Raw genomic sequence first — 54,756 nt, 5'->3', positions numbered from 1 at the left:
CCGTCGGAACGCGCCCCGACGGCACCTTCCGCATGCACGCGGACGGGCGCGGCGTCGCGCAGAACGCGTGTCTGTCCACGTTCTCGGAATGGACGACCGTCCCGCAGGAGTGCGTGGTCGTGATCCCCGACGACATCCCGTTCCGGACCGCCGCCATCGTCGGCTGCGCGGTGCCGACCGGGTGGGGGTCGTCGACCCGCGCCGCCGGTATCGAGGTGGGCGATGTGGTGGTCGTGGCCGGAACCGGCGGAATCGGGATGAGCGCCGTCCAGGGCGCGGCCTTCCGGGGCGCGGGCCGGGTGATCGCGGTGGATCCGGTGCCGATGAAGCGCGACTTGTCGCTCACCCTCGGCGCCACGGACGCGGTCGAGACGATCGAGGAGGCCGGGGAGCTGGCGCGCGCCGCCACCAACGGACAGGGCGCGGACTCGGTCGTGGTCTGCATCGGTGTCCCCACCCAGGAGCAGCTGAAGCAGTCCTACGACGCGCTGGGCAAGCGCGGCACCCTCGTGGTGACCAGCGCGGCGCCGCACACGCTGACGGAGATGTCGGTGCCGGTACTCGACCTGACCATGAGCGAGAAGCGCATCCAGGGCGCGCTGTACGGGATGGCGGGGCCGCGGAACGAGGTGCCGATGCTGCTCGAGCTGTACCGGCGCGGTGCGCTGCGGCTCGAGGAGATGGTCACCACCGTCTATCAGCTCGAGCAGGTCATCGAGGCGTACGAGGACATGCACGCGGGCCGCAATATCCGCGGCGTCATCGACTTCGCCGGCAGGCACTGACCCGCGTCCGCTCGGTTCACCCGATTCGGGTGAGGCGCGCGGACGGCAGGCGGCGCACGATTCGCCTGTGGGATCGACTCCAGTTCTGGGCTCGGTGCTGTCGGTCGACGCAGCGGGCGCGAGGGCGACGACGATCTCGACGACATGGGACCGACCGAGCTGTGTACGACCCGCTGTCCGACCTTCACAGACCAGGAGATGCCAGTGAAACTCACCAGCAGTGTCTACGGGATAGCGTCGATCGCGGCGGTCGTGCTGATGACCGCCGCGTGCAACTCCGACGACACCGCGTCCACGACGACCGCCTCGACACCCCCGGCCAACACCCTGCAGAGCAGCATCGTCGCCACGGCGTCTTCGGCGGTCAGCTCCGTGCGCGACAACGTGCAGCAGACGGTGCAGGACGCGATCAACAAGATCCTGGTCGCCGCCCCGATCTCCTTCGACCCGGGCAGTTCCGACCTCGGCACGACCGACACCGTCACCCTCAAAGCGGTCGCGGCCGCCCTGCAGGGCAACGACACCAAGATCGAGGTCACCACCTACGCCCAGGACTCGAACGTGGCCACCGCCAAAACCCTGGCCGAGGCCCGCGGTGACAATATCGCGGCCGAGCTCGAGGCCGACGGCATCGACAAGTCGCGCATCACGGTGAAGTCCGACGCGAATCCGTCCGACCCGCAGGTCGATCCCGATCAGGCCAAGATCACGGTGGTCGACGGATAGACCGGACGGCACCGACACGGAGCGGATGTGGATGTCCTCGTAGCCGGTTCGACCGGGTTCATCGGACGGCGGCTCTGCCCGGTTCTGCAGGAGTCGGGCCACACCGTGCGGGCGATGACCCGGCATCCGGGCAACTATCGCGGCGCGGGCACCCCCATCGGTGCCGACGTCGCCGACCGGGAGTCGCTGTATCCCGCGCTGCGTGACTGCGACTGCGCCTACTACCTCGTGCACTCGCTGACCGAGGCGGACTTCGCACAGCGCGACGCGGCGGCGGCACGCAACTTCGGGCAGGCGGCCGCCGCGGCCGGCCTCGAGCGCGTCATCTACCTCGGCGGGCTGGGGGACGACGCCGATCGTCTCTCGGCGCACCTGCAAAGCCGCAGGCAGGTCGAGACGCTGCTCGGCGAGGCCGGTGTCCCGGTCACGACATTGCGCGCCGGGATCATCGTCGGGCACGGCGGGATCTCCTGGGAGATCACCCGGCAGCTGGTCGAGCACCTGCCCGCGATGATCACCCCGCGCTGGGTCCGCACCCGCACCCAGCCGATCGCCGTCGACGACGTGATCCGCTACCTCGCGGGCGTGCTCGACGAGCCGCGGACGATCGGCCACACCTATGAGATCGGCGGTCCGGATGTGCTCGCCTATCTCGACATGCTGCGGCGCGTGGCCCGGATCCAGGGTCGGCCGACACCGATCGTGCCCGTCCCCCTCCTTTCCCCGCGACTGTCGTCGCTGTGGCTCGCGCTGGTCACCGATGTCGATGTGCAGACCGGCCGCTCGCTCATCGATTCGATGGTCAACGAGGTCGTCGTCCACGACACCTCCATCCGCGATCTCCTGCCGTTCGACACGATCGGCTACGACGAGGCGGTCCTGCGAGCGCTCGGCGAGCGCGTCGGGCTGCGGCACGACGCATGAGGACCGGCTCGTGGCCGCGGAGGAGACGGCCGAGGCGGGGCGAGCGACGGCCAGGCGAAGTCGCCGTCGTCGGCCTGACCGGCGCGGCGCTGCTCGGCGCCTCGCTGGCCGCACCGCCGGCGAGCGCCCGCTTCTACGGCCTCACCCTCGCCACGGCGGCCACCCTGACCCTCGGTGGTCTGGCCACCACCCCACCACCGATGCGACCGCGCGACCGACGGGTGCTCGTGCCCGCGATCACCGGCGTCGCGGCCTTCGGCGCGTTCTACGGGTGCGCCCTGATCGTGCGACGAATCCCGGTGCTGCGCAGCGCGATCACCGAGCTCCTGCGCTACGCCGATCGTGGCAGGACGCCCGCGGTGCTGTTGACCGCGCTGGCCAACGGCGCGGCCGAGGAGGTCTTCTTCCGCGGTGCCGTCTACCACGCCGCGCCCCGTCGGCCGGTCGCCGTGTCCACCGGCGCCTACGTCCTCAACACGACCGCGACGCGCAATCCGGCGCTGGTGCTGGCCGCGGCGGTCATGGGCACCCTGTTCGGCCTGCAGCGCCGGTACACGGGCGGGATCCAGGCGTCGTTGATCACGCACCTGACGTGGTCGACCCTGATGCTGCACTTCCTGCCACCGCTGTTCCTCGACGACCACCGCCCGACATCGAAGTCCCTAGGATGACCCCCATGCCAGTCACGATGAACAATGTCGGCATCGTCGTCGAGGATCTCCCGGCGGCGATCGAATTCTTCACCGAACTCGGCCTCGAACTCGAAGGCCGCGCCATGGTGGAGGGCGAGTGGGCCGGACGCGTGACCGGCCTCGGCGACCAGCGGGTCGAGATCGCCATGATGCGCACGCCGGACGGGCACAGCAGGCTCGAGCTCTCGCGCTTCCTCGTGCCGCAGGTGCTCGCCGGTCCCCGGGAGGCCCCGGTGAACACGCTGGGCTACCTCCGCGTCATGTTCACCGTGGACGACATCGACGACACGCTCGCTCGCCTGGGCAGATACGGCGCGCAACTCGTCAGCAGCGAGGTGGTGCGCTACGAGGACGTCTACCGCCTCTGCTACATCCGTGGCCCCGAAGGCCTGCTCATCGGGCTCGCCGAAGAACTCCGGTGACGCCGGACCGGAGAGGGTTCGTCCGCGGGATCTCATCCGGGCCGGACCGGGTGCGTGGGCTCGGTCACGGCTTCGCAATCTTGCGTCCTGATTCGCCCACGACCGTAGTGCCCGAGACGTACGGTAATCACCGACCACCGTCGTCGAATCCGGCCGCGGTGGTGAACGGTGGCGGAGTCGAAAGTTGGTGAGTACTAGTGGTATCCGAGTCGGAGTTCGAAGAACTGTCGCGTCGAGCCGAGGTCGACGGTACCGCACCGCGAGTCGGTGCGATCATCGATCGCGGCGGACAGGTACTCCTACTCGCGCGCCACGACACCGGCCCGATCAAGGCCACGCTGAAGCTTCCCGGCACCACCGTGCTGCCGCGTGAGCCCCTCGCCGACGCGGTCGTCCGGGGCGTGTACGAGGAAACGGGCCTGACCGTCACCGGGATCCGGCACCACGTCGGGGATTTCGACTACCTGTCCCCCGACGCGCACCCGGTGCGCCGCCTGCATTTCGCGGTGGATGTCGCGGCGACCGATCCGATCCGTCTCACCGTCCACGCCCGGTACGTCTGGGCGCCACTCGACGGCGAACTCCTCGTGACGTCCTCCATTCGCCGCATCCTCGAGACCTACCGGACTCTCGTCCATCCCTGAGGCCGGACGCGCCGCGGACGACTAGCGCCGAGCGGTTCGCGCGGTGCCGGTCAACCGGCGGTTGGTCACCCGCAGCTGCCGTGCGGTGCTGGTGGCCAGCGCGCGCGTCTGCCCGGAATCGAGACGGCCACAGACGCGCCCCCAGTGGACGGCGACCTGATCACCGACCGCCACGTCGGTCGCGAGGTGTTCGTCGTCCACTTCGGCGCGCTGGAGCGCCGGGACGGACAGCCGCAGCAGCGGACCGTCCAGGACCAGCCGCTGACAGCGGACAGCGACCGTGCTTCCGTCGCGAGCGGTCACGGTGCCCCAGGTGATGCGGCAGCTGTCCAGGATGCGGATCGGGTGTTCGTCGGCGCCGCGCCCGAGCAGCCGGGTCCAGGGGTACACGCCGAAGACGTGGAAGCCGTGGTTGGCGGCGGCTTCCGCGGCGAGGTCGGCGTTCAGGTACGACCAGTAGTGCCCGGCCATCGGCGCGATGATCGCGAGCAGTTCGGTGGTGAAGGCGTCGGCGTCGAGGTCGGCGCCGACCCCGCCGCCGAGCCAGTAGGACTCGACGAGGCGCTGGTCGAGGGGATCGGTGATGCCGGTCAGTCTCGACATGGCCCGCAGGTAGGGCCAGGCGCCGGAGAACTGCCGGGCCAGGACACGGATGTCGGCGGCGGAGCCGTGGTGCAGCGCCCGCGCGTCGGCGGGACCGCAGTAGCCGAGCCGGTTGGGCGCGTAGGCGTAGCGGGCGAACATCTCGGTCCCGTCGATGATCGCGCCTCCCGTCAGCAGATCCGTGGCAGTTGTTCTCCGGCGGGCAGATCCACCACCCTGGTCCCGCCCAGGGCGGTGCGGGCGACCACCATGCCCGGATGGTCCTCGACGCACACCCCGATGGCTTCGGCGCGGGCGCCCAGCGGGTGCGCGCGCAGGGCCGCGAGCACCCGGTCGGCCTCCTCGGGCGCGACGAAGGCGATCAGCTTGCCCTCGTTGGCGACATACATCGGATCGAGGCCGAGCAGGCCGCACGCGTCCCGCACCGCGTCGGGCACGGGCAGCTTCCGTTCGTCCAGCGCCACACCGACTTTCGCGACACCGGCGATCTCGTTGAGCGTCGCCGCGACTCCGCCGCGGGTCGGATCGCGCAGCACGTGCACATCGGCGCCGGTGGCCAGCATCGCGGCGACCAGGCCGTTGAGCGGCGCGGTGTCGCTGCAGACGGTGGTGCCGAATTCGAGGCCTTCACGGCAGCTCATCACCGCGACACCGTGCACTCCGATGTCACCGCTGACGAGCACGACGTCACCGGGGCGGGCGCGCTGCGGACGGATGTCGACGCCCTCGTCGACGACGCCGATGCCCGCTGTGTTGATGAAGATCCCGTCTCCGTGACCGGAGTCGACCACCTTGGTGTCGCCGGTGACCAGCGTGACGCCGGCCGCCAGCGCGGCGGTGCCGACGGCCTCGGCTACCCGGGCGATCTCGGCGAGCGCGGTGCCTTCCTCGAGGATGAACGCCGTGGACAGCACCATCGGCCGCGCGCCCGCCATGGCCAGGTCGTTGACGGTGCCGTTGACGGCCAGGTCACCGATCGACCCGCCGGGGAACACCAGTGGTTTCACGACGAAGGAGTCCGTCGAGAACGCCAGGCGCGTCCCACCGAGGGTGAGCACCGCCGAATCGCCCATCCCGGCGTCGGCGGCGGCGCCGAACGCGGGCAGGAACAGGTGCTCGATCAGCTCACCCGACATCGCTCCCCCGCCACCGTGGCCCATCACGATGGTCGGCGAGTCGCGCAACGGCATGGGACACACCCAGCCGTCCATGTCGAGCGCGGCCGCGTTGTCCTCACGCATGAGCCACCTCCGCGGGCAGGTCGAGGCGCCGGTACAGGTAGTAGGCCGCGCACGCGCCTTCGGAAGACACCATGGTGGCCCCCAACGGGTTCCGCGGGGTGCATTGCTTGCCGAACGCGGCGCATTCGTGCGGCTTGATCAGCCCCTGCAGCACCTCGCCGGAGCGGCAGATCGAGGACTCGGCGGTGTGCAGGTCGGTGACCGCGAACCGGTCCTCCGCGTCGTAGGCGCGGTAGCGTTCGGAGAGGCGCCAGCCGCTGTCGGGGATCACGCCGATGCCGCGCCAGGCGCGGTCGGTGACCTCGAAGACATCGGCGAGCATCGTCTTCGCGGCCGGGTTACCTTCGGCGCGGACCGCACGGGGGTAGGCGTTCTCCAGTTCGTGCCTGCCGTTCTCGAGCTGGGTGACGGTGCGCCGGATGCCTTCCAGGATATCGAGCGGCTCGAAGCCGGTGACCACCATCGGCACCCCGTACTTGTCGGCCAGCGGCGGGTATTCCTCGGTTCCCATCACGCTGCAGACGTGTCCGGCGGCCAGGAAGCCCTGCACCCGGCAGCTCGGCGATTCCATGATCGCGGCGATGGCGGGCGGGACGAGCACGTGCGAGACCAGCAGCGAGAAGTTCTCGATACCGAGCTTCTTGGCCTGGTAGACGGTCATCGCGTTGGCGGGCGCGGTGGTCTCGAAGCCGATGCCGAAGAACACCACCTGCCGGTCCGGGTTCTGCCGGGCGATGGTCAGCGCGTCCAGGGGCGAGTACACCACGCGGACGTCACCGCCTTCGCTCTTGACCCGGAACAGGTCGCGTTCGCTGCCCGGCACCCGCAGCATGTCGCCGAAGGAGCAGAAGATCACCCCGGGCTGGGCGGCGATCTCGAGCGCCTTGTCGATCACCTCGAGCGGAGTGACGCACACGGGGCAGCCGGGGCCGTGGATCATCTCGATCTCGTTCGGCAGCAGCTGGTCGATGCCGTGTCGGATGATCGAATGGGTCTGTCCGCCACAGACTTCCATGATGGCCCACCGCTGGGAGGTGGCCGCGCGGATCTGGTCGAGCAAGTTCTTCGCCAGGTCGGGGTTGCTGAATTCGTCGAGATACTTCATGACGTCACCTCCGTGTCGTCGCCGGCGCCGGCGTCGGTCGCTGCCGGTTCTGCCGTGGGATCGGGGAGCCCGGATTGTTTGGCGGCGAGGGCGAACCCGTCGCCGAACTCCTCGTTGAGCACACCGAGGTGCTCGAATTCGGCCAGTGTGCGCAACGCCGATTCCTCGTCGAGGCGCTGGATGGCGAAGCCGACGTGGACCACCACGTAATCGCCGATCGCCGCGTCCGGAATGTATTCCAGGCACACGTCTTTGTGCACGCCGCCGAAGTCGACGACCGACATCATGGTGCCGTCGCGTTCGTGCAGGCTGAGCACCTTTCCCGGGACTGCCAGGCACATCGCTGCTCTCCTTTCGCTCAACCCGCACCGGCGGCGAGTAGTTGCCCGAACGCGAGACCACCGTCGTTGGGCGGCAGTCGGCGATGGGTGATGACGTGGAATCCGTTGTCGCGCAGTGTGGCGCGTGCCGCCGAGAGCAGCAGCGCGTTCTGGAACACCCCACCCGAGAGCGCGACGGTCGTCGGGGGCGGTGCGAAATCGAGGGCGAGGTCGAGGACCAGCGCGGCCACGGCCCGATGGAAGCGGGCGGCGATGACGGCCGCCGGGACACCGTCCGCGGTGTCGGTGACCACGGCGGCCACGACCGGGCCCGGGTCGATCACGGCCGGGTCGGCGCTGTGCTCGAGCCCGAACCGGTAGGCGCGGGCGCCGGGGTCGACGGCCCGTGCGAGGGCCTCCAGTTCGATCGCGGCCTGGGCCTCATAGTCGACGGTGTGGCGGACCCCGGCCAGCGAGGACACCGCGTCGAAGAGCCGTCCCATGCTCGAGGTCGGAGTGCAGCCGAAGCCGGACCCGAACTGGTGTGCCAGCACCGCCCGCTCGTCGGCCGGGCAGGCGGCGACCGAGGCGATCGTGTCCGACCAGTCCAGGCCCGCGGACCACAGGTGCGCCAGCGCCATCCGGTAGGGCCTGCGCACGCTGACGTCCCCGCCCGCCAGCGGCACGTACTTCAGGTGCGCGAGCCGCCGGTAGCCCTTGTAGCCGGCGGCCAGGACCTCGCCGCCCCAGATCGCGCCGTCGGGTCCGAATCCGGTGCCGTCGAACGCGATCCCGGTGACCGTGTCCGTGGCACCGAGTCCGTGTTCGCCCATGACCGCGGCGATGTGCGCGTGGTGATGCTGGACGGTGTGCACCGGACGGCCGTCGGCGTGGGTGCGCGCCCAGGCGGTGGATCGGTAGCGCGGATGCGCGTCGGCCACGAGCTGAGTGGGGTCGACGCCGGTCAATTCCGCGAGGTGCTCGGCGGCGAAGCCGAAGGCGCGCAGGGTGGCCAGGTCGTCCATGTCGCCGATGTGCTGGCTGAGCCACGCGTAGCGGCCCTCGCCCACCGCGCAGGTGTTCTTCAGGTCCGCGCCGACAGCGAGCGTCGGCGGCACCGGGACGGGCAGGGTCAGCGGGAGCGGGGCGTAGCCGCGCGAGCGGCGCAGGGGCAGTTCGCTGCCGTCGACGACGCGCACCACCGAGTCGTCGCACGGGGTGAGGATGCGGCGATCGTGGGCGAGCCAGCCGTCGGCGAGGCCCGCGAGGCGGGTGCGGGCGTCGGCGTCGTCGAAGCAGATCGGTTCGCCACCGAGATTGCCCGAGGTCATCACCAGGACCCGCGGGCCGGGCGGGTCGCCGGGGAGCCCGAACAGCAGCAGGTGCAGGGGCGTGTAGGCGAGCAGCACGCCCAGGTCGGGGTTGCGTGGCGCGATCGACGGGGCGAGCGCGTCGCCGCGACGCGGCAGCAGGACGATCGGCCGTTGCGGGCCGCCGAGCAGTGCGGCGGCGTTGTCGTCGACCTCGGCGATCGTGCGCGCGGTGGCCAGGTCGGCGACCATGACGGCGAAAGGTTTGTCGCCGCGCCGTTTCCGGCGGCGCAGGGTCGCCACGGCGGACTCGTCGGCGGCGTCGCAGGCGAGGTGGTAGCCGCCGATGCCCTTCACGGCGAGGATTCCGCCCTCGCGCAGGAGGTTTCGGGCCGACTCCACCGGGTCACCCGGCCCGGACCAGGTCAGCCGGGGGCCGCAGTCGGGGCAGGCGATGGGCTGGGCGTGGAAGCGCCGGTCGGCCGGGTCGGCGTACTCGGCGGCGCAGCGCGGGCACATCGGGAAGTCGGCCATCGACGTGCTCGGCCGGTCGTAGGGCAGTGCGGCGATGATCGTGAATCGGGGGCCGCAGTTGGTGCAGTTGATGAACGGGTGCCGATAGCGGCGGTCGGCGGGATCGGTGAGTTCGGCGGCGCAGTCGGCGCAAATCGCGACGTCGGGTGAGGCCAGGGTGCGGCCGCCGCCGTCGCGAGTGGTGTCGGCGATGCGGAATCCGGTGCCGCCGAGGAGTTCGACGGTGCGCTGGTCGACCGATTCCACGACGGCCAGCGGCGGCGGACGCTCGCGCAGACGCCGTGCGAACTCGTCCAGATCGGCGGGCGCGCCTTCGATCTCGATGATCACCCCCGCGCTGTCGTTGGACACCGATCCGGCCAGGGACAGTTCGGCGGCGGTGGTGTAGACGAAGGGCCGGAAGCCGACGCCCTGCACCACCCCGCGAACCACGAGGCGACGGCGTTGCCGGTCGGCGGTCATGGCTGTTCGCCTCGGCCGAGCAGGTTCAGCCCGGCCAGCGCGGTGGCGGCACCGGCCTCGTCGGTCTTCTCGACCGCCAGCCCCATGTGGATGATCACCCAGTCACCAGGGTGCACCGGATCCTCTTCCAGCAGACCGATATTGACCTTGCGGTCCTCGCCGGAGACCGTGACCAGGGCGAGCTGCCCGTGATAGCCGTCGAGGATCTCCACGACCTGTCCTGGGATGCCGAGGCACATGGTTCATCCCTCCGATCGGTTCGGGTCGGGCACCCGCGCAGCCGAGGCCAATCGGGTGAGCACCTCGGCCACCGCGACCACGGCCGGGTCGACCGCCGCGAGGACCGGTGCGGACAGTCCGATGCCCTCCGCCACCGAGTGGACCTGGCAGCCGACGACGACGGTCGGCGGCAGGGTCCCGCCGAGCGCGCGCACGCTCGCGAACACGGCGTCGGGGTTCATGGCGTGCGCGTCGAGCTGCGCGGCGCCGGTGGCGTCGGGTTCGGCGTGGAAGACCGACAGCGCGCCGGGGGTGCCGCGATCGGGGATCGCGTCGACGAGGACCAGCGCGTCCCAGGGGTCGAGCAGGTCGTAGGCCAGGTGCATGCCGCGGATGCCGTAGTCGACCACGCGCACGTCCGCACCGTGCGGCGGGAGCCGTCGCACCACTTCGGGCCCGAAACCGTCGTCGCCGAGGAAGATGTTCCCGATCCCGGCGACGAGCACCCGTGCCGTCATCTCACATCCGGCGCATCTTCAGGTAGCGCTGCAGGTCCGGGATCGACCGGACACCCAGGACCGCGGCGACGGTCGCCACCACCGCGGCACACGCCACCGCGATCATTCCTATCGTGGCCATGATTGACCTCTTCTCTCATTCTCGTCGGCTGTCGAGTGGTTCGATCTCCTCCGGGGCGAAATACAGGTAGCGGCCGTACCATTCGTGCAATTCGGCGGCCGGGTCGTCCTCGATGACCACGCCGACGTGCGCCTGCCCGTCGACATCGGCGTGCACCGTGACGACCCGGGCGACCCGGCCGTCGTAGAACAGGTCGTGCGCGTCGGCGCGGCGCGACGGATGCAGGCGGACCCGGGTGCCGTTGCGCACCTCGACAGCGCCGACCATGACCGCGTCGGACTCCGGCCGAACGGCGTTGTCGGCCATCGGGTCCCACCAGTCGACACCGTCGGGCACCTCCGGGATCAGCGCGGCGTCGGCGTGGGGATCGCGCAGGACCCCGTGCAACTGCTGGAGGGCGTCCGGGGTCATGGCGTCGCAACGGTCGATGATCTCGGCGGCCCGCCGATCGGTCGCGCGGGCGGCCGCCTTCTCCTGATCGGTCATGGTCATCACCCGCAGGGTGAGGATCTCGTCGATCTCGGTGGAGTCGAACAGCGGTCCTTCGCTCTGCTCGGCGATCTCGGGGTGGTCGTAGAGGATGATCGGGGAGATCAGCACGATGCCGTGGTCGCCGGGCGGTCCGGCCAGCACCGGGAAGCAGCGGTGCTGGACACAGCGGGCCACGGCGGCCTCGGCGTCGGGTGGGGGTTCGAGCAGCGAGACGAACGAGCCGTCGTCGACCTCGGCGATGACGTGCGCGCCGATGAGGGAGCGGGCCATCGCTTCGGGCTGGTCGGCCGCCGGGGCACCGATATTGCGCAGGGTCACGCTCAGCCGCGTCCAGCGCCCGTCGGGTTCCACCGCCACCTGCATCTCACCGTCGAGGTGCTCGCGGGTGCGGACCAACCGGCCTGCCGGTGTCTCGTCGGGTCCCGGGATCGCCTCGACGTCGGTTCCGCCCGGAATCGACAGGCGTGCCGTCGAATCGGTCGGCCGCAGCGGCCCGATCCGCTGCTCGCATTCGACCGCCTCGTCCCAGCTGATCCACGATCGCCCGGCGATCCGCAGCTCGGCGACCGGGACTCCCCCGGCATCCTCGACCGCGCGGCGCTGCAGCTGCAGGAACCGGACGGTCAGGGTGATCGAACTGCGCGCACCGGCGTCGAGCAGGCACTGGGCCGACAGCTCCGCTTCCTCCCCCAGACCCGCCGCGGCCGCACCAACCGGGCCGAGGACGCCGAACTGCCAGCGCGACTGGTTCTTCGCCGAGTTCGCGCGGTACGGGTACAGCAGGTAGCCCTCGTAGAGCACCGCGTCGGCGACCGCGCGTGCCCTGGCTCGTGATCGCGTGAGGTCGGCACTCATGAGGTGTCCTCGGCGGTGTCGAGCAGCCGGGTGACCGCGTCGTCGAAGCCGAGCAGTCCGTGCTCGGACTTGTAGGCGACGATCGCGTCGAGGGTGTCGCGACGCAGCCGCAGCCAGCCCGAGTTCGGGAAGTGCGCGGCCATCAGGTCGTCCCACACCGAGACCGGCATCTCGAATTTGTCCTCGCGGTCCCACGGGATCTGCTGGATCGCGAAACCGGTGGCGCCACGGATGAACACGGTGCCGCTGAACAGGAAGATCAGGGGCACGGTCCCCTCGCGCAGCGCGTGCAGATACTTGGTGCCGCTCACTTCGAAGTCGTAGGTGCACGGCATCGGCAGGTCGATCTGGGCACCGCCGTGGAATCCGGGAACCATGGTGGCGCAGTGCATCCAGAGGAAGGAACGCTGGGTGTCGCGCCAGCGTTCGCGCGGCCCGAACAGGTCGATCAGGCCCGCACTCTCCTCGTCGGTGTAGCCGCGCCGGTGCGGTTCGATCCGCACCTGCGCGCGCAAAGCGATGGCGTGCACCGGCTCCTCGCCGAGCGCGGCGATCCCGACGCGCGCGGTCAGGGTCGGCGTCACGGCGTAGGGCTCGGGCGCGATGCCGAGGACCGCGAAGGTCGTCGAGTAGGCCGGGCACATCACACACCCCCCGGCCGGGCCCGCGCCGACACCGTGGCGAAGAACTCGTCGAGGTACCGGTGCACGTCCTGGCCGCCGTCGAACCCGCGCCACAGCAACCGCATCCGGCCGACGAACTCGTAGCAGGCGTCGATCGGCAGCAGCAGACAGACGGCCTCGGCGGTGCCGCGCTCGGGGACCCTGATCATCAGCGCCTCGACATCCGGGACGGCCACATCGATCTCCGGGTGCCGGTCGAGCAGGGTGCGCCACTCGTCGAGGGGCAGTTCGGATTCGGTGGCGCCCGTCGGACCCGGATAGAACGCGACGGTGCGGCCCAGCGCGGAATTGTCGAAGAAGAACGCCAGGCCCACCGGGATCTCGAGCGCGTCCCACTCGCCGTGGCCGAGGGCGAACTCCGGGAAGCTCAGGTACCGATCGGGCACCGCCCGGTACCGCAGGGCAGCGTTCTGATCGGTGAACAGCAGGTAGCAGCCCCGGCACACGCACAGCAGCTGGCGCCCTTCGACATTCACCACGTGCTGGTGCTCGGCGGTGAGGGGCTCCGCGCACATCTCGCACCGCTCGCCCGCCGCGACGGCGGGCTTGCGGTCGACGGTGAGGCGCCGCAGCACCCCCAGCGGAGAACTCACCCGGCCACCCCCACCGGAACGGCCACCGACAGTTCGCCGGCGCGCACCAGCAGCGGCAGCGGTTCGAGATGGCCGTCGCCGTCCACCCGGGCACCGGCGTGGACGGCGTCGTAGTGCGCTCGGCAGGTCGGACAGCGCAGGACCGCGTCCCCGATCGGGAATCCGACCCGCCGCTGCAGCGCGGCGCCGGCCAGGGAGTGGTCACACGCCGGACAGTGATCGCGGTAGACGAACAGTTCGTCGCCGACCCGGCAGGCGAGCACCGCGTATCCACCGATGGCGAAGCCACCGACCTCGCCGGCACCCAGCTCCCCCAGCTCCGGGACGGCGATCCAGCTCCCGTGCTGTTCGGCCACCGGATGGTGCTCGGCGTGCACCCGGGTGAACAGCGAGTCGGCCGAGATCAGGGCATCGGACGACTCCGGTTGCGCGGCAGCCACTTCGATCGACTCGATCTCCGGCGCCGCGGCGCGCACCGCGTCCTCCACGGCCAGTTCCAGGGTCACCGAGGACGACGGGCAGGTCCGGCAGCTTCCGGACAGTTCCAGGCGCACGACACCGTCTACCACGCCGAGCAATTCGACATCGCCACCGTGGGACCCCAGGTAGGGGCGCACACTGTCGAGGGCCGCGCGGACCCGGGTGTGCACATCGTGCGGATGCAGGCCGTGCACCAGCAGCAGGCTCGCGACGAGGTCGTCGGCGGCAAGCCGGTCGCGCACGTCGTCGTCGACGACCGCGAGCACCCGGGCCAGTCCCTCGCCGTAGAGATCGGAGACCTCGCGCACCAGTTGCTCGGCGCGCTCACGAGCGACGACCCCACCCGCTGAACTGGCGTCGAGCAGGGTCTCGATCCGCTCGCCTGCGCCGCGCCATCGGTCTCGGTCGATCGCTGCCTCGTCGTGCTCCCCCTGCCGATCCGGCGTCACCGTTACTCCCCGGTGAGAGTCTGGGTGGGCGAGTGGAGTTTCTCCAGCGTCTTGCCGTTGCCGAGGTACATGTGCACCCCGCACGGCAGGCACGGATCGAAGCTGCGCACGGTGCGCATGATGTCGATACCCTTGAAGTTCTCGCGGTCGTTCTCCTCGAAGATCGGCTGGCCCTGTACCGCGTCCTCGTACGGGCCCGGCGTGCCGAAGCTGTCGCGGGGGTTGGCATTCCACGGCGTCGGCGGATACGGGTGGTAGTTGGCGATCTTGCCGTCCCTGATCACCATGTGATGCGACAGCACCCCTCGCACCGCCTCGGTGAAGCCGCAGCCGATGCCCTCGTCCGGCACCTCGAAGTGCTCCCACGTCTTGGTCCGCCCCGCCCGGATCTCCACGAGCGCCTGCTCCGCGAAATGCAGCGCACAGGCCGCGGCGTAGGCCTGGAAGTAGGTGCGGGCGCGATCGCGTTCGATGGTGTTGCTGCCGAACGCGGGGATCGTCCATTCGAGGCTGACCGGTCCCTTCAACGCGGTCTTGGGCAGGTTGATCTGCACACTGTGCCCGGTCGACTTCACGTAGCCGATATCGACCAGCCCGGCCAGCGCCGTCGACCACAACCTGGCCAGCGGCCCGCCACCGGTGTCGAGCGCCAGATGGTCGGTGCCATCGAACCAGCGCGGCGACATCACCCAGCTGTACTTGTCGTCCATGTCGCGCTTCTGCGGCTTGGGATTGGTGTGCTGGTTCCAGGGGTGACGCCGGTCGACCGGATTACCGAGCGGGTCGGTCTTCACGAACATCTCCTGATCGGTCCAGTCGTCGTAATACGAACTGCCCAACAGGATTCGGATGCCGAGATTGATGTCGACCAGGGAGGTGGTCACCAGTTTCCCGTCGACGACCACGCCGGGGGTGACGAACATCCGCCGACCCCACTCCTCCATGTCCTTGTACTCGAAATTGCACACCTCCGGGTCCTGGAAGGACCCCCAGCAGCCCAGCAGAGTGCGCCGCAAGCCGACCTGTTCGTACCCGGGTAGCGCCTCGTAGAAGAAATCGAAGAGGTCGTCGTGCATCGGCACGACCTTCTTCATGAATTCGACGTAGCGCATCAGGCGCGTCATGTAGTCGGTCATCAACTGGATCGTCGCGACCGTGCCCACGCCGCCGGGATACAGCGTCGACGGGTGCACGTGCCTGCCTTCCATCAGGCAGAACATCTCGCGGGTGTAGCGGCTGACCTGGAGCGCTTCCCGATAGAACTCGCCGGTGAAGGGATTCAGCGCGCGCATGATGTCGGCGACGGTGCGGTAACCGTGCTCGGCCGAATGCGGTGCCGGGGTCTTCTCGGCCTGGGCGAGGACGCCGGGATTGGTCTCGGCGACCATCTTCTCGCAGAAATCCACGCCGACCAGATTCTCCTGGAAGATGTTGTGGTCGAACATGTATTCCGCGGCCTCGCCGAGATTGACGATCCACTCGCCCAGGTGCGGCGGCTTCACTCCGTAGGCCATGTTCTGGGTGTAGCACGAGCAGGTGGCGTGATTGTCGCCGCAGATGCCGCAGATGCGGCTGGTGATGAAGTGCGCGTCGCGCGGATCCTTGCCCCGCATGAAGATCGAGTAGCCGCGGAAGATGGACGAAGTGCTGTGACACTCGACCACTTCCCGGTTCTCGAAATCGATCTTGGTATAGATTCCCAGGCTGCCGACGATGCGGGTGATCGGGTCCCAGGCCATCTCGACGAGACTGTCCGGTTCGATCTTCTTGTGCGACGGCTCGGGGATGATGGCAGTCATTCCAATCGCCTCCTACCAGGTGCGGGTGGCGCCGGATTCCAGCTTCTCGCCCTTGTGCCGCCAGCGCGGCTCCTTGTCGACCGTGCGTCCGGTGATGTGGCGCAGGCTGCGGATCACCGACCCGTACAGCCCTGATGCCGTCGAGGAGATCTTCCCGCCCGGCGGCTCGTCCATGAACGGCATGAATTTGTCCGGGAATCCCGGCATGGTGCAGCCGATGCAGATGCCGCCCACATTCGGGCAGCCACCGACGCCGTTGATCCAGCCCCGCTTGGGGACGTTGCATTTCACCACCGGGCCCCAACATCCCAGTTTCACAATGCATTTCGGTGAGCCGTACTCGTCGGCGAAGTCACCTTCCTCGTAGTAGCCCGCCCGATCGCAGCCTTCGTGGACGGTGGCGCCGAACAGCCATTTCGGCCGCAACGCCTCGTCGAGGGGAATCATCGGCGCTTGTCCGGTGGCCATGTAGAGCAGGTAGGTCAGCGTTTCGGACATATTGTCCGGGTGGGCCGGGCAACCCGGCACGCACACGATCGGGATTCCCGCCTTGGATTTCCAGTCCCAGCCGAGGTAATCGGGCACACCCATCGCGCCGGTGGGATTCCCCGCCATGGCGTGGATGCCGCCGTAGGTGGCACACGTACCGACCGCGACCACCGCGGTGGCCTTCGGGGCCAGCCGATCGAGCCATTCGCTGGTCGTCATGGGCTGACCGGTCGCGGGATCGTTGCCGAAGCCGCACCAGTAACCTTCCTCGTGGAGCTGTTCGTTCGGAATGGAGCCCTCCACGACCAGCACGAACGGTTCGAGTTCACCGCGGTCGGCTTTGAAGAACCATTCGAGGAAATCGTCGGCGCCGCCGGTGGGTCCGCATTCGAAATCGATCAACGGCCAATGCACCGCGATCTGTGGGAGCCCGGGAAGAGCGCCGAGCGCGATTTCTTCGATACTGGGCTGGGTCGCGGCGGTCAGCGCGACCGAATCACCGTCACAACTGAGGCCTGCGTTGATCCACAGCACGTGGATGAGGGCCTGTTCTGCTTTGATTGCTTCCTGGGTGGGCATGGGCTGTGCCACTTTCTGAAGCGGGGCATCGCAGGCTCGTGGTGGCCCACGATGTGATCCTGATCACGTCAGTCTATGTCTCCCGTGAGTGATCCTCAATAGTTGCCGAGCGCTGCCGCCGCAGCCACTCGTACCACTGCGTCATGCCGGAACCGCTGGTCACCGACAGTGGCAGGATCTGCGCGTGCGGATTGATCGCGGTCGCGTACTCCCGGCATCTGTCCAGGTCGAAGTCGACATACGGTAGGAGGTCGATCTTGTTGACGAGGACCAGCGAGGCCGCGGCGAACATGTGCGGATACTTCAGCGGCTTGTCGGTGCCCTCGGTCACCGAGATCACCACGACTTTGCCGCGCTCGCCGAGGTCGAACAACGCCGGGCACACCAGGTTGCCGACGTTCTCGACGAACAGCAGGGTGCCGGGCGCGGGGTCCAGCGTCTCGAGCGCACGGTATGTCATCTCGGCGTCGAGATGACAGCCGGCGCCGGTGTTGATCTGCACCACCCGGCAGCCCGTCGCCCCGATCCGCTCGGCGTCGAGCAGGGTCGCCTGGTCACCCTCGATCACCGCAATGGGCACCTCGGTGAACTCGCGGATCGTGCGTTCGAGCAGCGTGGTCTTGCCCGCGCCGGGTGAGCTGGTCATGTTCAGCGCCAGGATGTCGCGGGTGGCGAGCCAGTCCCGGTTGCGCTCGGCCAGGAGGTCGTTCTTGGCCAGGACCTTCTGCTCGAGGGTGATGGTCTCGGTCACCGGCAGGTGCACGTGATCACCGCCGTGACCATGACTGTGCCCGTGGTGCTCGTGCTCGTGCTCGTGCTCGTGCGGGAGGGTGATCACCGCGGCGTCGTCGTCGCCACATCCACAGGTTGCGCACATTCTCGGCTCACTTCCATCGACCGGATTCGGAGTTCGTGCCCGGCGCTGATCGCCACATCGGCGCTGCCGCATTCACACAGGACGATCGGTTCGAGCACGGTGAACTCGGCGCCGCAACGTCGGCAGGTCGCACGGCCGGGCACCACGTCGATCTCGAGGCGCGCGCCCTCGGCGAGAGTTCCCTCGGCGGCGAGTTCGAAGCAGAACTGCATCGCCTCCGGCACGACCGCGCACAGCGCGCCGACCTCCAGGAGCACGCTGTGCACCCGCGCTCCCGCCGCGTGTTCACAGACGGCGTCGATGACACTCTGGGTGATCGCCATTTCGTGCATCGCAGTCTCGGCTCGTCGAGGGAGAACCCACTGCTGAGGCTACTCCTCGGCAACCCGCCGACGCGATGGCCGGATGCTCAGCTGAGGCGGTGCGCGGCGAGCAGGGCGGCATCGCCGAGGATGTCGGCGGTGGGGCCGTTGGCGACGACTTCGCCGCCGTCGAGGATGACGACCCGGTCGCAGATCCGTTGCGCGTAGGGCAGATCATGGGTCACCACGAGCATGGTGGTGGGCAGCGACAGCAGGATCTCGGCCAGCTCGCGGCGGGCCACCGGATCGAGGTTGGCGGCGGGCTCGTCGAGGACGAGAACCTCGGGCCGGCACGACAGCACCGTCGCCAGCGCGGCCCGACGGCGTTCCCCCAGTGACAGGTGCGCCGGTGAGCGCCCGGCCCGATCCGTCATCCCCACCGCGGCGAGGGCCTCGCGGACGCGGTCGGCGAGTGCCTCGCCGCGGACGCCGAAGTTGGCGGGACCGAACGCGACGTCCTGTTCGACGGTCGGCATGAACAGCTGGTCGTCGGGGTCCTGGAACACCACCCCGACCCGTTCCCGGATCTCGCGCACACTGTCGCGGTCCAGCCGCAGACCGCCGATGTGCACCTGTCCCGAGGTGGCGGTGAGCACCCCGTTCAGGTGCAGCATCAAGGTGGACTTGCCCGCCCCGTTGGGCCCGAGCACGGCCACCCGCTCCCCCGGCGCGATCTGCAGGTTCACCCCGTCCAGCGCGCCGGTCCCGTCGGGATAGGCGAAGGTCAGGTCGACCACGCGCACCGCGGGTGTCGTCGGTTCGGTCACCGCACCATCCAAGCACCGGCGCAGACGACGATCGCGGCGGCCGCGGGCAGGCAGCCGAACAGCCACTGCCTGCCGGTGGCGTGCGGGGTGCCGACATCGGGCACGGCGCCGTCGAACCCACGCGACAGCATCGCCAGGTGGACCCGCTCGCCGCGTTCATAGGACCGCAGGAACAGGGTGCCCGCACCGCGCGCGGTCGCCCCGGCCTGACGCAGTGTGCGCGGGTCGTCGCCGCGCGAGATCCGCGCCAGCCGCATCCGCGCCGCCTCGGCGACCAGCACGTCGACGTAGCGCAGCATCAGCACCACGATCATGACGATCGTGCCCGGCACCCGCAGCCGGGTCAGCCCTTCGGGCAGGGCGCGCACGCTCGTCGTCGCGGCCAGCGTCAATGAGATACCCACGCCGATCGTGCCTTTCGCGATGATGCCCCACGCGGCGTACAGTCCGGTGACCGACAGCGACAGCCCGAGGACCTCGGTGCGGGGTTCGCCGGCGGCGAAGGGCAGCAGGACCGCCAGCACGACGAAGGGCAGCTCGATGAGCAGCCGAGGCGCGATCCAGCGCAGCGGGATTCCCCACCATCGCCACAGCGCGACCAGGCCGAGGGCATAGCAGCCGAACGGCCACAACAACTCCCGCGGAGTCGCCACGACCGCGAACACCGCGACCACCGCGCAGACGATCTTCACCTCGGCCGGCGCTCGATGCGCGGGCGAGTTCCCCGCCAGATACAGCCGGTGGACCGGGCCGCTCACCTATTCCGGCTCCGCGTACGACCGCACCGCGGCATCATCGGCACGATCGGCCGCGCGCGTCCCGCTCCGCCCGATCCGGATCGTGCGGACCACCGCGAACAGCACGGCGAAGGCCGCCGCGACGCCGACGATGCCCGCCAGGCCGGCCAGATCACTGTTGCCGTCGATCGTGTAGTCGGCCAGCGGTGAACCGGCGAACCGGTGTTCCTCGGCGCTCTGGGCGATGCACTCACCTCGCAGCTGCTCGCCGCCGTCCACCTCGACCGTGGTGCACCCACGCTGGGTGGTGGCGTCGAGGCCGTCCGGATGGGAACTCGCGGCGTAGGACAGCACGCCCGCGACGAGTACGGCAGCCGCGGCGAACGCCCACAGGAATCCGGTGAACGACAGCCGCGCGCGAGCGGGAGACGCCGTGGCGGACACCGGTTCCGCCGCGCGGAGCACGTAGACCAGGTCGGGCCGCGCGTTGAACACCGCCACCACCGTGATCGCGGTGATGATGCCCTCGCCGATCCCGATCAGCGCGTGCGTGACGAACATGTAGCCCGCGACGGCGCCGACCGTGGAGCCCGCGGCCCCACCGATCGCGTACTCGACGACGAATCCCATCGCGGCACAGAGAGTTCCGATGAGCGCGGCGACGAAGGCCACGATGCCGATACCGGTGTCGGTCCGTCGGCGCAGCAGCGACACCCCGGCGCGGGCGACCAGATATCCCACACCCACACCGATGAGCGCCATATTGGTGATGTTGGTGCCGAGTGCGGTCAGCCCGCCGTCGGCGAACAGCAAGGCCTGGACGACCAGCACGATCGCCACACACAACGCCCCGAGGTAAGGCCCGACCAGTATGGCGGCGAGCGCTCCGCCCAGCAGGTGCCCGCTCACGCCGGGCAAGATCGGGAAATTCACCATCTGCACCGCGAAGATGAACGCGGCGACGAGTCCGGCCATCGGCGCCGCGCGCTCATCGAGTTCGGCCCGTGCTCGCCAGCCCGCGAACCCGAGCCCCACTGCCGCGATCCCCACGAAGATCAGCGACGTCGGCGCATCGACGATCCCGTCGCTCATGTGCATTGCCACGGTATTGCCGTTCACCTATCAGAACACTACGCCCTTTATCTGTCTATGTGAACAGATAAAGGGATGTCCGGGCACGACATCGGCTGGATGCCACCCGGGTTGGACGCGACTAGAATTCGATGATGGAGCGTCGCAGCACAGCCGCGCGCAGCCGCGGCGGAGGTGATCACCGCTCGCCCTTCGACCGGTTCGTCGAGCAGGCCGAACTGCGGGTGAGTCAGGCTCCATTCTTCTTCCTCTGCGTTGGAATCGTCGCCGCGTGGCTGATCAGCTTGCCATGGTGGACGGATCTCAAGACCTGGCAGGTTGCCATCCACACCGTCGCCAGCGTCTTCACCCTGCTGTTGGTAGTGCTCCTCGAGAACGCGGGCCGCCGCGCGAGTGAGGCCGCTCAGGAGAAGCTCAACGTCATCGCCGAGGCACTGGCGACGCTCATGACCGCATCGGGATCGACCGATCCCGAACTCCGCGCGGCGGCGGAACGGCTGCGCGAGTCGGTCGGACTCGAGGAGCGCCACTGACGACACCGCCGGGTGGCGATACCCAGCCGGAGTGACGCACCACACAGGTAAGGCTAAGCTTAGTTCTGGCACACTTTCCGGGTGCTCTTCTTCGATGGACCCCGTGGGCTGGTGCACTACCGGCGTTGGCAGGTAGCGAGCCCTCGTATGGGGGTGATACTGCTGCACGGCCTCGGCCAGCAGAGCGCGGACTACCACCGGTTCGGCAGGTTCCTGAATCGCCATGGCATCGAGGTCTGGGGCATCGACCACATCGGGCACGGCTTGAGCGAAGGCGAGATCGACGGGCTCCCGTCGGTGGACGAGCTCGCCGCCTCGGCCTCGCAGCTCATCTCCATCGCCCACGCCGCCGACACCGCGATTCCGCTGGCCGTCGTCGGACACTCGCTCGGGGCGGGAACCGCACTCATCGCGATGCAGTCCAATCCATCAGCCGCACAACATATCTCCAGCGTCGCTCTCACCGGAACGCCCGTACGTGCGCACACACTCGCCGTGCCCGCCCCCGAGGTCCCGACGTTGGTCCTGCACGGACAGGACGACCGGCGCGCGCCGATCGGCCCGATCAGGAGCTGGTGCGCGGGCAAGCCGACGGTCACGCTGCGGGAGTTCGCCGATGCCGGACACGATCTCCTGCACGAGCCGGTCCACCACGCGGTGTCCACCGCGATCGTCGAATTCGTGCTCGCTCGACTTACGACAGACCTCGGTCCCGCGTCACACCACGAAGCCCCGAACCCGGCCTCGTCGGCGCTGGACCGCGCATCCGTCGGCCGCCGCTCCGCGCTACGCCCTCGCCTGCCACTTCCGGTGGGCTGAGCAACCTCCCGGACCCGGCGAGTCACGAGCCCGCCTCGTCATCGACGACTCGGTCCTGCGGGGCTGATCTCGCTCAGGAGTTGCGTCGCGACCGCGGTCACGTGGGTGGCGAAGGCGTCTCGGTCGGTACCGAGGCTGCCTTCCGTCCACTCGACGAACAGCGAGATCAGGGCGCCGAAGAGGGCCGAGAAGCGCATCCGCACACGGGGATCGTCCGGCGATCCGGTGACGCGATCACCGAGGACGGCCAGTGTGATCGCCGGAATGGTCTCGCGCACATAGCCCCGCAGCCGCGCGTCCGCCACCGGCTCGATCAGCAGAATGCGACAGATCCGCGGATCGGCCTCCATGAGTCGGGCCGCGGCCTCGAACACGCCGTGCAGGTCGCCGGATGCCGCCGCCGGCGCGACGGCCCCCTCCAGGCGGGACAGCGCCGCCTGGTACACCGCGTGCAAAAGCCCATCCGTATCGGCGAAGCTCTCGTAGAAGAACCGCTGACTCAACCCCGCCGCACGGCACACCGAGCGCATCCCCAGGGCGGAAACACCCTGCGTGCCAACAATATCGACGCCGACATCGATCAGGCGCGCCCGCCGGTCGGCAGCGCGCCCCTCGGCGGTCTGCCCGCCGTAGCTCCTTGACACGGCACCACTTTACAAGAACCATTTCCCATCAGGAAGCAGGTGCTTCCGGATGGAGAAAGCGATGTTCACCGACGAACAGTTCCAGCTGTCACTGCTGCAGCCGCGCCTGGCGCAACCGATCCCCGCGGTGCTGACCAACCGCTCCGAGCCGGTCGCCGTCCTCGACGAAGCCGCGCTGACCGCCATGACCCGCACATGGTTCGACGACTACGAGAAGAAGATCGAGTTCTACGCCGGGCACGGCCTCGATATCGCCTGGACCCTCGACTGGGCGAAGAAGTACTGGTGGAGCTGGCAGACCCGGGACATGAGCTACAACCACGAGCTCTACACCGACGACCTGCGCTACAAGGACGTGACGACACTCGGCGCGACCATGGTGGGACTCGACGAATTCGTGGCCTACAACTTCGCGTTCTTCGACGCCATCCCCGACTGGCGCTACGACCCGATCCCCGGACAGTGCTACATCGACCTGTCCCCATCAGGTGAGGTCCGAATGGTGGTGCGCTACTACGGCAGTGGCCACATCGTCGGGCCGTTGAAGCTGCACCCCTACGGTGCGGACGCCACCGCGATCCCGGGCAACGGCGCGTTCATCCAGTGCACCGCCGTCGACCGCTATCACTTCAACGCCGAGCACCTGATGTACGAGGGCGAAACGCTCTACGACCTGCTCGACGGTGTGCAGCTGGCCGGAATCGTGCCGGGCCCGTCCACCACCGCGTTCAGGTGGCTCCTGCGCGGGGCGGGCCTGGCCACCCGGGCCATCACCCGACTCCGCCCTCCCCCGACTCTGCCTCGCTCGACCGCTCCCCGCTGACCGTTGCCCGACCTCTCCAAAGACGACGAACCCCCTCCGACCCGAGCCGGAGGGGGTTCGTCGGGAGGGCTGACGGGATTCGACCGCCAGCAGTCCCGTGCGCGGAGATCAGCCCGCGGCGACTTCGCTGCGGTCACCGCTCCACAGGGTGTGGAACTTGCCCTCGGCGTCGATGCGCTCGTAGGTGTGCGCGCCGAAGAAATCGCGCTGGCCCTGGGTCAGGGCGGCGGGCAGGCGCTCGGCGCGCAGCGCGTCGTAGTAGGACAGCGAGGACGCGAACGCCGGGACCGGGATACCGAGCAGGGTGGCGGTGGACACCACGCGCCGCCAGCTGTCGATCGCCGTCTCGATCGCCTCGCGGAAGTACGGGGCCAGGATCAGGCTCGGCAGCGCGGGGTCCTGCTCGTAGGCTTCCTTGATCCGGTTCAGGAACCGGGCCCGGATGATGCAGCCGCCGCGCCAGATCGTCGCCATGTCGCCCGGGCGCAGATCCCAGCCGTATTCGGCGCTGCCCGCGGCGATCTGGTCGAAGCCCTGTGCGTAGGCGACGACCTTGGACGCGTAGAGCGCCTGCCGGATGTCCTCGGTGAACTGCTCGACATCGGTCGGCTTGGCGGCGAGCGTGCCCGAGGCGAGACCCACCGCGGCCTTGCGCTGGGCACGGGAACCCGACAGCGCCCTGGCGAAGACCGCCTCCGCGATGCCGGTCACCGGCACACCGAGATCCAGCGCGGACTTGACCGTCCAACGGCCGGTGCCCTTCTGCTCGGCCGCGTCGACGATGACGTCGACCAGCGGCTTGCCGGTCTTCGCGTCGACCTGCGCGAGCACCTCGGCGGTGATCTCGACGAGGTAGCTCTCCAGGTCGCCGGAGTTCCACTGGGTGAACACGTCCGCGATCTGCTTGGCGTCGAAGCCGAGCGCGTCCCGGAACAGGTGGTAGGCCTCGCCGATCAGCTGCATGTCGGCGTATTCGATGCCGTTGTGCACCATCTTGACGAAGTGGCCGGAACCGTCGGGGCCGATGTGGGTGCAGCACGGGGTGCCGTCGACCTGCGCCGCGATCGACTCCAGCAGCGGGCCGAGCGATTCGTAGGACTCCTTGGGCCCGCCGGGCATGATCGCGGGGCCGTTGAGCGCGCCCTCCTCGCCACCGGAGATACCGGCGCCGACGAAGTTCAGGCCGCGCTCGCGCAGGGCGGCCTCGCGCCGGATGGTGTCGGTGTAGAGGGCGTTGCCGCCGTCGATGATGATGTCGCCCGGCTCCATCGCGGCAGCCAGTTCCTCGATGACGGTGTCGGTCGCGTCGCCTGCCTTGACCATGATCAGCACGCGTCGCGGCTTCTCCAGCGCCGCGACGAACTCCTCGACGGTCTCGGTGCGGACGAAATCGCCGTCACCGCCGTGCTCGGCCAGCAGCGCGTCGGTCTTTGCCACGGAACGGTTGTGCAGTGCCACGGTGTAGCCGTGCTTGGCGAAGTTGCGGGCAATATTGCTGCCCATCACGGCCAGGCCGGTCACACCGATGTGTGCACGCGCGGTCGAGGTCGACATTGATCAGCTCTCTTCGTTCGGCGGTTCGATGGGCGCGGGAAGACGGACTTCTTGGCAGCGAAGTTACCGGGTGCCGGTCCGCCGCCGAACACCTACCACCGTGACCGGGGCTCCGGGCGGAACCCGGCACGGCCCGCGTGTCGGAGGTCGCTGCTAGTCTCGATCGAGTTCCGACACGGGGTGCCTCGCGACCGCGAGGCTGAGAACAGACCCGCTGAACCTGTTCAGGTAATGCTGACGAAGGGATGTCACGGTGTTGCGCGCCCACACCACGAATACAGACTTGTTCACCGATCACCTCTGGGACCGGACCAAGGTCCTGCGCACGGCGATCGATGAGCTGGAGTTCCTGCGCCACCTCGGCGAGGGCACTTTGCCGCTCGAGGTGTTCCGCACCTACACCGAGCAGGATTCGCTGTACCTCACCGGGTACTCGAAGGCGCTGGCGCTGCTCGCGGCCAAGTCGCCGGACCCGCAGACCGCGGCCTTCTGGGCGACCTCGTCGGCGAACGCCGCCGCCGTCGAATCGGCCATGCACGAACAGCTGCTCACCGGCGGCGTGCTGCCCCCACGGCAGGGTGAACCGGAGCCTTCGCAGACCTGCCTGGCCTACGTCTCCTACCTCATCGCGGCCGCCGCGACCGAGTCCTACGCCGTCGCCGCGGCGGCCGCACTGCCCTGCTTCTGGATCTACGCCGAAGTGGGACGCGACCTGGCCGAGAGCGCGGCGAAGGTGATCGCCGCCGACCCCACGCACCCGTACGCCCAGTGGGTCACCACCTACGGCGCGGCGGAGTTCCAGCAGTCCGCGGCCACGGCGCGCGCACTGGTCGACGCCGCCGCCGAGTCGGCGAGCGAACAGGAGCGGGCGGCGATGGAGCAGGCGTTCGTCGCCGCGACGCGCTACGAATTGCTGTTCTGGGACACCGCCCTGCATCCGCAGCCCTGGCCCGCCGCATGACCGGGCGTCTACGCCGCGCGCTCGCGGTCCTGGCCACCACCGTCGCGACCCTGTCGCTGCTCACCGCCTGCGGTTCGGGTGGCGGCTCCGACAACACCATCCGGTTCGCGCTGGACTGGACACCGAACACCAACCACGTCGGGCTCTATGTCGCGTTGCAGCGCGGCTACTTCACCGACGCCGGCCTGGATGTGCAGGTCCTGCCGTACAACAACACCGCCGTCGACACGGTGATCGACGCGGGCAATGCGGAATTCGGGATCAGCACGCACAATTCGTCGACCTTCGCCCGCGCGTCGGGCGCACGGGTGAAGTCGGTGCTCGCCCCGCTGCAGCACTGGGCGACGGGTATCGGCGTGCGCGCCGATCGCGCCGACCTCGCGAGCCCGAAGAACCTCGACGGCAAGACCTACGCCGGTTTCGGCGACCCCGGCGAGAAGGAAGCGCTCCAGCAGGTCATCCGCAACGACGGCGGCACCGGCGATTTCACCTCGGTGATGCTGGGTTCGTCGGCCTACGAAGCGGTCTACTCCGGCAAGGCCGACTTCACCGTCTCGTATCTGGCGTGGGAAGGGATCGAGGCCGAACACCACGGCACCCCGATGCGCTACTTCCGCTACACCGACTTCGGTTTCCCCGACGCCTACGCGATCGTGGTCGACGCCAACGAGGGCTGGCTGGCCCAGAACCCAGACCGCGCCGCGAAATTCGTGCAGGCGCTGCAGCGCGGCTACCAGTTCGCCGCGGACAACCCGGACGCGGCGGCCCAGGATCTCATCGACGCCAATCCGGGCGCGTTCACCGACGAGAAGCTGGTCTTCGAGAGCCAGCGCATGCTGGCCGAGCAGTTCATGAAGAACGCCGCGGGCAAGGTCGGCACCCAGACGGTGGAGCAGTGGACGGCGAATTCCGGCTTCCTGTACCGGGGCGGTCTGCTGACCGGACCCGACGGAAAGCCGCTGACCACCGAACCCGACTGGTCGACCTACTTCACCAATGAGTACCTCGCCACCCCGTGAGCGGTCCGTAGCCGTGCCGCCGCCGGTCCCCGCCGGTGGTGACGGCGGCACGGCTCGCTGGGCCGGAATCCGGTGGGCGGTGCCATCGTTGGTGACGGTGGTGGTCCTGGTCGCGCTCTGGCAGGTCTACGTCACGAGCAGCGGTGTCCGTCCGCAGGTGCTGCCCTCACCGCTGCGGGTCGTCCAGCAGGGGTGGGCACACCGCGACGAGATCGCCACGCACGCGGCCGCCACCTTGCAGGTGACGCTGGTCGGGTTCGCGGTGTCGCTGACGCTGGCCTGGGTACTGGCGGTGATCGTGGACTTCTCGCCCTGGCTGCGGCGCGCGCTGGTGCCGCTGTTCGTCGCGTCGCAGACCGTGCCGATCGTCGCGATCGCACCGCTGATGATCATCTGGTTCGGCTTCGGCCTGCTGCCGAAGATCCTGGTGGTCGCGCTGGTCACCTTCTTCCCCATGGCCATCGGCCTGATCGAGGGATTCGCCGCGGCCGACCGTGAGGCGGGCGCGCTGCTGCGCAGCATGGGCGCCTCGCGGCTACAGGAGTTCCGCTATGTGCGGCTGCCGTCCGCGCTGCCGCGGTTCTTCACGGCGCTGCGGATCGCGATCACCTACGCGGTCGTCGGCGCGGTGTTCGCCGAGTATGTCGGCGCGAGCGCCGGTCTCGGCATCTACATGAGCCTGCAGAAGAATTCGTTCCGCACCGACCTGGTCTTGGCGGCGGTGCTGGTCACGGCGCTGCTGAGCATCACGCTCTACCTGTCGACGTTCGCGATCGAGCGCCTCGTCGCACCGTGGGCACGCGCGCAGAACAGGAGCCGACGTGACTGACGCCGGGGACGACCGGATCGTCGTCGACCATCTCACCAAGTCGTTTCCGCAGGGTCGGCGCAGTCCGGATCTCGAGGTGCTGGGCGGGGTGTCGTTCACGGTGCGCTCGGGCGAGTTCGTCTCGGTCATCGGGCCGAGCGGGTGCGGCAAGAGCACGGTGTTCAACATGCTCGCCGGACTGGAGTCCCCTGATTCCGGCAGTGTCGGCTTCCGCGCCGCCGACGGCGAGGACACCGCGTCGCACTGCGCCTACATGCCGCAGAAGGACCTGCTGTTCCCCTGGCGCACCGTTCTCGACAACACCATCCTCGGCTTGCGGGTCCAGGGCGTCCCGACAGCGGAGGCCCGGCGCCGTGCCCGCGAACTGTTCCCCGTCTTCGGCCTGTCCGGCTTCGAGGACGCCCGCCCGTTCCAGCTGTCGGGCGGGATGCGGCAGCGCGCGGCACTGCTGCGGACGGTGGTCCAGGAGCGCGAACTGCTGCTGCTCGACGAACCCTTCGGCGCGCTCGACTCCCTGACCCGCACCGAGATGCAGTCGTGGTTGCAGGAGGTCTGGCAGCGCTACCGCTGGATGGTCCTGATGATCACCCACGATGTCCGTGAGGCGGTGTACCTTTCGGACCGCGTGATCGTCCTGTCGGCGCGCCCGGCCACCGTGCGTCACGAAGTCCGCGTCGACCTGCCGCGGCCGCGCGGCTTGTCCACGATCACCGCCCCCGAATTCGTCGCGCTGGAAGAGGAACTCCTGACGATCCTGCACGAGGAGTCACGCCGGGCGTTCACCGACCAGCGCTAGATCGAACCGACGCCGAGCGGGTCAGTGCTCGAGCGAAGGATCCCAGCGGTTGGCCAGCAGCTTGAAGCTCGGGAGATCCGCCAGCGAGGTCAACGCCTCGTAGATGCGCTCGTATCGGGTCGAGGCGATCCGCCACACCCCGTCCGGGTCACGCCGGTAGGTGTCGGAATAGTATCCGCCACCACGGATCTGCACTTTCGCGCCAGGGACGAGCACCGTGTCCTCGAACGCCCAGGAACCCGTCGCGGTATCGCCGTCGACGTCGATCTCGGGGTGGTTGGCGATGTGGACCGTGACGATCCCGGGCCCGAGGTTCTCGCTCATGTACGCCACGACGTCGGCCCGGGAGTCGAAATGCAGCGGCTCGGCCATGGCCTGGGTGCCGTAGCGCGCGGAGATGTCCGTGGCGAGGCAGTCCGCGAACTCGTCCCACAGCTTGAGGTCGAGTGTGCGGAAGTAGCGGTGCTTGAGACGCTTGATCTCCTCGATCGCGACAAGGTCCATCGCCGGATTCTAGAACGCGTTCTAGGTTTGAGCGGGCGTTCGGCCGAGGTTCGATCGGGAACTTAGGTTTGACTAACCTTATCTCGAAAAGTAGCGTGCTGAGCACTATCGGAGCTACCGACGGCAACCGCCCGTCTCGATCGTCCGCGGAGGACATGTCATGAAGAAGATCGCCGGCCTCGTCGCCGCCCTCGGTCTCGCCGGTCTGCTGACCGTGGGCACCGCCTCCCCCGCGCTCGCCGACCGCTCGGTCCGCGACGCGACCGTCGCCGACCTCTACCTCCGGGACGCGGACCCGTCGCTCGACGCCATCGCCGGGCAGTTCGCCGCGCTGTGGAATCCGAATCTGCCGATGAGCGCGAAGGAAGAGGTCAGCTACCACGGGTCGACGGTCGGTCCGGCGCTGCAGGGCATCCTGTCCCAGGGCGGGGTCTACGACTTCCTGTCCATCCAGGAGCGGGCGACCTCGAAGGCCATCACCGGCAACACCATGACCGCCACGCTGTCCGGCGTGATGGCGGGCTTCCCGGCCACCAGCGGAACCTACAGCTACATCCGCGAAAACGGCCTCTGGAAGGTCGACTGGAAGGCTACCTGCGACGCCATGGGCGGCTGCACGGGCAACCCGGACTTCGGCTACTGATCCCCGAACGTTCGCGACGACTCGATCGCCGATGATCACAGTTTCCGGTATTTCCAAGCGATTCGGCGACCGGGTCGCGGTCAGCGATGTCAGCTTCGAGGCGGCCCCCGGCTCGATCACCTATCTGCTCGGGCCCAACGGCGCCGGTAAATCCACGACCATGCGGATGATCGCCGGGCTGACCACCCCGGACGCGGGCACGGTGCGGATCAACGAACGTCCACTGCGCGAACTCCCCCACACCATGCGCGAGGTGCGCTTCAACCTCGACACCTTCGCCAGGCATCCGAAGCACACGGCGAAACAGCACCTGACCTGGCAGGCGCGCCTCGGCGGCATTACCGTCGGCGAGGTCCGGCGGGTGCTCGCGCGCGTCGGTCTCGCCGATGTCGAAGACCGCCTGGTCGGCCGGTTCTCGCTCGGCATGCTCCAGCGGCTCGGCATCGCGACCGCGCTCCTGGGCGACCCGCGGACCATCGTGCTCGACGAGCCGGACAACGGCCTGGACGTGGACGGCATCCTGTGGCTGCGCGAACTCCTGACCGGGCTCGCCCGCGAAGGACGGACCCTGCTGGTCGCCTCGCACAATCTGACCGAGGTCGCCATCACCGCCGACCGGATCGTGATCATGGGCCGCGGGCGGATTCTCTCCGACGCCGGTCGGGACGAGACCGTGGCGCTCGGCTCGGGCCCACGTCCGCTCGAAGCGGCGTATCTGACGGTCACCCGTGGCAGCGTCGAGTACCACGGCCGCACCAGTGCGCCGGGTGAGGTGGAACAGTGAGCGCAGCAGGGGATCTCGGTCGCGCGGTGCGGAGCGAACTGGCGAAACTGTCCTGGCGCAGCCCGGTGTGGTTCGCGATCGTGCCGATCGCCGTGGTGCTGCCGATCGCCCTGAACGCGAGCCTGGCGATCGCCACCCGGATGAACAAGGTCAACGGCAGCGGCGGCATGGACACCAACAATGCCGGCTACTGGGTGATGATCTTCTCGACGATCGTCCTGATGTCGGCGGGTGTCGCCTCACTCAGCAACGAATTCAAATACGCGACAGTGGAATTGGTCTACTGCGCCCAGACCCGGCGCCCGCTGCTCCCGCTGGCGAAACTCCTGGTCTTCGGGCTGATCGCCGCGGCGGCGACGCTGGTCACCGTGATCGTCCTGCTCGCCGGTTTCCCGGCGATCTTTCCCGAGGTGTGGGGACGAGTCGAGCTGACCTCGTCGGCCGGTCTCCGATTGCTGTGGGGGCTACCGGTATTCGCGTTCTTCGTCACCGCGCTGGGGATCGGGATCGCCGGGCTGATCCCGTGTCCGGGTGTCGTCGTCGGTGTGGTGTTGCTGTGGAAGTTCGGAATCGAGACCTTTTCCGCGATGCTGCCGGTAAAGATCGGGAACGTCGTCGCGCAGTGGATGCCGTTCAAAAACGGCGAGCTGGGTGCGGGTCAGTACCCGACGATGCGGCCGGTCTTCGGTGGCGCCAACGGTTCGCTGGCGTATTTCGCGGTGATCGCCACGGCGTTCTTCGCGCTCGGGACGATACGGCTGTCCCGACGCGATATAACGACGGACTGATCGGCGGATCGAGTAGGCGCAGACCGCGCGCTTCTACTCTGTCGCACCGGCGCGAACGACCCTTGTCCTCGGTGTGCGCGAATCTCTGGCCGCCGTCCGGGTCGGCACGAACGATGGATGCGGAGATTCGTATGTCGCCACCCATCGACCAGAGGACGCCGCCATGACCGTCACAGACGAATACCTCACCAACAACGCCGCCTACGCGGCGCAGTTCAGCGGCCCGCTGCCGCTGCCGCCCAGCAAGCACGTCGCCGTGGTGGCGTGCATGGACGCCCGCCTCGACGTCTACCGCATCTTGGGCCTGCAGGACGGGGAAGCCCACGTCATCCGCAATGCCGGCGGCGTGGTCACCGACGACGAGATCCGCTCGCTGGCCATCAGCCAGCGGCTGCTCGGCACCACGGAGATCATCCTGATCCACCACACCGACTGCGGCATGCTCACCTTCACCGACGACGATTTCAAACGCGCCATCCAGGACGAGATCGGCATCAAGCCGACCTGGTCCGCCGAGGCCTTCGGCGATCTCGACGAGGACATCCGCAATTCACTGCGCCGTATCGACCGCAGCCCCTTCATCACGCGCACCACCTCCCTGCGCGGCTTCGTCTTCGATGTCGCGACGGGGAAACTGAACGAAGTGCTCGACTGACCGCTGCCGCTACCGGAAGACGCTCATGAAAATGATGTTCGCGACAATGCTGGATTGACTCCACGTGTTCCCGAGGCCGTCGTCCCGATAGGCATAGACAAACGCCCCGACGTTGAACGTGTACGTATTGCCCGGACGCATCGTCCAGGACACCTCGATGGTGGCGCCGGGGCCGAATCCGTTGCTGCTGTAGACGTCGGTCTCGTTCTGGCTGACCCGCTTGCGCCAGCGCTTGTCGACAGCGGAGGTGACGAAATTGCCGTTCTCGAACACCGTGAGATCGGTGCCGCCCTCGGCGACGGCGGAGCCGCCGAGTCCGCAGCCGACCGAGTAGTGGTCGTCGGTGGTCCGGTACGAGCGGCCCATCACGGCCACCTCGCGATCGGTCTGCAGCGTGATACCGTACCCGGCCCGCGTGTACACGAACTCCTCGGCGCCGCCGATCTTCGGGCCCGCGCGGCCGTCGATGGCCACGCGGCCGTTGTCGCGATCGACCACGAGCTCGAACGGCCTGCCGCCCGCCGGGTCGTGCCATGCCCAGTCGAAGTGGTACGGGATCGCGAAGATCTCGGTGCCTGCCCGGATGTCGAGCGTTGCCGTCGCGTCCGGGTGGATCCCGTGCGGTGCGGTGACGCGCGGGTGTACCAGGTCCTCGTCGAACGGTACGGGGGTATCGTCCGCTTTTCGCAGCGTGTCCGCCGTCTCGGAATCCTGTCGTGCCAGTCGGATCAGGGGCGCGTAGAGCGCCTGGGTGATCGCATTCCGCTCGGCGGCGTCGGCGCGCCTGCGCGCGGTCTCCGCGGACGAACGTTCGATCATGCTGTCGATCGACTTCTCGACGAAACGATGGTGCTCGGCGGGGAAACCCGGCGAATAACGGATCTGCGGCGAGCCATAGTCGGTGCGGGGAGCCGGTGTCGTGGTCGATGTCATGAGCGCACCTCCAAAGATGATGTTGTGCTCTCGACCAGCCTGCGCCCGCGAACTCGCGCCTGTCACGCGTAGTCGACTACGCCCACGCAGCCGGGATCAGCCGCGCGGTGAGATCTCGATCCCGATCGAGGCGCTCTGACGGCGGGTGATCCAGGTCCCGAACTCGCTCAACGGGCCGAGGAGCCAGTACTTGCGGTTCATGATCTTGCGGACTCGCGACGTGTCCTCGGCCTCGAGAACCCGCGCGGTGCCCTCGACGACGGGCGATCCGGGATCGATCGTGCCCCGCACAGAGCACGGCTGCACCGTGACCTCGGGATTGCGGCGAATCCGCTTCACCTTGTAGGCGTCGACCCCCGACAGGAAGTAGAGCTTGCCGTCGGCAGGAGCGATCCAGACCGGAAGGGAGACCGGGGTGCCGTTCTTGCGGTAGCTCGTGAAGGACACGTAGGTCGACGCGCCGACCGTCTCCCACGCCGATGCGCCCGCCGTCACGACATCGCCCCGAACGTCGCGGTCTCGATCATCGAAATCTCCCTTGTCGTTCGAACACTGTCGCGGTCGCAGGCGATACATTACCCATGAAAGTAAGCGGCATCCACATCAGCGGAACGTGGGGCTCCCCGCCCTTTCTTCACGCGTCGAACAACCCTCCGACCAGTCCGGCCGCCTCGACCGCGAGACCGGGCGGGTTGGTGGCGATGAACAGGGAATCGGCCGCGAGATTGCCGAGCACGTGCCAGTTCCGGTCCGGCGTCCCGCCGACCATCGAACGCCGCGTCACCGGCTCCACCCGGAGGCCGCCCGAAGGGTGTGATTCGGCCGCGCCCGCCGCGAGCAGCGCGCCGATCAGCGACTCGGTGTCCGGGGGCGTCGTGTAGGCGGGCGGATTGACCGCGTTGAGCACGGTATCCGCGGACCAGCTCCGATCGTCGTGCACGGTGAACCCGCCGCCGGGCCGCGCCTCGATCTTGGTGACACCCGCCCGCAGCCGCAGCCTGCCGGAATCCAGCAGCCGCAGCACGATGCGGGCGTTGTGCGGCACCATGGGCGAGCTCAGGCTGTTGATGGTGCGGAAGTGCTCGGTACGCAGCATCGCTCGGTCCTGGTCCGCCAGCATTGGCCACGCGATGGGGCCGACGGTGCGGATGACCATCGCCAGCAGACGCCGCCCGTGATGCGGCGAGTCGACCGCGTCGAGCTGGCGGCGCAGACGCGTCACCGGATCCTCGGCGGCGCGGATCTCGGTGGCCAGGGTCTCGAAATCCTGTCCCAGTGCGGCGAGTTCGGCGCGCAGGAGCGAAACCAGCTGGGTGAAGGCGAGTTCGCCGTGTTCGGCGGCCAGTGCGCGCACCGCCGCCGGCGTCATGTGGACGGGATCCAGCCGGACCGGACGCTGCTGCACGAACGGGAGTTGCCCACTGCGGGAGAGCAGGGTGATCGGGCCGGTGTGCCCGGTGGCCGCGAGGGTGACGGCGACATCCACCGCGGTCAGACCGCTGCCGATGACGGCGACACTATGGTCTGCGGGAACCCCGGTCACGGTCCGGGCGAGCGGATAGGGCTCGTCGACATAGCCGGGCGCGCCGGTGAGCCCGTAGTGGTCGCGTGGGCGGCCGCTGCCGACCGCCAGCACGGCCCGGTCCACCGGGACACGATCGCCGCCGGCGGTGTGCAGGACCGCCTGGCCGTCGCGGGAGAATCCGGTGACCGTCGAGCGCACCACGCGGACCCGGCAGCCGACCCGCCCCAGCCGCGAGATCGCCTCGCGTGCGGTGTCTTCCAGGTACTCGCCGTAGACAGCGCGCGGCACGAGCGGTTGCCCCAGGCGCTCGTCGAGATAGTCGGTGACGTCGCGATCGGCCAACCAGCGCTGGTAGTGCCCGGCGTCGCCCGCCCGCACCGACATGATCGGCGGCGGCGCGTTCACCCGCACGGTGTCGAGGTCGGGCTGGTACGGGCGGCCACGCCAGAGCGCGGGCGCGCCGTCGAAGACGGTGACGCCGCTCGGCTGGTGGTCGGCATGGGCCAGCGCGTCAAGCAGTGCGACGGCGGCCGCGCCCGCTCCGATGATTCCGATGTGCATGGGGCTCCTTCGTTTTCGTGTGTGTGCCGGACCCCAGCGTCGCGAAGTCGCGCGACACGGACCATCCCGCGATCGAGGGGTTCGCATCGGAGGCGCCGTGGGCACCACCCCCTCAGTTGCGGGGTGGCCGACGCGCGACCGGCCGTCGAAGATGACACCTATGACCGCGACGACAGCACTCGACGCACTACTCGCAGGCATCGCCACCGCGCCCGACGCGCACGCGCTGTTCGCCGACACCTCGGCCCGCCTACGGCGCATCACGCCCTTCGACGCCGCGGTGTGGGTGGCCACCGATCCGGTCAACGGGCTCACCACGGCACCGGCGCGGGTGGAGAACCTGCACGAGGGCGGCTGCGGAATCTATTGGGAGTCGGAGTTCTTCGCCGAGCACGTGAATCTGTTCCGCGATCTGGCGCTGGCGAAGGTCCCGGTCGCCGGGCTGCGCGAGGTGACCGGCGACCGGCCCGCCTCGAGTCCGCTGTACCGCGGCTTCATGCGCCCGCGCGGGTTCGACGACGAGTTGCGCGCGGTGTTCCGGGTCGGCGGGCAGCCGTGGGGACAGCTGAGCTTGTTCCGCGAGCGGGGCAGGCCACCGTTCCGGGCCGAGGACATCGCCGGGGTCCACGCGATCTGCGCGCCGATGGCCCAGCGATTGCGCGCCTTCGCCCGGCCCTGCGAGACACCGCCGTCGGCGCTCGCCGCCGCCCCCGGGCTGCTGTTGTTCGGGGCGGGCGGGGAACTGCTGTCCCTCAACGACGAGGCCCGCGCCCTGTTGGCCGAGATGCCGCCCGGCCCCAGCACCGGGACCCCGCTGGGCATCGATCTGCCGCTACCCGTCTGGATCCTCAGCACGGCAGGCCGCGCCCGGCTCACCGGCGTGGCGTCGCGGATCCGGGTACGCACCACCGCCGGCCGCTGGCTGGTGTGCCACGCCACCTGCCTGCGCGACGCCGAAGGCCGTTCGGGCCCAACGGCGCTGGTCATCGAGCAGGCCAAGCCCGCGGAGGTGGCCGAGCTGATCGTGGCAGCCTACGAACTCACGCCGCGAGAACTCCAGGTCACCGAGCTCGTCGCGCACGGTCTGCCCACCGCCGAGATCGCCACGCGACTGTTCCTCTCCCCGCACACCGTGCGCGACCACTTGAAGTCGATTTTCGACAAGGTCGGTGTCACCAGCCGCGGCGAACTGGTCGCCCGGCTCTTCACCGAGCACCGCGCGCCGCTCGCGGCCACGGTCCGCGTCCTCGATGTCGCGAGCTAGCGCGCTTGTCACGCCGGCGGTCCTCAGAACATGCCGTGCGGGGTGCTCGCCGGTTCGGGGACCGGCTGCACCACATCCCAGTGTTCGGTGATCCGGCCGTCCACCAGCCGCCAGACGTCGATGACGGCCGATCCGCGGCCGTCGCTCGCGTCGATCATGTGATAGTGCGCGACCGCGTAGTCGTCATCGGCGATGACGCGTTTGATGTCGAGGCGTGCGCGTGCGACCGGCGCGGTCGCGATGAACGCGAGAAAGGCGTCGCGCCCGGAGGGATTGCCGGGGCTGTGCTCGACGAAGTCTTCGTGCAGGAGCTCGCGCAGGACGCCGATATTTCCCCGGGCGAACTCCGCCAGCCCGTGCACGATCAGTTCCCGGTTACGGTGCGCCACAGTGTCTGGTGTCATGGTGGCACTGTGGCACCCGCGTCGCCGCGGAGGCGATTACCAGCCGGGTAATGGTGCGGCGTATTTCCGGCCGCGATACTCGGGTGATGAACAGTCCGGTCGGTGAGCTCTTGCGCGCGTGGCGGATGCGAAGTGGGCTCAGCCAACTCGCGCTGTCCGCGCAGTCGGGCATCTCCACCCGGCACATCAGCTTTGTCGAGACCGGCCGAACGGTGCCCAGCACCGCCATGATCGAGCGATTCGCCGACAACCTGAATATTCCACTGCGCGAACGCAATCAGCTGCACCTGGCGGCCGGTGCGCTGCCGATCCATCCGCAGCGCACCCTCGACGACCCGGATCTCGCGGCGGCGACAACGGCGGTCCGCCGGGTCGTCGCCTGCCACGCGCCGTACCCCGCCGTCGCCGTGGACGCGCGCTGGAATCTGCTGTTCGCCAACGACGCGGCCGAGATCTTCTTCGACGGCGCGTCACCCGAGCTCCTGACCCCGCCGGTGAACATGATGCGCCTCGGTCTCCACCCCGACGGGTTCGGCGCACGTCTGACCAACCACGCCCAGGTCAGCGCCTACCTGCTCCCCCGGCTGGCCCGGCAGGCCGAACGCAGCGGCGATCCCGTTCTCGTCGCGCTGCACACCGAACTCCGCGCGTTCGCTCCCGCCGCCGACAGCCCGGTCGACCCCGCCGATGTCGCCCTGCCGATCCGGCTGGCGCACGACGACACCGAACTGTCTTTCTTCAACACGATCACGACCTTCGGTGCCGCCTTCGACATCACCCTCGCGGAGATCGCCGTCGAGTCCTACTTCCCCGCCGATGCCCACACCGCCGAGTATCTCCACCGCCGAGCGCTCCCGGCTCAGTCGGCCTCGATGGCGGCCACACCTTCGGCGTAGGTCGTCACCCGGAACTCGGGAAACGCCCGCTTGAACTTGTCCGAAACGAAGAAATTGTTCGCCTCGTAGCGCGGCAGCAGTTCCCACAGTTCGCGCACGCCCTGATTGAACAGTCGCGCGAAGAAGAACGCGGGCCGCTTCATCACCGAGTAATCGATCTCGCGACCCCACGACGCGGAGGCCAGCTCGATCAATCCCCGGTACGTCACCCGGTCGTCGTCGCACGGCAGATGCCAGGTCTGCCCGTACGCCGACGGCGTGTTGCCGATCAGGGCCATGGCGCGACTGGCGTCCGGCGTCCAGATCAAGGTCCGCACAGTGTCGTCACGCGACGGAACACGTGGCCGCTTGCCCGCCGCGATCGGCTCGAACACCATTGCATTGGTGAAGCTCTGCGTCTTACCCGGCCCGTAGAACTCCGGCGCGCGACAGATGACCGCCTCGACCCGACCCGCGGCCATCGCGTCCAACAGCATCGTCGCCATCGCCGCCCGGGTGCGCGCCTTGCTCCCAGCCGGGGCGAATCGCGTCTGCTCGGTCTGCGGGTCACCATTCATCGGATACATGTACGTGTTGTCGAAGAACACGAGCTTGGCACCGTGCTTCTCGCATGCCGCGATGGTGTTCGCCATCATCACCGGCAGCTGATCCGCCCACAGCTTCGCATCCGGCGGCAGGCCCACGGTCAGGTACACGATCTCGCTGCCCGCGACCGCCGCGGCGGTCTGCTCGGCGTCCATCAGGTTCGCCGTGACCAGCTCATCGGTGTCGTGCAGCCGCCGAGGGTTGCGGCTGACCAGCCTGATGTCCTGCGTGAACCGCCGATGCAGCTCGTGCGCGAGCTCGGTCCCGATCTGTCCGTTTGCTCCGAGAATCGTCTGCACGGGAGGAACCCTTTCGATTGCCGACTGTTGACCGCATCCCACGATATCATCGATGTAAGCGTCGTTAACATGACGCTCTTCACACCTCGTGGACCAAGCCAAGGCGATCCTGATGAGGTTGTGCGAGCGCATCGAGACCGTGACGCGCGACGAAATCGGCTGGCTCGTCCCCTGCGTCTACGGTTTCCAGGACGCGGATGCGGAAGAGCTCATCGCCACGCGCGAGTGGTGAACGCGCCGACACGTCAGATCAGGCGAGTCCTGCACGGAAGTCCTTGCCGCACAGTCTAATCGAGGACGACGTTGAGCACGATGATGATCAGCCCGAGGGTGGTGTTGGCGATACCGACCCCGCAGGCGCCCCACTTGGAATAGCCGCCCACCCGGGCCGCCACCACGCCCCAGCCGAACAGGATCGCGGCATTGATGCCCAGTGCCAGCGTCGTGTAGCCGGGTGTCACCGACCCGTCGGGATGGACGATGTCGTCGCTCCACCCCGCGAGATGTGCGATCAACAGCACGATCAGCGTCGGCACGCAGGCGATGACCAGCGGTATCCCCGTCAGCATGTTGCGCCCGAGATCGGTCCAGAACCCCGACGTCGCCCCGGCCTTGTGCGTCGACACATGCTGGCCGTAGCTGCGCGTGATCGCCGCGATGGCCACGCTCACCACGACCCACTCCGCCGCGTACCTCGGCGTCTGATCGGCCGGAACAGCCGCCAGCATGACACTGGCGAGCACCGTGCCCACCACCCCGCCGTAGAGGTCGTTCACCTGTAGCTGCATATTCGCCGATGATAGGCGAGCGGCCCTCCCCTGCAGCATTGTGCGCGCGCCGATTCGAAGCGACGACGACCCGAGAGGCCACCTCTAGGGTGAGCTCATGGCGTCGGTCAAGCAGATCCAGGTCACCTTCGACTGCGCGGAACCCGAGCGCGTCGCTCGTTTCTGGTCCGAAGTACTGGGGTACGAGCACCGGGGCTCCTCGTGTGCCGATCCTTCGGGCGTGGGTCCGCGCTTGTACTTCCAGCGTGTGCCCGAGGGAAAGGTCGTGAAGAACCGGGTCCATATCGACGTACGGGTCGGCACCGGGCTCGTGGGTGACGAGCGCGTGGCAGCGCTCGAATCCGAATGCACGCGACTGGTCGCCCTCGGCGCGGTACGCGTACGTCTGCTGCGCGCCGACGGAGTCAACGAGTCGTGCCTGGTGATGCAGGACATCGAGGGCAACGAGTTCTGCCTCGACTGATCACCCGAGAAAGGGTGCCTTCTCCCGGACCCGCCTGCGGCCGACCCGTTGATCCAGCGGTTTCCGAAAAGGATGCCCCGGGTCCCGCCGCTCAGCGAGGTCTATTCGTGCGCGCGCATCAGGCCCTGCGCGTCTACGGAGGCCACCAATTCTCCTGTCCGCGTGAAAATCTGGATGCGCGCGTACATGCGGCCCGCGCCCGCGAAGGGGCTCTCGCAGCGCAGCAGCAGCCAGTCGTGCACCGTGAACGGCCGATGGAAGGTGATGGTCTGGGTGAGCATGGCCGACTTCCCGCGGCCGCCGCGGCGCGCGATCTCGGCCTGCGGGTAGGGGCGGGTGGCGACCGGGCCGAGGAAGCCCTCGCTGCCGTGGGCCAACAGCGCCCGCGAGAACACCGGCAGATCGGGGGCCTTGTCGCAGCGCATCCACACGTCCAGCGACGGTGGGCCCGCCAGGTCGAGGGCCAGCGCGTCCGCCCCGCCGGGCGTCCTGACCTCCCACGGCAGCAGGGCACACGGTAGGTCGGCGCAGTCGTCGGGACCGGAGACCTCGGGCGGCAGCGCGGCATGGTGCGCCAGGAAGTCCGGCTCGTCGACGCTGAGCATGGCCAGCACTCGCGCGTGCTCACGCCCGTCCTGCCGGAACGACACCTGCGCGGTGGCCAGCGACCGCCCCGACTGGACGACCTCGACGTCCACGTCGACCTCCCGGTCGGCGTACCCACCTCGCGGGAACACACCGTGCAGCGACTGCACCGCCATGTGCGGCACCGTGCGCTCGGCCGCGACCACCGCCTGGGCCAGCGTCTGACTGCCCAACGTCGTCGGCAGCGTCGACGTCACATTCCTGGCCCGGAACCGGCCGGGCGCGACGTCGGCGAGATCCAGCACGTCGAGGAGGTCGGCCAGGTCGACGACCGGCCAATTATCTGTTCCACCAGCCACAGCGGAATGCTCGCATACGCCGCGGCCGTCGGCGAAGTCGCGGTGCGCGGTGAGTGGGACGCTTTTCCACCGGGGCACCTCGTCGACGGCCGACCGGTGGTGCGAGGTGGCGGACGGCCCTGGGCTCCAGGGCCGGGCTCCGCTACCTCGACTGGATCACCTGTCGGAGGAACCGCTCGCCGAGCCACTGCCCAGCAGACACAGCGGGTTCGCCACCATCGCCGCCTGTGCCGAACCCGAGGACGAACCGGTGATGCCGGAGTCGACCGGCGGTGTATGCGGCACCGGTGCCGCCGGGTTCCCCGAGCCGCCGGCCAGCATCGACTCACCGTCGAGGTTCGCCGGAGCCGCGACATCGAGCAGGTCCAGCACGGTCGGCGTGACGTCGGCGAGGGTGTACCCGTTGTTCTGCGCGCCCGCCGCGAAACCCGCTCCGCGCGCGATCACGAAGCTGGCCGTCTCGTAGGCGCTCTGGCCACCGTGGCCGCCGTCCGGCTTGTGCCCGTGGTCGGTGGTGACCAGGATCGTCCACCGCTCGTTCGAGTGCGCGGCCGCCCGCGCGTCCACCGCGGCGGTGATCTTTCCGACCAGACCGTCCACGCGGCCGATGGCATCGCGATACGCCTGCGGCCAGACTCCGCGCAGCGTGTGTCCCACGATGTCGACCTGGTCGAGGTGGGTGAACAGCAGGTCGGTCCCGTCTTCGGTGATGGCCGAGACGACTCCCGCGGCGGCATTGTCATCGGCGGTGGTCTCACAGACACCCGCGCCGGTGGGGTCGAGCTGGGTGACGGTGACCCGGTCGGCCTGCGGGCTGCCGGTGCGCGCGATCATGCCGATCGTGTCCCAGGTGCCGATGGAGGCCGTCGACAAGGCCGGACGCTCCCGCTCCACCTGCGTGAACACGGTCGGATACTGCGCGAAAGGCCCGGCATTGCAAGTGGATCCGTTGTCCTGGATGCCATGCTTGGTATCCCACACGCCGGTCAGCGCCGTCGCCCACGAGACGCACGACATCGTGGTGTGCGGGGCGATGGAGGTGCGGGCCAGGGTGCCCTCCGCGGCCAGGCGGTCGAGGTTCGGGGCATCGGCCGCGGACACCTCACTCCACAGCGTGCCATCGATGCCGATGACCACGACCTTGTTCACGACCGGAGCCGCCGGGGCCGGAGCCGCGGCGGCGAGTGGGGCGGCGGCCAGAACTGCGGCCGCGAGGATGCGGTGAGTGCGAGACATGCGCGGCACCGTAGCTGGCGTGCGGCCTCGGCACCCAGCAAATTGGACAATTGACCGGCACAGTCTCGGTTACCGGAATTCGCAGGGCTTCCCGCTCGACCCCGACCGGAACCGGCAGGAAGCTCCCCGATTCTCAGCGACCGCGCAGTCGAGCACGCGCGCCCGCGATGATGGTGATGATCATGACCGTCATCACCTGCAGCGCGGTGAGCGGCGGCGCCGGGGGTGACTGGACCGGCGCGGCGTACTCGACCGTGGATGGCGGCAGCACCGGCAACGGCGGGGCCGCCGTGAGGATCGGTGGGATCATCTCGGGCACCCGCACGGGAACCGGCTCGACGGCCGGTGCCACCGGTGTGGGCGGAATGGCCAGGGGGATCCCGGGCTCCGGCAGACGCGGAACCGGGAGCAACAGCAGGCAGGTCAGCGCGGCACTCCCCGCCGCGGCACTGCCGACCGCCACACTGCCCGCACCGGCCGAGCCCGTACCTGCACTGCCACTGGAACCGACGCCGACCAGGCTCGAACCCATGCCGCTACCGGTGACGATGCCGGACCCCAGCGCGGCGCTCCCGACTGCCGCGCTGCCGACACAGGCGGGCAGCACATAGTCGGGGTCGAGGAGCAGGAGGCCGCCGAGCGTGTCCGGGGCGGCGATCGGAGTCGGTGCCGCATCAGGCGCATGGTCGACAACGATCGGATCGATCACCACGGTGGACTCGGCGCCTCCTGCGGCGCTCGAGCCGAGGCCGAGAGTGTGCCCATCCGCCGGATTCGGGGCAGCTCCCGCCGCGCTGCCGGTCGACGCCGCGGACCAGCCCGGTCCGCCCGCGCTACCGGTGCCGAGGCCCAGTTCCTGCCCGGCGGATTGCCCGTCGTTCGGCGTCGCCACGGTGCCCGGAGCCGCACTGCCGCTGATGATCTGATCGATCGCCGGCATTCCGGGCGCAGCCGCGGCGAGCGGGGCGGGCACGGCCAGCAGTACCGTAGCAACCCCCACTGCCGCGAATCCTCGTACTGCTCTTCCTATTCCGTCCACCATGCCTCCGAGGGATCGCTGGTTGCCGTGGTCAACGAGGAAGATCGCCGCCGGAGGAGGGTTCCGCGGCAAGATCCTGGAAGCGCGTGAGCGCGAGCTCGTAGGCATCCTTGGCGACGTGATTGCCGCCCGCGAACGGCCGATCCAGTTGGTAGACAGCCAGAATCACCGCGCCGATCACCAGCCCGAACAACGCGGTCATCAGAACGCTTCGCTTGGTGACCACGACACCGGAGAAGACGGTGCCGAACAGCAGCATGGCCGTGGCGAACCACAGTGCGACATAGAGGAAACCGGGCAATCGGTACCCGGCGTCCAGGCCGCGATCGAAGCGGGCATCGGTGATCGCAGCGACGGCAGCGGCGGTCTCGTCCTGGTCCGCCTTCTCTTCCGCGGTGGCGGCGGGCACGGAATCCACCGCTTCCCGCAGTTCGTCCAGCGTCGCCTGCGTGGACGGGCTCAGCCGCCGCTGTTCGTCCATGACCTGCCACTCCTCGTCGATCACCTGCCGGGTGTAGGCGGTCACCAGCGTGCGGACCTTCTCACGATCCGCCTCGGGCATGGCGTTCGCGGCCTCGTAGACGTTCACCAGGGCTTTGCCCTCCGACACGGTGTGCGCGTGCGAGGTGTCGTACTGCTGCCACAGGATCACCACCACGAACGCCACGATGGCGGCGAAGAACATGTTGACCATGTCCAGCATCATCGAACCGGCGCCGGAATCGTCGTCGTGCCGCCACGAGGCAGGCCGCACCCGATCCCCCAGCACGAAGATTCCCACCGCGACGCCGACGAACAGCGCCAATACCGCCAGCTGCAACAGAATTCCAGGCATTCCGCGACTCCGTTCACGCCGGGGGTGGAAGCGATCACAGAGTATTCGCGGTGGGCACGCGGTTGGATTGCGTCCCGAATCCCTTCCACGCCACGGGTTTACAACCGAGCGGTCGCTTTCGGGACCTATCTGTCGTGCTTGCCGACCAGGCGTCGCGTGGGGCCGAGGGTTTTCATGGTGAACGCCATCGCCGCGGCCAGGCCGGTCGCGCCGGCGAGTGCCAGCGGCATCGGCGATCTCAGTGTCATCAAGCCGAAGAGGAAGAACACGCAGGTGGCCAACATGATGATGGTGTTGGTCAGATCCATGCTCGGCGTAGTCGTTGTGCGATTACGTGAGTTGGTCATACAGAGAGGGTTGACCATCGCGGCCGTTGCCAAACCGTGACAGTGCAATCGGCCACAGAATCCGGTCGACGCGGCCGTCAGATAGCGGGCCGGGCGCCCGCGTGCATCTGCCGGGCGTCGAAGGTCCAGTGCTCGCTTATTCGCGGCGCCGTTCGGCGAGCACGTCGGACCACCAGCGTTCGGCGACCGCCGGATGGGATCGCAGCCAGCCGACCAGCGCGTTCTCCCCGAATGCCGCCAGCAGCGGGTTGTCGGCGTCCTGGCTGACACCGCGGGCCCGGGCCGCGAGATCGGCGGGCAGGTCGAGCGGTTCGACGATCGCGTCGAGGCACGGGCCGAGAAAGAACGGCACCGAGTACCGGTCGACGCCGGCGGGCGGGCTGACCACCCGGTGCCGGGTGGCCGTGAGATAGCCCCGGCTGGCGATCTCGAGCATCTCGCCGATGTTGACGACGAAACTGCCCGGCACCGGCGCCACGTCGATCCAGCCCGCGGGCCTCTGCACCTGCAGCCCGCCGACCTCGTCCTGCTGCAGCAACGCCAGGTACCCGTAGTCCTTGTGGGCGCCGACGCCCTGGTCGTCGCCGGTGGTGTCCCGGCCCGGGTAGTGAATGATCTTGAGGTGGGTCGAGGCCTCCTCGTCGAACCACCGGTCGAAGTAGCCCTCGTCCTGCCCGAGCGCGACGGCCAGGGCGCGCAGCACTTCCCGGCTGACCCGCAACGCCTCGGCCTGCCACGCCAGGGTGACCGCACGCAGGCGCGGCACCGCGACCGGCCACTGGTTCGGCCCGATCAGCCGCTCCCAGGCCGGTCCCCCGGCCGGCCGCGCGGCCCGCTCGGGCCCGATGTCGAGCTGTTCCCGCCGGTCCGGCGCGCCCGCCGTGTATTCGTGCCCGGTGCTGGTGTAGCCCCGGAACTGCGGCGAGTGGATGTTGGCGATCTCTCGCCGCTGGTCGACCGGTAGTGCGAAGAACTCCCGCGCGACCGCGAACACCCCGTCGGTGAGCACCGGATCGACCCCGTGTCCGACCACGTAGAAGAACCCGATCTCGTGCGCTGCCCGGCGCAGCTCATCGAGAAAGACGGCGCGATCGGTGTCCGGGCCACGGAACCGCGAGATGTCCACGAGCGGCAGACTGGAGTTCACGAATCCCGAGTCTAGGTCGGACACCGCCCCTGACAAGGCCTTTCGTTCACCGTGAACCCAACACCCCGATCATTGCGGGCGCCAGGTTTCGATCCGCGGTCGCCCTCGGCGCGGATCAGCACGACACCGTATCGCCGGACGAGCTGTCCAGGCGCACCCCCAGCACCCTCTTCAACTCGCCGACGCTGTCGGCACTGGGTGTCACCACATCGCGCTCCCACCGGCTGATCTGGTTGCCGTCCCTGATCCCGATCCAGTCGGCCAGCTCCGCCTGCGTGAACCCGGAGGCCATCCTCGCCGCCCGAATCGCTTTACCGATCGTGGACATGGTCTCCCCTCTCTCTCGATGCCCTCGGCGGACCGCATCGGCGGCGGGTGTTCGTCGGCGAACACTCGCTCTCCTGACACGGTCTCGCGCAGCCACATTCGAACGATAAGGGCGAATCCGCTGTCGAAAGAGACTGTGACTGCACGGCAACTGACTGTGCACGCACAAACTCGAGCGCCCGCCGCGCACCGGACGTCGGCTATTCCGGTGGGGTGTCCGCGGCGGTGGCGCTGCGGCGCCAGTCCCGCGGCGTCATCCCGAATGTTTCGCGGAATCGGCGGGCGAAGTGGGCGGGGTCGCGGAAACCCACGGCACCGGCCACCGCGGCGATGGACCGGTGCGCGTAGCCGCGGTCGATCAGCATGTCGCGGGCCCGGACCAGACGTTGTTCGATGATCCACTGCTCGAGGCTGATTCCCGACTGGGCGCAGACCTTGTACAGGTGCCGGACGGAAATATTGTTGGCAGCGGCGATCCCGGGGATCTTCAAGGTCGAATCGGACAGGTGGTTCCGCACATACCCGAGGACCTGCTCGATCAGCAGCTGGTCCGGGATGGCGGCGCCGTCACCCGGCCCGCGGCCCGCCGCCGAGATCAGCAGCGCCCGAACCATTTCCAGGCACGACTCGCCCACCGAAGCGGCGGCCGGATCGGCCTCGAGCTGGTCGGCGACTCGGACGAGATGCTCGATCTGCGCCGTGACCATCGGGTACAGCGGCGACGCCGCCAGCCGACCGTGCGCCGCGGCGACCGTCTCCACGGAGATACCCAGGCGCTGGCGGGACAGCTGCAGACACAGTGTGCCGCCGAGGCCGTACCAGCCGGAGGCGAAGGTGGTGGCCAGGTCGATCACTTCACAGGCGCCGGGTTCGATCAGCGTTTGCGCGCCGAATTGTTCGTGCCTGCGGAGCTGTCCGCTCTGCACGGTCACCGTCAAAGTGTCGCTGGGCGTGGATCGCTCGTGTCTGCTCGTTCGGCGGACCTGGTGGCCGGAGACCTCCGAGCGGGTGAGCGCGATCGGACCCAGCATCCAGGACTGGTGCCTGCTCACCACCTCGGCGGGCGCGTCCCACATCTGCAGGTTCGCCCCGAGATCGGCTTCCTGCAGGATGGCGGTGACCGCCTCCCGCCGGTCCGCCGGAGCGAAATAGTCGGAGTCGATCAGCACTGCCATGGACGATCTCCACTTCGGATTCTCGCCGGGCGGTGGAGGCCCTCCCGTCACCGGCCGTTACGCGTCTCGGGTGGTGGCACATCGGACCGGGGCGATTGCCCGCGGCCTGTAGTCGGCGATGTTATCGCGCCATGACGCGCCCGGAGCCCGATTCGGCAGGGTTCCACCCCGGCTTCACCGACCCACGATGGCGGGTCCCTTTGCCGCGGTTGACCGTAATGCCAGAATTCGACGTTCGGCGGGTGTCGCTGTCGCAGCCCATTCCGGCCGTACGGCCGCATACGTGCACACGTCGCGCCATCGGCCCTGGGTTCGGTAGAGCTGCCGCAGCCGCGCTTCCGGTGTCAAGCCCACTCCCGACATCACCTGGTCCATGACCGGATGATCGTGCCGGTGCCCCGCCCATACCCGGTGGATACCGAGCGGCCCGAAGGCGAAAGCCGCCATGAGCCGTCCCGCCTCGATGCCACCCGCCCGCAGCGCACCTTCGGGGATCACCACCAGCCCGCCGATCATCGCGTTGCTGCCGAAATCCTCGACCAGCAGGCCGATGGTGCCGACCATGGTGTCCGCGTCCGGTGGCGTGATCGCCAGGGTGTACTTGCGCCGCGGGGTCTCCCCGCGCGAGCGCAGGGCGGCGTCGAACGACGCGGCCGCCGCCGGGACACCCATGCTGTCGGTGCCCATGTATCGGGTCAGGTTCGGGTCGGTGAAGATCCGCTGATAGACGCTCAGGTCACCGGCACGCAGATCCCGCAGCCGCAGCCGCGGGCCGACCAGTTCCACGTCGCGCAGGTCGATCGTCAACGGACTTCCTCCATCACGCGCGCGAATTCCGGAGCCGTCCACGGACTCACCGCGGGGATGAGCTCGTCGAGGTCGATATAGGTTCGCCCCGACGGGACGTGCTCGCCGAGCAGGATCCGGCGCGCCGTATCGGCCACCAGCGCGCCGCCGAGCATCACGCCGGAGGCGAGTTGCGGCCAGCTGGACAGACTCCGGCCGATCTCACCGACGGCGGCGCGCATCGTCGGACTCAGCCGCGGCTCGTCGACCACGGTCAGCAGCAGCGACAGTTGTTCGCCCCGAGTCATTCTCGCGACATCGGACGCGGTCGACCCACCGGTGCGCCCGTGGAACAGTGGCCGGTGGGGTTCGAGATCGAATCGCTCCACATCCAGCAGGCCCCGATCGTTGGTGTCCATCAGCACCGGGACGGCACGATGCCGCGCGTATTCACGAGCGGCGACTTTCGCCCACACCGTGTCGCATTCCTCCACCAGCAGATCCAGCGGCCCGGTACCGCCCATGCCGTCGAAGAACGGCCCGATCGACTCCTCGGTCAGCCCGTCCGTGAACACCTCGATATCGAGATACGGGTCGATCTCGAACATCTGCCGCGCCGCCAGCACCGCCTTGGGCACCCCGAGGTCATCCACCGCGGCCCGCAGGCGGTTCAGATTCGACAACCCGACGGTGTCGAAGTCGGCCAACCGGAACGATCCGCCGACCCCTTCCATCGCCAGCGTCACCGCCGCGCTGTTCCCCACCGACAGCCCGACGACGCCGATCCGCCGCCCGCGCAGCTCGCGCTGTTGCGCCCGGTCGATCTTGTTGCGATTCCGATCGGTGCGCACCCGCTGGAATTCGTCGCGCGGCAGCACATGCACCAACCGGCCGTTCCACGGATAGAACACCCACGTCCCCCACCGCCACGACGGCATCCCGTCGCAGATCCGCTGCCGGGACACCGCCAGCGAGGCCGCCGAATGTGCGACAGCGGGGTCCTCGCAGCGGATCAGTTCATCGACCTGATCGTCGATCGTGTCGTGCACGGCACCGACCGCGCTCGACGCCGCCAGCGCTGCCAGGTCTCGCAGTCCCTCCGGACTCGACGCATCGAGCAGCACCGGGCGGAAATGCGATGTTGCGGCGCCGGGCGTGAGTACCGCCGGACGCGGAACCGAGCTGTACCGAACCATGTGCGCGTGAACCTCCGACCCTCGTGAAACGAACGGGCACCCGCTCGCCTCTGTCGACCAGGACGCGCAAACAATACATACAGCACACTTTCAGCTAACACACCTTCGGTCCACCGGCATGGCGCGCGAGAACCTAGCCCAAACTGGGACGATGACCAACAGGGCCACCACGGCCGGGCGACCCGTTCCACCGCCACTCCCCTGCTCGCGATGATCCCGCAAGCATCGATCCGGGGCCACCGGCGACCACCGTTCACCGCCGACGATCGCCACCCAACCGCCACCCCGATCTGCCGTTGACGCCGGCGGACGTCACCGAGATCACCGGACTCGGCCCGCGCGTGCTCCAGGCAGGATTCCAGGTCGTGGGGTATCGCTGAGCGACGATGTGCGGGCGTGCGATCTGATCGTGGTGCCGAGCGCGCGGACGGCCATCACGCCCGACGCTTCATTGTTATCGATCACTCTGTCGATACCGTCGGCCGCATCAATTGTGCAATCAGCACGCAGACGAAAGTCGTTGCCGCACGCGCATACCGCCGGAAGTGTCGATTGTCCGGACCGGCTTCGCCGTAGCCGAAGTGTCGATTTCGAACTAGCCAATTGGTTTTCGATGTGACCCGCGTTACGGTCGACATGTTCGTTCCGATGCGGCATCCGCCGAGCGAACATTCCTTCTTCCTTTGATCAGGAGCACCCATGGCAATTCAGGTGACAATCGACATGTCCGCCAAGCCGGGCCGTTACGACGACCTGCGGAAATGGTTCGTCGAGCATCTGGCGGGCACCCGTAGCTTCGCCGGCAATATCACCGTGGAGGTCGCGCGCAACCAGGACGAGCCGGATCGTATCCTTTTCGTCGAGAAGTGGGATAACCGGGCGAATTTCGAGGCGTACCTGGCCTGGCGCGAGGAATCCGGTGTGATCGCCGAACTCGTCGAGATGCTCGAGGGCGACATCACCTTCCGCTACCACGATTTCATCGGCGTCTGATCGTTCTGCGCAGAGTCGACGATGACGAATCACAGAACGAAGCTCGCCACCGCGCTCGCGGTGGTGCTCCTGGCCGGCGCCGGCGCCGTCTGCGGTGGGGCCGCGGCGGCACCCGGGCAGGACTCCCGGTTCCTGCTCATGGGCGGGACCGCCTCCGGCGATGTGGCGGTCCTGCGGATCGCCGGCGACGGCGGGTTGTCGGCGGTCGCGGGCTCACCGTTTCGCGCCGGGCTCGGCGTGCTGTCGGTGGCGACCGCGAACGGCAGCCGCAATGTCTATGTGACGCAGGTGGGTTCGCAGCGCGTCACCGGATACCACCTCGGCGACGACGGCACGCCGCGGCCGATTCCGGGTGGGGAGGTCGCGATCAGCGGCGGACCGGTGGTCACCTCGATCCTCACTCCCGACGGCAGCCTGCTGTTCGTCGGCGCGGGCGGCGCCCCCGGCCGGCTCAGCACCTTCGCGGTCGCCGCCGACGGCGCACTCACCTTCCTGCGCGAGAGCACGGTCGCGGGATTCGCGGTGTTCCCGATGGTCACCGTCGATCCGGACGGCCGGTTCCTGCGCTTCACCAGTGCCGCCGACGCGGCGATCCACAGTTACGAGATCGGTGCGGGTGGCGAGCTCACTTCGCTCGGTGACCCGGTTCCCGGTGGCAGACTGCCGGTCAATCCGGGGTACACCCCGGACGGCAGGTTCGTCTACGTGAGCAACGAACAGGGCAGCAATGTCTCGGGTTTCGCGATCGGTGACGATGGGCGCCTCACCCCGACACCGGGGTCGCCGTACGCCACCGGCGGCATGCCGCACGCGGCCGAGGTCACCGCGGACGGACGTCGCGTTTACATCCCGGAGGTGGCGGGCGCGGCGGTCGCCGGCTTCTCGATCGGCGACGACGGCGCGTTGTCACCACTGCCCGGTTCGCCGTACCGGGCACCGGACGGCTCGTTCCCCGGCCTGGTGAAACTCGCCGACGACGAACGTCATCTCTACGTCGCCGACTGCCTGCCCGCCACGCTGACCACGAAGGTCCACACCTTCGACATCGCCGCGAACGGGAGCCTGTCCCGGTCGGCACTGCCCTCGGTCGACACCGGAACCGTCTTCGGCGACGGTCCCATCCTGGTGAAGACACCGTGACAACGTCTGCCCCGCACGAGGATCGCCCGTGCGGGGCAGACGCGGGGGTGACGGGGCTACGCCACGGCCGGGATCAGCCGGCCAGACCCTTGCCGAAGAACTCGTCGAGCTTCTCCACGGCCGGGGTGACGTACTGGTCCACGTCGTAGAGGGCAACATGGCTGGCGCCCTCGACCACGAACAGTTCCTTCGGCTCGGCGGCCTTGGCGACGGCCTCCTCGCTGAAGTAGGCGGTGTCGGCCACCGAGCCGACGATCATCAGCAGCGGGCGCGGGGAGATCATGGTGATCTTGGCGTACGCGTCGAACTGGGCGATGCGGTCGATGCTCTGCAGCGGCCACTTGTTCTCCGAGCGCTCGTGCTGCGCGCGCGGCGTGCGGTAGTAGTCGTGCGCCTCACGGAACAGCGCCGGCGCGCCCTCGAGACCCTCGGCGCTCGGCGGCGCCCAGATCTGGTAGTTCGGCTCGGCGCCCTGCGCCTCGGCGGTGCGCAGCGCACCGGCGGCGTCGAGCATCTCCTGCAGGACCGAGGGGTCCTGGGTGCGGCCGAGGCCGTTGCTCAGGTAGTCGCCGATGTCGAGGCCGCTGACGGTGGCCACGGCCTTGATGCGGTGATCGGTCTGCGCGGCGAACGGCACGTAGCCGCCGGAGGCGCAGATGCCGAGGGCGCCGATCCGGGCGGGATCGATGTCCTCGCGAGTGGTCAGGTAGGTGACCGCGGACTTGATGTCCTCGCTGCGCTGGAAGGGGTCCTCCAGGAAGCGGGGCTCGCCTTCGCTCTCGCCCTGGTAGGCGGCGTCGAAGACCAGGGCCGCGTAGCCCTTGTCGGCCAGCCGCTGCGCGTAGATGCTGGCGGTCTGCTCCTTGACACCACCGCCGGGGTGCGACACCACGACGGCGGGCAGGCGCTCGCCGGTGCGGTTGTCGGGGGTGAACAGGATGCCCGCGAGGCGCAGGCCGTTGCTCGGGAAGGTGACGCTTGTGCGCATCGGGCACGATCCTTTCGGTGAGATCTGCTCCGGCTCGAAGCCGATGCGACAACGTTCTCTCCGGCAGACGATCCCGACAATGGGAAAGATTCTTCCTATGCATTGGCTCACCCCGGAAGAAGTACTGTCCGAATCGGTGGCGGCCCGATTCGGCCCCGGCGAATCACGGCTTCGGAACTCGTCACTGGGACCGGCCGCACCGGCGACCTAGGCTCGAAGGTGCCGGTGATCGAGCCTCGGTTCTCCCGGCCCGAATTCCAGATCTCACGAAAGAGACGAACACATGACCGGACCGCTCGATGGCGTGCGCATCCTCGACCTGACCTCGAACTTCATGGGCCCCTTCGCGACTTTGCTGCTCGCCGACATGGGCGCGGACGTGGTCAAGATCGAGTCGACGGCCGGCGACACCACCCGCGGTGTCGGCCCACGCCGCAATCCGGGCATGGGCGCGATCTTCCTGCACCTCAACCGCAACAAACGCAGCGTGGTGCTCGACCTCAAATCCCCGGACGGCAATGCCGCGCTGCAGCGCATGCTGGGCTCGGCCGACGTACTGCTCTACAGCCTCCGGCCGAAGTCGATGGCACGCCTCGGCCTGGCCTACGAGCAGGTGCGCGACCGCAATCCACGCCTGATCTACTGCGGCACTTTCGGTTTCGGCCAGAACGGACCCTACGCCGACCGACCCGCCTACGACGACCTGATCCAGGCCGCCGTCGGCATGCCGGTCCTGCAGAGCCGCAAGTCCGGCCCGCCCACCTACATCGCCACCGCGATCGCCGACCGCGTCGTCGGCATGGCCGCGGCCAACGCGATCACCACCGCGCTCTACCGCCGCGAACGCTCGGGCCGTGGCCAGGAGGTGCAGGTGCCCATGTTCGAGACCTTCGCCCAGTTCGCCATGGGCGATCATCTCTATGGCCATACCTTCATCCCCTCGCTCGGCACCTCGGGCTACGCCCGGATGATGAACTCCGATCGCCGTCCGTACCGCACCTGTGACGGCTACCTGGGCGTCAACGTCTACACCGACAAGCACTGGCACCGGTTCTTCGCGCTGGCGGGCAGGCCCGAGATGTCGCAGGACCCGCGCTTCGCCGATATCGGCGGCCGGACCGAGAACATCGGCCTGCTCTACGGCTTCCTCGCCGAGATCCTCGAGGCGAGAACCACCGCCGAATGGGTCCAACTCCTCACCGAGGCCGACATCCCCGCCATCGAAATGAACACCCCGGAATCGCTTCTCGACGATCCCCACATGAAGGATGTCGGGTTCTTCGTCGAGGAGGAACACCCGACCGAAGGTCTCCTGCGCTCGCTGGGCATCCCCCAGCACTGGAGCGAGGACGCGCCCGAATTGCGCTATCCCGCGCCGCGGCTCGGCGAGAACTCGGTGCAGGTACTGACCGAGTACGGTTTCGCCACCGACGAGATCGATCGCCTGATTTCCACCGGAGCGGCGTTCACACCCGAGACCCTGTCGGTGCGCGCAGGCGGCTGACCGAGCAAATCCGCGGCGTTTCCACCGCCACGGGGCCCGCACGGGAAGACCTGTCGGCGAACTCGCCCATATCCTGGCTAACAGACCATCGGCTGTCATATAATATTAAATATAGAACCATTCGACGGGGTTCGACGCCCCGTCAACCTGTCATCCATGCCCCGCATGGAGGGAAAGTGAGAGACCATGTTGCGTTTTGACGGGAAGGTCGCGATCGTGACGGGCGGCGGCCGGGGACTCGGCCGCTCGCACGCGCTGTTGCTGGCCTCCCGGGGAGCATCGGTCGTGGTCAACGACTTCGGATCCTCCGCCGCCGGCGTCGGCTCCGACTCCTCCCCGGCCGACGACGTCGTCGCCGAGATCATCGCGGCGAACGGCAAGGCCGTCGCCAACTACGACAACGTGGTGACCGATGCCGAGGCGATCGTGCAGACCGCGATCCAGGCGTTCGGACGGCTCGACATCGTCGTCAACAACGCGGGCATCAACCACATGACGCCCTTCGGCCCCGACGCGATCGAGGGCATCCGCAAGCACATGGAGGTCAACTTCTTCGGCACCGCCGCCGTGACGGCCGCCGCGTGGCCCCATCTCGTCGCGTCCGGCGCGGGACGCGTCGTCAACACCGCGTCGCCGACGCTGGTCGGCTTCGAGCACCAGAGCGCCTACGTCGCCTCCAAGGCCGCCATCTTCTCCTTCACCCGCACCCTCTCCATGGAAGCGCTCGGGGTCGGCGTTCGCGTGAACGCGATCGCTCCCACCGCCTACACCCGGATGGCGGCGGAGGCGGAGATCCCCGACGAACTCAAGCAGACGCTGGAGAAGTCGATGACCACCGCGATGGTCTCCCCCACGGTCGCCTACCTCGCCCACGAGGACTGTTCCATCACCGGCGAGACCCTGCTCAGCCAGGGCGGCTTGATGCAGCGCTTCGCGCTGTCGATGAACGAGGGCTACAACAACCCCGAGGTGACCCCGGAGGACATCAAGGCCAACCTCGAGGCCATCCTCGACGACTCCACCAGCAAGCCGGTCGGCATCATCGGCTCGGAGAACGAGGGATCCCTGCTGGACCTGTTCAACTGACTCCACCCAGACTTTGGAGGTCGGGGGGGCAGAGGTTTACTACGTCCACGATAAGTCAGTAGT

The 54,756-nt window shown here is 68.6% G+C and carries 63 protein-coding genes, 1 pseudogene and 1 riboswitch (1 of these 65 only partly in view); of the genes and pseudogenes, 25 read left to right on the top strand and 39 right to left on the bottom strand.

The features are described 5' to 3' along the window. From AB0H54_RS19220 to AB0H54_RS19195, 6 genes are all read left to right on the top strand, one after another. Positions 1-785, top strand: partial view of an NDMA-dependent alcohol dehydrogenase gene (locus AB0H54_RS19220; RefSeq protein ID WP_357346671.1) — the 3' portion only. The gene continues 337 nt to the left of window position 1, outside the view; only the last 785 of its 1,122 coding nucleotides appear in the window; its start codon lies beyond the left edge, outside the window; it ends in the stop codon at positions 783-785. 204 nt (positions 786-989) lie between these two features. Beyond that, positions 990-1,511: an OmpA family protein gene (locus AB0H54_RS19215; RefSeq protein WP_355272677.1), complete on the top strand. Its 522-nt coding sequence runs from the start codon at positions 990-992 to the stop codon at positions 1,509-1,511. Positions 1,512-1,538: 27 nt separating this feature from the next. Further along, complete coding sequence (locus AB0H54_RS19210; protein WP_357346670.1) at positions 1,539-2,435, top strand: NAD(P)H-binding protein; 897 nt, start codon at positions 1,539-1,541, stop codon at positions 2,433-2,435. Then, on the top strand, positions 2,432-3,106 hold the full coding sequence (locus tag AB0H54_RS19205; protein ID WP_357346669.1) for a CPBP family intramembrane glutamic endopeptidase: 675 nt from the start codon (positions 2,432-2,434) through the stop codon (positions 3,104-3,106). Before AB0H54_RS19210 ends, AB0H54_RS19205 begins: the two co-directional genes overlap by 4 nt. A 5-nt stretch (positions 3,107-3,111) precedes the next feature. Continuing rightward, entirely contained in the window at positions 3,112-3,549 is a 438-nt protein-coding gene (locus AB0H54_RS19200; RefSeq protein WP_357346668.1) for a VOC family protein, read from the top strand. A 197-nt stretch (positions 3,550-3,746) separates the two neighbouring features. Further along, a complete protein-coding gene (locus tag AB0H54_RS19195; RefSeq protein WP_355272687.1) occupies positions 3,747-4,193 on the top strand; it encodes an NUDIX hydrolase in 447 nt (148 codons plus the stop codon). A gap of 21 nt (positions 4,194-4,214) precedes the next feature. On the opposite strand, the gene AB0H54_RS19190 is transcribed toward AB0H54_RS19195, so the two are convergent. The 19 genes and pseudogenes from AB0H54_RS19190 to AB0H54_RS19100 all read right to left on the bottom strand — a co-directional run. After that, positions 4,215-4,937: a DUF6390 family protein gene (locus AB0H54_RS19190; protein ID WP_357346667.1), complete on the bottom strand. Its 723-nt coding sequence runs from the start codon at positions 4,935-4,937 to the stop codon at positions 4,215-4,217. A gap of 29 nt (positions 4,938-4,966) precedes the next feature. Further along, entirely contained in the window at positions 4,967-6,037 is a 1,071-nt protein-coding gene (gene hypE, locus AB0H54_RS19185; protein ID WP_357346666.1) for a hydrogenase expression/formation protein HypE, read from the bottom strand. Further along, on the bottom strand, positions 6,030-7,142 hold the full coding sequence (gene hypD / locus AB0H54_RS19180) for a hydrogenase formation protein HypD (protein ID WP_355272695.1): 1,113 nt from the start codon (positions 7,140-7,142) through the stop codon (positions 6,030-6,032). Before hypD ends, hypE begins: the two co-directional genes overlap by 8 nt. Continuing rightward, on the bottom strand, positions 7,139-7,483 hold the full coding sequence (locus AB0H54_RS19175; RefSeq protein ID WP_355272698.1) for a HypC/HybG/HupF family hydrogenase formation chaperone: 345 nt from the start codon (positions 7,481-7,483) through the stop codon (positions 7,139-7,141). Before AB0H54_RS19175 ends, hypD begins: the two co-directional genes overlap by 4 nt. Before the next feature lie 17 nt (positions 7,484-7,500). Continuing rightward, positions 7,501-9,768 (bottom strand): carbamoyltransferase HypF, encoded by a 2,268-nt coding sequence (gene hypF, locus AB0H54_RS19170; protein ID WP_357346665.1) that lies wholly within the window; start codon positions 9,766-9,768, stop codon positions 7,501-7,503. Continuing rightward, positions 9,765-10,007, bottom strand: coding sequence for a HypC/HybG/HupF family hydrogenase formation chaperone (locus tag AB0H54_RS19165; protein ID WP_357346664.1), 243 nt, complete (start codon positions 10,005-10,007; stop codon positions 9,765-9,767). The genes hypF and AB0H54_RS19165 overlap by 4 nt, the downstream gene beginning before the upstream one ends. Before the next feature lie 3 nt (positions 10,008-10,010). After that, positions 10,011-10,505 carry a hydrogenase maturation protease gene (locus AB0H54_RS19160; protein WP_357346663.1) on the bottom strand — a complete coding sequence of 165 codons (495 nt, stop codon included), beginning with the start codon at positions 10,503-10,505 and terminating at the stop codon, positions 10,011-10,013. A 136-nt stretch (positions 10,506-10,641) separates the two neighbouring features. Next, entirely contained in the window at positions 10,642-11,973 is a 1,332-nt protein-coding gene (locus AB0H54_RS19155) for a hypothetical protein (protein WP_357346662.1), read from the bottom strand. Beyond that, on the bottom strand, positions 11,970-12,617 hold the full coding sequence (locus AB0H54_RS19150; RefSeq protein ID WP_357346661.1) for a DUF6084 family protein: 648 nt from the start codon (positions 12,615-12,617) through the stop codon (positions 11,970-11,972). The genes AB0H54_RS19155 and AB0H54_RS19150 overlap by 4 nt, the downstream gene beginning before the upstream one ends. Beyond that, complete coding sequence (locus AB0H54_RS19145) at positions 12,617-13,249, bottom strand: DUF5947 family protein (RefSeq protein WP_357346660.1); 633 nt, start codon at positions 13,247-13,249, stop codon at positions 12,617-12,619. The genes AB0H54_RS19150 and AB0H54_RS19145 overlap by 1 nt, the downstream gene beginning before the upstream one ends. After that, positions 13,246-14,178 (bottom strand): NifU family protein, encoded by a 933-nt coding sequence (locus AB0H54_RS19140; RefSeq protein ID WP_357346659.1) that lies wholly within the window; start codon positions 14,176-14,178, stop codon positions 13,246-13,248. Before AB0H54_RS19140 ends, AB0H54_RS19145 begins: the two co-directional genes overlap by 4 nt. Positions 14,179-14,180: 2 nt before the next feature. Then, the gene (locus AB0H54_RS19135; RefSeq protein ID WP_357346658.1) at positions 14,181-15,977 is read right to left on the bottom strand and encodes a nickel-dependent hydrogenase large subunit; all 1,797 of its coding nucleotides are present in this window, start codon (positions 15,975-15,977) and stop codon (positions 14,181-14,183) included. A 12-nt stretch (positions 15,978-15,989) separates the two neighbouring features. Next, a complete protein-coding gene (locus tag AB0H54_RS19130; protein ID WP_355272721.1) occupies positions 15,990-17,045 on the bottom strand; it encodes a hydrogenase expression protein HypE in 1,056 nt (351 codons plus the stop codon). A gap of 73 nt (positions 17,046-17,118) precedes the next feature. After that, positions 17,119-17,922, bottom strand: a complete 804-nt coding sequence (gene hypB, locus AB0H54_RS19125) for a hydrogenase nickel incorporation protein HypB (protein ID WP_357346657.1) — start codon at positions 17,920-17,922, stop codon at positions 17,119-17,121. Then, entirely contained in the window at positions 17,880-18,254 is a 375-nt protein-coding gene (hypA, locus tag AB0H54_RS19120) for a hydrogenase maturation nickel metallochaperone HypA (protein WP_357346656.1), read from the bottom strand. The genes hypB and hypA overlap by 43 nt, the downstream gene beginning before the upstream one ends. A gap of 77 nt (positions 18,255-18,331) precedes the next feature. After that, on the bottom strand, positions 18,332-19,051 hold the full coding sequence (locus tag AB0H54_RS19115) for an ABC transporter ATP-binding protein (RefSeq protein ID WP_357346655.1): 720 nt from the start codon (positions 19,049-19,051) through the stop codon (positions 18,332-18,334). Continuing rightward, positions 19,048-19,809, bottom strand: coding sequence for a cobalt ECF transporter T component CbiQ (gene cbiQ / locus AB0H54_RS19110; RefSeq protein ID WP_357346654.1), 762 nt, complete (start codon positions 19,807-19,809; stop codon positions 19,048-19,050). Before cbiQ ends, AB0H54_RS19115 begins: the two co-directional genes overlap by 4 nt. Then, on the bottom strand, positions 19,810-20,142 hold the full coding sequence (locus tag AB0H54_RS19105) for a PDGLE domain-containing protein (RefSeq protein ID WP_357347526.1): 333 nt from the start codon (positions 20,140-20,142) through the stop codon (positions 19,810-19,812). It abuts the gene before it with no gap. Between the two features lie 102 nt (positions 20,143-20,244). Further along, positions 20,245-20,907 (bottom strand): annotated as a pseudogene (locus AB0H54_RS19100) (energy-coupling factor ABC transporter permease); the annotation flags it as partial. A gap of 107 nt (positions 20,908-21,014) precedes the next feature. On the opposite strand from AB0H54_RS19100, the gene AB0H54_RS19095 reads away from it, so the two are divergent. Both AB0H54_RS19095 and AB0H54_RS19090 read left to right on the top strand, forming a co-directional pair. After that, complete coding sequence (locus AB0H54_RS19095; protein ID WP_357346653.1) at positions 21,015-21,413, top strand: low affinity iron permease family protein; 399 nt, start codon at positions 21,015-21,017, stop codon at positions 21,411-21,413. 147 nt (positions 21,414-21,560) lie between these two features. Continuing rightward, complete coding sequence (locus AB0H54_RS19090; protein ID WP_357346652.1) at positions 21,561-22,232, top strand: alpha/beta fold hydrolase; 672 nt, start codon at positions 21,561-21,563, stop codon at positions 22,230-22,232. Between the two features lie 38 nt (positions 22,233-22,270). Here the strand turns inward: AB0H54_RS19090 and AB0H54_RS19085 are convergent, their stop codons facing one another. Beyond that, positions 22,271-22,876, bottom strand: a complete 606-nt coding sequence (locus AB0H54_RS19085) for a TetR/AcrR family transcriptional regulator (protein ID WP_357346651.1) — start codon at positions 22,874-22,876, stop codon at positions 22,271-22,273. Positions 22,877-22,925: 49 nt separating this feature from the next. Between AB0H54_RS19085 and AB0H54_RS19080 the strand changes: the two genes are divergently transcribed. Further along, entirely contained in the window at positions 22,926-23,699 is a 774-nt protein-coding gene (locus AB0H54_RS19080) for a nuclear transport factor 2 family protein (protein WP_357346650.1), read from the top strand. A gap of 108 nt (positions 23,700-23,807) precedes the next feature. Here AB0H54_RS19080 and gndA read toward each other — a convergent pair whose 3' ends face one another. Further along, entirely contained in the window at positions 23,808-25,253 is a 1,446-nt protein-coding gene (gene gndA, locus AB0H54_RS19075; protein WP_357346649.1) for an NADP-dependent phosphogluconate dehydrogenase, read from the bottom strand. A 166-nt stretch (positions 25,254-25,419) separates the two neighbouring features. Beyond that, positions 25,420-25,516: riboswitch (TPP riboswitch) on the top strand. Here gndA and AB0H54_RS19070 point away from each other — a divergent pair. The 4 genes from AB0H54_RS19070 to AB0H54_RS19055 all read left to right on the top strand — a co-directional run bounded on the left by AB0H54_RS19070 (position 25,507) and on the right by AB0H54_RS19055 (position 28,858). Further along, positions 25,507-26,214, top strand: a complete 708-nt coding sequence (locus AB0H54_RS19070) for a TenA family protein (protein WP_357346648.1) — start codon at positions 25,507-25,509, stop codon at positions 26,212-26,214. Its footprint overlaps the riboswitch before it by 10 nt. Beyond that, the gene (locus AB0H54_RS19065) at positions 26,211-27,233 is read left to right on the top strand and encodes an ABC transporter substrate-binding protein (protein ID WP_357346647.1); all 1,023 of its coding nucleotides are present in this window, start codon (positions 26,211-26,213) and stop codon (positions 27,231-27,233) included. The genes AB0H54_RS19070 and AB0H54_RS19065 overlap by 4 nt, the downstream gene beginning before the upstream one ends. Further along, a complete protein-coding gene (locus AB0H54_RS19060; RefSeq protein WP_357346646.1) occupies positions 27,211-28,062 on the top strand; it encodes an ABC transporter permease in 852 nt (283 codons plus the stop codon). Before AB0H54_RS19065 ends, AB0H54_RS19060 begins: the two co-directional genes overlap by 23 nt. Next, a complete protein-coding gene (locus tag AB0H54_RS19055; RefSeq protein WP_355272755.1) occupies positions 28,055-28,858 on the top strand; it encodes an ABC transporter ATP-binding protein in 804 nt (267 codons plus the stop codon). Before AB0H54_RS19060 ends, AB0H54_RS19055 begins: the two co-directional genes overlap by 8 nt. 21 nt (positions 28,859-28,879) lie before the next feature. Here AB0H54_RS19055 and AB0H54_RS19050 read toward each other — a convergent pair whose 3' ends face one another. Beyond that, positions 28,880-29,362 (bottom strand): nuclear transport factor 2 family protein, encoded by a 483-nt coding sequence (locus AB0H54_RS19050; RefSeq protein ID WP_357346645.1) that lies wholly within the window; start codon positions 29,360-29,362, stop codon positions 28,880-28,882. Between the two features lie 160 nt (positions 29,363-29,522). On the opposite strand from AB0H54_RS19050, the gene AB0H54_RS19045 reads away from it, so the two are divergent. The 4 genes from AB0H54_RS19045 (at position 29,523) to AB0H54_RS19030 (ending at position 32,232) form a co-directional block, all read left to right on the top strand. Next, a complete protein-coding gene (locus AB0H54_RS19045; RefSeq protein WP_357346644.1) occupies positions 29,523-30,005 on the top strand; it encodes a hypothetical protein in 483 nt (160 codons plus the stop codon). 31 nt (positions 30,006-30,036) lie between these two features. Next, a complete protein-coding gene (locus AB0H54_RS19040) occupies positions 30,037-30,789 on the top strand; it encodes an ATP-binding cassette domain-containing protein (protein ID WP_357346643.1) in 753 nt (250 codons plus the stop codon). After that, entirely contained in the window at positions 30,786-31,577 is a 792-nt protein-coding gene (locus tag AB0H54_RS19035) for an ABC transporter permease (protein ID WP_357346642.1), read from the top strand. Before AB0H54_RS19040 ends, AB0H54_RS19035 begins: the two co-directional genes overlap by 4 nt. Before the next feature lie 163 nt (positions 31,578-31,740). Beyond that, positions 31,741-32,232, top strand: a complete 492-nt coding sequence (locus tag AB0H54_RS19030) for a carbonic anhydrase (protein WP_357346641.1) — start codon at positions 31,741-31,743, stop codon at positions 32,230-32,232. 9 nt (positions 32,233-32,241) lie between these two features. On the opposite strand, the gene AB0H54_RS19025 is transcribed toward AB0H54_RS19030, so the two are convergent. The 3 genes from AB0H54_RS19025 to AB0H54_RS19015 form a co-directional block, all read right to left on the bottom strand. After that, the gene (locus AB0H54_RS19025; RefSeq protein ID WP_357346640.1) at positions 32,242-33,165 is read right to left on the bottom strand and encodes a hypothetical protein; all 924 of its coding nucleotides are present in this window, start codon (positions 33,163-33,165) and stop codon (positions 32,242-32,244) included. Between the two features lie 96 nt (positions 33,166-33,261). After that, the gene (locus AB0H54_RS19020) at positions 33,262-33,660 is read right to left on the bottom strand and encodes a PPOX class F420-dependent oxidoreductase (protein WP_357346639.1); all 399 of its coding nucleotides are present in this window, start codon (positions 33,658-33,660) and stop codon (positions 33,262-33,264) included. Positions 33,661-33,799: 139 nt separating this feature from the next. After that, positions 33,800-35,251: an FAD/NAD(P)-binding protein gene (locus tag AB0H54_RS19015; RefSeq protein WP_357346638.1), complete on the bottom strand. Its 1,452-nt coding sequence runs from the start codon at positions 35,249-35,251 to the stop codon at positions 33,800-33,802. Between the two features lie 160 nt (positions 35,252-35,411). Here AB0H54_RS19015 and AB0H54_RS19010 point away from each other — a divergent pair, with 160 nt between their 5' ends. Continuing rightward, complete coding sequence (locus tag AB0H54_RS19010) at positions 35,412-36,515, top strand: LuxR C-terminal-related transcriptional regulator (protein WP_357346637.1); 1,104 nt, start codon at positions 35,412-35,414, stop codon at positions 36,513-36,515. 23 nt (positions 36,516-36,538) lie between these two features. On the opposite strand, the gene AB0H54_RS19005 is transcribed toward AB0H54_RS19010, so the two are convergent. Next, the gene (locus AB0H54_RS19005; protein ID WP_357346636.1) at positions 36,539-36,919 is read right to left on the bottom strand and encodes a nuclear transport factor 2 family protein; all 381 of its coding nucleotides are present in this window, start codon (positions 36,917-36,919) and stop codon (positions 36,539-36,541) included. An 86-nt stretch (positions 36,920-37,005) separates the two neighbouring features. Here AB0H54_RS19005 and AB0H54_RS19000 point away from each other — a divergent pair, with 86 nt between their 5' ends. Further along, positions 37,006-37,815 (top strand): helix-turn-helix transcriptional regulator, encoded by an 810-nt coding sequence (locus tag AB0H54_RS19000; RefSeq protein WP_357346635.1) that lies wholly within the window; start codon positions 37,006-37,008, stop codon positions 37,813-37,815. Here AB0H54_RS19000 and AB0H54_RS18995 read toward each other — a convergent pair. Further along, a complete protein-coding gene (locus AB0H54_RS18995) occupies positions 37,779-38,801 on the bottom strand; it encodes an NAD-dependent epimerase/dehydratase family protein (RefSeq protein ID WP_357346634.1) in 1,023 nt (340 codons plus the stop codon). The two genes, AB0H54_RS19000 and AB0H54_RS18995, sit on opposite strands and share 37 nt — an antisense overlap. Between AB0H54_RS18995 and AB0H54_RS18990 the strand changes: the two genes are divergently transcribed. Beyond that, positions 38,788-38,931: a DUF5713 family protein gene (locus tag AB0H54_RS18990; RefSeq protein ID WP_357346633.1), complete on the top strand. Its 144-nt coding sequence runs from the start codon at positions 38,788-38,790 to the stop codon at positions 38,929-38,931. The genes AB0H54_RS18995 and AB0H54_RS18990 overlap by 14 nt on opposite strands. 55 nt (positions 38,932-38,986) lie before the next feature. On the opposite strand, the gene AB0H54_RS18985 is transcribed toward AB0H54_RS18990, so the two are convergent. Beyond that, positions 38,987-39,487, bottom strand: coding sequence for a hypothetical protein (locus AB0H54_RS18985; protein WP_355272792.1), 501 nt, complete (start codon positions 39,485-39,487; stop codon positions 38,987-38,989). 97 nt (positions 39,488-39,584) lie between these two features. On the opposite strand from AB0H54_RS18985, the gene AB0H54_RS18980 reads away from it, so the two are divergent. Further along, positions 39,585-39,950 (top strand): VOC family protein, encoded by a 366-nt coding sequence (locus tag AB0H54_RS18980; RefSeq protein ID WP_357346632.1) that lies wholly within the window; start codon positions 39,585-39,587, stop codon positions 39,948-39,950. Positions 39,951-40,051: 101 nt separating this feature from the next. Here AB0H54_RS18980 and AB0H54_RS18975 read toward each other — a convergent pair whose 3' ends face one another. The 10 genes from AB0H54_RS18975 to AB0H54_RS18930 all read right to left on the bottom strand — a co-directional run bounded on the left by AB0H54_RS18975 (position 40,052) and on the right by AB0H54_RS18930 (position 48,982). After that, on the bottom strand, positions 40,052-40,894 hold the full coding sequence (locus tag AB0H54_RS18975) for an acyl-CoA thioesterase domain-containing protein (RefSeq protein ID WP_357346631.1): 843 nt from the start codon (positions 40,892-40,894) through the stop codon (positions 40,052-40,054). Positions 40,895-41,050: 156 nt separating this feature from the next. After that, a complete protein-coding gene (locus AB0H54_RS18970) occupies positions 41,051-42,130 on the bottom strand; it encodes an alkaline phosphatase family protein (RefSeq protein ID WP_357346630.1) in 1,080 nt (359 codons plus the stop codon). A gap of 133 nt (positions 42,131-42,263) precedes the next feature. Further along, entirely contained in the window at positions 42,264-43,130 is an 867-nt protein-coding gene (locus AB0H54_RS18965) for a hypothetical protein (RefSeq protein WP_357346629.1), read from the bottom strand. A gap of 70 nt (positions 43,131-43,200) precedes the next feature. Next, positions 43,201-44,004: a DUF4239 domain-containing protein gene (locus tag AB0H54_RS18960; protein ID WP_357346628.1), complete on the bottom strand. Its 804-nt coding sequence runs from the start codon at positions 44,002-44,004 to the stop codon at positions 43,201-43,203. 125 nt (positions 44,005-44,129) lie between these two features. Continuing rightward, positions 44,130-44,312: a hypothetical protein gene (locus AB0H54_RS18955; RefSeq protein WP_357346627.1), complete on the bottom strand. Its 183-nt coding sequence runs from the start codon at positions 44,310-44,312 to the stop codon at positions 44,130-44,132. Between the two features lie 175 nt (positions 44,313-44,487). Next, positions 44,488-45,498 carry a 2-oxoglutarate and iron-dependent oxygenase domain-containing protein gene (locus tag AB0H54_RS18950; protein WP_357346626.1) on the bottom strand — a complete coding sequence of 337 codons (1,011 nt, stop codon included), beginning with the start codon at positions 45,496-45,498 and terminating at the stop codon, positions 44,488-44,490. 115 nt (positions 45,499-45,613) lie between these two features. Beyond that, positions 45,614-45,826, bottom strand: a complete 213-nt coding sequence (locus AB0H54_RS18945) for a helix-turn-helix transcriptional regulator (protein ID WP_355272810.1) — start codon at positions 45,824-45,826, stop codon at positions 45,614-45,616. 199 nt (positions 45,827-46,025) lie between these two features. Next, a complete protein-coding gene (locus AB0H54_RS18940) occupies positions 46,026-47,000 on the bottom strand; it encodes a helix-turn-helix transcriptional regulator (RefSeq protein ID WP_357346625.1) in 975 nt (324 codons plus the stop codon). A 174-nt stretch (positions 47,001-47,174) separates the two neighbouring features. Beyond that, positions 47,175-47,807 carry a GNAT family protein gene (locus AB0H54_RS18935; RefSeq protein ID WP_357346624.1) on the bottom strand — a complete coding sequence of 211 codons (633 nt, stop codon included), beginning with the start codon at positions 47,805-47,807 and terminating at the stop codon, positions 47,175-47,177. Beyond that, positions 47,804-48,982 (bottom strand): ThiF family adenylyltransferase, encoded by a 1,179-nt coding sequence (locus tag AB0H54_RS18930; RefSeq protein WP_357346623.1) that lies wholly within the window; start codon positions 48,980-48,982, stop codon positions 47,804-47,806. Before AB0H54_RS18930 ends, AB0H54_RS18935 begins: the two co-directional genes overlap by 4 nt. A 699-nt stretch (positions 48,983-49,681) precedes the next feature. On the opposite strand from AB0H54_RS18930, the gene AB0H54_RS18925 reads away from it, so the two are divergent. Next, positions 49,682-49,975, top strand: a complete 294-nt coding sequence (locus tag AB0H54_RS18925; RefSeq protein ID WP_357346622.1) for an antibiotic biosynthesis monooxygenase — start codon at positions 49,682-49,684, stop codon at positions 49,973-49,975. Positions 49,976-49,996: 21 nt separating this feature from the next. Then, a complete protein-coding gene (locus AB0H54_RS18920) occupies positions 49,997-51,115 on the top strand; it encodes a beta-propeller fold lactonase family protein (RefSeq protein WP_357346621.1) in 1,119 nt (372 codons plus the stop codon). A gap of 73 nt (positions 51,116-51,188) precedes the next feature. Here AB0H54_RS18920 and AB0H54_RS18915 read toward each other — a convergent pair whose 3' ends face one another. Further along, positions 51,189-52,103 (bottom strand): alpha/beta hydrolase, encoded by a 915-nt coding sequence (locus tag AB0H54_RS18915; protein WP_357346620.1) that lies wholly within the window; start codon positions 52,101-52,103, stop codon positions 51,189-51,191. A gap of 283 nt (positions 52,104-52,386) precedes the next feature. Between AB0H54_RS18915 and AB0H54_RS18910 the strand changes: the two genes are divergently transcribed. Both AB0H54_RS18910 and AB0H54_RS18905 read left to right on the top strand, forming a co-directional pair. Beyond that, entirely contained in the window at positions 52,387-53,607 is a 1,221-nt protein-coding gene (locus AB0H54_RS18910) for a CoA transferase (RefSeq protein ID WP_357346619.1), read from the top strand. A 186-nt stretch (positions 53,608-53,793) separates the two neighbouring features. After that, a complete protein-coding gene (locus tag AB0H54_RS18905) occupies positions 53,794-54,693 on the top strand; it encodes an SDR family NAD(P)-dependent oxidoreductase (protein WP_357346618.1) in 900 nt (299 codons plus the stop codon). Positions 54,694-54,756: the final 63 nt, after the last annotated feature.

Source organism: Nocardia sp. NPDC050718, from assembly GCF_040654235.1.
Classification (GTDB): Bacteria; Actinomycetota; Actinomycetes; order Mycobacteriales; family Mycobacteriaceae; genus Nocardia.
This window is presented reverse-complemented; position numbering and strand designations above follow the sequence as displayed.

Excerpts from the sequence above, each read along its gene's own strand:
- AB0H54_RS19205 (WP_357346669.1), top strand. The coding sequence starts at position 2,432 with ATGAGGACCGGCTCGTGGCCGCGGAGGAGACGGCCGAGGCGGGGCGAG.
- AB0H54_RS19200 (WP_357346668.1), top strand. The coding sequence starts at position 3,112 with ATGCCAGTCACGATGAACAATGTCGGCATCGTCGTCGAGGATCTCCCG.
- AB0H54_RS19190 (WP_357346667.1), bottom strand. The coding sequence starts at position 4,937 with ATGTTCGCCCGCTACGCCTACGCGCCCAACCGGCTCGGCTACTGCGGT.
- hypE (WP_357346666.1), bottom strand. The coding sequence starts at position 6,037 with ATGCGTGAGGACAACGCGGCCGCGCTCGACATGGACGGCTGGGTGTGT.
- hypD (WP_355272695.1), bottom strand. The coding sequence starts at position 7,142 with ATGAAGTATCTCGACGAATTCAGCAACCCCGACCTGGCGAAGAACTTG.
- AB0H54_RS19175 (WP_355272698.1), bottom strand. The coding sequence starts at position 7,483 with ATGTGCCTGGCAGTCCCGGGAAAGGTGCTCAGCCTGCACGAACGCGAC.
- hypF (WP_357346665.1), bottom strand. The coding sequence starts at position 9,768 with ATGACCGCCGACCGGCAACGCCGTCGCCTCGTGGTTCGCGGGGTGGTG.
- AB0H54_RS19165 (WP_357346664.1), bottom strand. The coding sequence starts at position 10,007 with ATGTGCCTCGGCATCCCAGGACAGGTCGTGGAGATCCTCGACGGCTAT.
- AB0H54_RS19160 (WP_357346663.1), bottom strand. The coding sequence starts at position 10,505 with ATGACGGCACGGGTGCTCGTCGCCGGGATCGGGAACATCTTCCTCGGC.
- AB0H54_RS19155 (WP_357346662.1), bottom strand. The coding sequence starts at position 11,973 with ATGAGTGCCGACCTCACGCGATCACGAGCCAGGGCACGCGCGGTCGCC.
- AB0H54_RS19150 (WP_357346661.1), bottom strand. The coding sequence starts at position 12,617 with ATGTGCCCGGCCTACTCGACGACCTTCGCGGTCCTCGGCATCGCGCCC.
- AB0H54_RS19135 (WP_357346658.1), bottom strand. The coding sequence starts at position 15,977 with ATGACTGCCATCATCCCCGAGCCGTCGCACAAGAAGATCGAACCGGAC.
- AB0H54_RS19130 (WP_355272721.1), bottom strand. The coding sequence starts at position 17,045 with ATGCCCACCCAGGAAGCAATCAAAGCAGAACAGGCCCTCATCCACGTG.
- hypB (WP_357346657.1), bottom strand. The coding sequence starts at position 17,922 with ATGTGCGCAACCTGTGGATGTGGCGACGACGACGCCGCGGTGATCACC.
- hypA (WP_357346656.1), bottom strand. The coding sequence starts at position 18,254 with ATGCACGAAATGGCGATCACCCAGAGTGTCATCGACGCCGTCTGTGAA.
- AB0H54_RS19095 (WP_357346653.1), top strand. The coding sequence starts at position 21,015 with ATGGAGCGTCGCAGCACAGCCGCGCGCAGCCGCGGCGGAGGTGATCAC.
- AB0H54_RS19090 (WP_357346652.1), top strand. The coding sequence starts at position 21,561 with ATGGGGGTGATACTGCTGCACGGCCTCGGCCAGCAGAGCGCGGACTAC.
- AB0H54_RS19080 (WP_357346650.1), top strand. The coding sequence starts at position 22,926 with ATGGAGAAAGCGATGTTCACCGACGAACAGTTCCAGCTGTCACTGCTG.
- gndA (WP_357346649.1), bottom strand. The coding sequence starts at position 25,253 with ATGTCGACCTCGACCGCGCGTGCACACATCGGTGTGACCGGCCTGGCC.
- AB0H54_RS19065 (WP_357346647.1), top strand. The coding sequence starts at position 26,211 with ATGACCGGGCGTCTACGCCGCGCGCTCGCGGTCCTGGCCACCACCGTC.
- AB0H54_RS19060 (WP_357346646.1), top strand. The coding sequence starts at position 27,211 with ATGAGTACCTCGCCACCCCGTGAGCGGTCCGTAGCCGTGCCGCCGCCG.
- AB0H54_RS19050 (WP_357346645.1), bottom strand. The coding sequence starts at position 29,362 with ATGGACCTTGTCGCGATCGAGGAGATCAAGCGTCTCAAGCACCGCTAC.
- AB0H54_RS19045 (WP_357346644.1), top strand. The coding sequence starts at position 29,523 with ATGAAGAAGATCGCCGGCCTCGTCGCCGCCCTCGGTCTCGCCGGTCTG.
- AB0H54_RS19040 (WP_357346643.1), top strand. The coding sequence starts at position 30,037 with ATGATCACAGTTTCCGGTATTTCCAAGCGATTCGGCGACCGGGTCGCG.
- AB0H54_RS19030 (WP_357346641.1), top strand. The coding sequence starts at position 31,741 with ATGACCGTCACAGACGAATACCTCACCAACAACGCCGCCTACGCGGCG.
- AB0H54_RS19025 (WP_357346640.1), bottom strand. The coding sequence starts at position 33,165 with ATGACATCGACCACGACACCGGCTCCCCGCACCGACTATGGCTCGCCG.
- AB0H54_RS19015 (WP_357346638.1), bottom strand. The coding sequence starts at position 35,251 with ATGCACATCGGAATCATCGGAGCGGGCGCGGCCGCCGTCGCACTGCTT.
- AB0H54_RS19010 (WP_357346637.1), top strand. The coding sequence starts at position 35,412 with ATGACCGCGACGACAGCACTCGACGCACTACTCGCAGGCATCGCCACC.
- AB0H54_RS19005 (WP_357346636.1), bottom strand. The coding sequence starts at position 36,919 with ATGACACCAGACACTGTGGCGCACCGTAACCGGGAACTGATCGTGCAC.
- AB0H54_RS19000 (WP_357346635.1), top strand. The coding sequence starts at position 37,006 with ATGAACAGTCCGGTCGGTGAGCTCTTGCGCGCGTGGCGGATGCGAAGT.
- AB0H54_RS18985 (WP_355272792.1), bottom strand. The coding sequence starts at position 39,487 with ATGCAGCTACAGGTGAACGACCTCTACGGCGGGGTGGTGGGCACGGTG.
- AB0H54_RS18980 (WP_357346632.1), top strand. The coding sequence starts at position 39,585 with ATGGCGTCGGTCAAGCAGATCCAGGTCACCTTCGACTGCGCGGAACCC.
- AB0H54_RS18970 (WP_357346630.1), bottom strand. The coding sequence starts at position 42,130 with ATGTCTCGCACTCACCGCATCCTCGCGGCCGCAGTTCTGGCCGCCGCC.
- AB0H54_RS18960 (WP_357346628.1), bottom strand. The coding sequence starts at position 44,004 with ATGCCTGGAATTCTGTTGCAGCTGGCGGTATTGGCGCTGTTCGTCGGC.
- AB0H54_RS18955 (WP_357346627.1), bottom strand. The coding sequence starts at position 44,312 with ATGGATCTGACCAACACCATCATCATGTTGGCCACCTGCGTGTTCTTC.
- AB0H54_RS18945 (WP_355272810.1), bottom strand. The coding sequence starts at position 45,826 with ATGTCCACGATCGGTAAAGCGATTCGGGCGGCGAGGATGGCCTCCGGG.
- AB0H54_RS18940 (WP_357346625.1), bottom strand. The coding sequence starts at position 47,000 with ATGGCAGTGCTGATCGACTCCGACTATTTCGCTCCGGCGGACCGGCGG.
- AB0H54_RS18930 (WP_357346623.1), bottom strand. The coding sequence starts at position 48,982 with ATGGTTCGGTACAGCTCGGTTCCGCGTCCGGCGGTACTCACGCCCGGC.
- AB0H54_RS18925 (WP_357346622.1), top strand. The coding sequence starts at position 49,682 with ATGGCAATTCAGGTGACAATCGACATGTCCGCCAAGCCGGGCCGTTAC.
- AB0H54_RS18920 (WP_357346621.1), top strand. The coding sequence starts at position 49,997 with ATGACGAATCACAGAACGAAGCTCGCCACCGCGCTCGCGGTGGTGCTC.
- AB0H54_RS18915 (WP_357346620.1), bottom strand. The coding sequence starts at position 52,103 with ATGCGCACAAGCGTCACCTTCCCGAGCAACGGCCTGCGCCTCGCGGGC.
- AB0H54_RS18910 (WP_357346619.1), top strand. The coding sequence starts at position 52,387 with ATGACCGGACCGCTCGATGGCGTGCGCATCCTCGACCTGACCTCGAAC.
- AB0H54_RS18905 (WP_357346618.1), top strand. The coding sequence starts at position 53,794 with ATGTTGCGTTTTGACGGGAAGGTCGCGATCGTGACGGGCGGCGGCCGG.